This window comes from Vibrio sp. 9-16B-A1, assembly GCF_056726165.1.
In genome coordinates this window covers 1-56863 of record NZ_JBSDZD010000019.1, presented here as the reverse complement: position 1 = coordinate 56863, position 56863 = coordinate 1, and the positions used below count along the sequence as shown (strand labels likewise).

Here is a 56863-nt window from a genome sequence, read left to right as displayed (position 1 = left end):
GTACTGGCTCGCGCCCACTTCTTTGGCGTTCAGCGCTTCAACCAGAGATTTGGTCCACTCTTCCACTTTAGCAGCATCAGAGCACATCTCTGCGGTCAGGCGCGGCATGTAAACCAGCTCGTGGATCATAGCGTGCGGGTAGCGGCGGCTCATGCGGTCCACCAGCTTCATACCGGCGTTGTACTGCTGAACCAGTTTCTCCAGCGCTTCACCAGCCAGTGCCGGCGCTTCTGCGTTCACGTGCAGTGATGCGTTATCCAGGGCCAGGGCAACCTGGTACTGGTTCATCGCATCTTCATCTTTGATGTACTGCTCCTGCTTGCCTTTCTTCACTTTGTACAGTGGCGGCTGAGCGATGTAGACGTAGCCACGCTCGATCAGTTCCGGCATCTGACGGTAGAAGAAGGTCAGCAGCAGAGTACGGATGTGAGAACCATCGACATCCGCATCGGTCATGATGATGATGTTGTGGTAACGCAGTTTATCCGGGTTGTACTCATCGCGGCCGATACCACAGCCAAGTGCGGTGATAAGTGTCGCCACTTCCTGAGAAGAGAGCATCTTGTCGAAACGGGCTTTTTCTACGTTCAGGATTTTACCTTTCAGCGGAAGAATCGCCTGGTTCTTACGGTTACGACCCTGCTTGGCACTACCGCCCGCAGAGTCACCCTCCACAATGTAGAGTTCAGACAGTGCAGGATCTTTTTCCTGACAGTCAGCAAGTTTGCCCGGCAGACCGGCCAGGTCCAGCGCGCCTTTACGGCGGGTCATCTCACGGGCTTTACGCGCCGCTTCACGGGCACGGGCCGCGTCGATGATCTTGGTACAAACGGTTTTCGCTTCGTTCGGGTGCTCAGCCAGGAACTCGCTCAGCTTCTCGCCCATTACCGACTCAACCGCGGATTTCACTTCACTCGATACCAGCTTGTCTTTGGTCTGGCTTGAGAATTTCGGATCCGGCACTTTTACCGATACCACTGCTGTCAGACCTTCACGGGCATCATCACCCGATGTCGAGGTCTTGGCTTTCTTCGAGTAACCCTCTTTCTCCATGTAAGAGTTCAGGGTACGGGTCAGAGCCGCACGGAAACCTGCCAGGTGAGTACCACCGTCGCGCTGTGGAATGTTGTTGGTGAAACAGTAGATGTTTTCCTGGAAACCGTCGTTCCACTGCATCGCTACTTCTACAGAGATGCCGTCTTCACGCTCAAAGTCAAAGTGGAAGATTCTTTCGTGAATCGGGGTTTTATTGGTGTTCAGGTGGTCAACAAACGCCTGGATACCACCTTCGTACATGAAGTGGTCCTGCTTGTCTTCCTCGCGCTCATCAACCAGTTTGATCGATACGCCTGAGTTCAGGAATGACAGCTCGCGCAGACGCTTGGCCAGAATGTCGTAATGGAATTCGGTCTGTGAGAAAGTCTCGCCGCTTGGCCAGAAACGGATACGGGTACCGGTTTTGTCGGTATCGCCAATCACGCCCAGTGGTGCCTGAGGCTCACCGTGATGGTAAATCTGGCTGTGGATCTGACCGCCACGATGGATAGTCAGCTCTACTTTTTCAGACAGGGCGTTTACTACCGAAACACCTACCCCGTGCAGACCACCGGAAACCTTGTACGAGTTATCGTCGAACTTACCACCGGCGTGCAGTACCGTCATGATAACTTCAGCAGCAGAAACCTGCTCTTCCGGGTGCATTTCAGTCGGGATACCACGGCCGTCATCGCTGACTGATACCGAGTTATCTTCGTGGATGGTAACAATAATGTCTTTACAGTGACCCGCAAGCGCTTCATCGATCGAGTTATCGACGACCTCAAACACCATATGGTGCAGGCCTGTGCCGTCATCGGTGTCGCCAATGTACATACCCGGACGCTTACGAACCGCGTCCAGACCCTTAAGTACCTTAATACTCGATGAATCGTAATTTTCAGACATGAGTTACTCTCTCACTATTTATCCTTGCTCTATTGTACCCTGTTCCACATGAAACAGCCTGCCATTATCGTCAAGCATATCCTCAACCTGACTGGCGGTAATCGAGCTTACAAAAACCTGAGCCCCCGTCTCTTTTAAGCAGTCGGCTAGACGCTTACGACGTTGGCTGTCTAATTCTGAGGCAAAGTCATCTATCAGATAGATACACTGTTTGCCTGTCTGTTCTGTCAGGTGTTGTCCCTGCGCGACCCTGAGCGCACACATCATCAGTTTTAACTGACCACGGGATAACACATCTTCCACCGGAGTGGCTCCGACCTTAATCCGCAGGTCCGCTTTATTCGGACCGCTGAAAGTATACCCTAGTTGCTGATCACGCTCGAAATTTTCGCGCAATATTTGCTCATAAGGGGTGTCTTTTTCCCACCCGCGGTAATACTTAAGCGAAATATCAAACTCGGGCAGAAATGCCCGGCAGATTGACTCAGCCACCGGCCTGACCTGATCAAGGTACTCCTGACGCCACTGGCTGATATTTTCTGCCAGCTGAGCCAGTTCCTGATCCCAGTAACTGAGCTCACGGTAGCTGGTAGCGGTCTTCAGCAGCGCATTGCGCTGTTTATTGAGCCGCTTCAGTCTGCCCCAGGCCTGGTAAAACTCCGGCCGGGTATGGAACACACCCCAGTCAATAAATGCACGGCGGTGTTTGGGGCCATCGGTTAACAGCTCAAACCCTTCCGGATGGATCAGCTGCAAAGGCAGCACCTGAGCCAGCTGAGCCAGCTTTTGTCCGGACTGACCGCCTATTTTAACCTCTGTTGTGCCATCGCGCTGTTTATTTATGCCAATTGGTAGCTCAAATTGATCCAGGTTCAAAAAACGACCATGTACAAACAGTTCCTGACACTCGTTTTGTATGATCCGGCTTGTAAGTGTGCTTTTAAATGAACGGCCATGGCCCAGCAGATAAATGGCTTCCAGCACGCTGGTTTTACCGCTGCCGTTAGGACCGACAACAAAATTAAAGCCTGGTGACAATTGAATGTCACAGGCTTTGATATTGCGAAATTGAGAAATGATCAGTCGTGTCAGTGGCATACGCCGGCCACTTACAGACGGATAGGCATCACCACATACATGGCGCTGTCGTCGTTAGCATCTTCGACCAGAGCACTGGCGTTAGCATCCGACATTGAGATACGCACCTGATCACAACGCAGGGTATTAAGAACATCCAGCACGTAGCTGACATTGAAACCGATCTCCAGATCTTCACCCTGATAGGTGACATCCAGCATCTCTTCGGCCTCTTCCTGCTCCGGGTTATTGGCGGTGATACGCATCTGGTCGCCATCGAAGTTCACCCGCACACCGCGGAACTTCTCGTTAGACAGGATAGCGGCACGGGAGAATGCCTGACGCAGCTCATCACACGGCGCTTCCAGCGTCTTGGTGCTGCTCTGCGGCAGTACCCGGCGGTAATCAGGGAAACGACCATCAACCAGCTTGGAGGTAAAGGTGAACAGATTCACTTCCGCACGCAGGTTGGATGAACCGATCTGCAGCGTCACGCTCTCTTCCGGCATATCGAGCAGTTTCACCAGCTCCTGCACGCCTTTACGCGGCACAATGATCTGCTGATTGGCAAACTCACCGTCAAGAGTGGTCTGCGCCACTGCCATACGGTGACCATCGGTCGCAACCGCACGCAGGGTGCTGCCGTCGATCTCAAACAGCATACCGTTGAGGTAGTAACGCACGTCCTGGTTGGCCATCGAGAACTGAGTCTTCTCGATGATCGCACGCAGCGCGGCCTGGTTCAGTGTCAGTTCGACTTCGCTGTTCCAGTCTTCGATGTTCGGAAAATCTGCGGCTGGCAGGGTCGCCAGTGAGAAACGGCTGCGGCCTGAGCGCAGCTGTACCCGGTCGCCTTCCAGTACCAGGGTGATCTGCGCATCATCCGGCAGGGCGCGGCAGATATCGAGGAATTTACGCGACGGGACCGTAATGGTACCGGCTTCAAAGTCACCTTCCAGCGCCACCCGGCTGATCAGCTCCACTTCCAGGTCGGTAGCTGTCATCGACAGGAACCCCTGCTCTACTTTTAACAGCAGGTTACCCAGAATCGGCAGGGTCGGACGACCGCCCAGTGCACCAGAGACCTGCTGCAGCGGTTTAATCAATTGGCTTCGTTGAATGGTAAATTTCATGGTTTTACTTATCTGTTAGGAAGACAGGGTTCGGATCAGGTTAGAGTAGTCCTCTTTTATATCATGACTCTCTTCACGAAGCTGCTCGATCTTACGGCAGGCGTGCAGCACCGTGGTATGGTCACGGCCACCAAAGGCATCCCCGATCTCCGGCAGACTGTGGTTGGTCAGCTCTTTGGCCAGTGCCATCGCCAGCTGACGCGGACGGGCAACCGAGCGCGAACGGCGCTTGGAGAGCAGATCCGCCACTTTAATCTTGTAGTATTCCGCGACTGTCTTCTGAATATTGTCGATGGTCACCAGCTTTTCCTGCAGTGCCAGCAGGTCGCGCAGCGCTTCGCGCACGAAATCGATGGTGATCGGACGGCCGGTAAAGTTCGCATTGGCAATAACCCGGTTCAGCGCACCTTCCAGCTCACGAACGTTGGAGCGCAGACGCTTGGCGATAAAGAACGCCACTTCGTCAGCAAGGTGGATCTGGTGATCCTCGGCCTTTTTCATCAGGATCGCAACGCGGGTTTCCAGCTCCGGCGGCTCAATCGCCACCGTCAGGCCCCAGCCAAAGCGGGACTTAAGACGATCCTCCACGCCGTTGATCTCTTTTGGATAACGGTCAGAAGTCAGGATGATCTGTTGGTTGCCTTCCAGCAGGGCGTTAAAGGTATGGAAGAACTCTTCCTGAGAACGCTCTTTGTTGGCAAAAAACTGGATGTCATCGATCAGCAGGGCGTCGACGCTGCGGTAATAACGCTTGAACTCTTCAATGGCGTTGTTCTGCAGGGCTTTTACCATATCCTGCACAAAACGCTCTGAGTGCATGTACACCACTTTGGCGTTGGGTTTGTTATCCACAATCGCATTGCCGACCGCGTGCAGAAGGTGAGTTTTACCCAGACCGGTACCGCCGTACAGGAACAGCGGGTTATATGCAGCACCCGGGTTATCAGACACCTGACGGGCCGCAGCCAGACCAAGCTGGTTAGACTTACCTTCAACAAAGTTGGTGAACTTGTGCTTCGGATTCACGTTCGAGCGGTGGTTAATGTTCGCCACTTCACTTTCGTCGTCCCAGGTTTTATGCACAGGCTTACGTGCCTGCAGCTGGGCAGGAGCTGAAGACTCAGCGGCGACATCGGCCTGAGTGCGCGCCGGACGCGGCTGCGCCGGTGGCGCAGAAACCGGACGGCTGCCTACTTCAAATCTCAGGCTCGGCACATCACTGCCGCAGAACTGCTGCAGCAGACGGTTAATATTGTCGAAATACTTGTCACGAACCCAGTCGAGCACGAACCGGTTCGGCGCGAACAGAGTCAGGGTGTTGTCGTTAAGCTCCGCCTGCAGCGGTCTGACCCACATACTGAATTCGGTAGCCGGTAGCTCTTCTTGTAACTGTTGCAAACACTGCAACCAAAGCGAAGATGACACAATGCCCTCACTATGAATCACGAAAAATTGGAAAAGGTTGCTAATTCTAGCGCCACGCCCGTCAGATCGCCAGTAAATGATCGCGGATCCGGTGAATAAGATCGTAGTTATTCACAATTATTCCTCCAGATTAGGCCGGATCCGCACAGATTTCCCGCCTGCTACTCACATTTTCACCCACAAATGACCTCTTCCTGCATCACTTTCCGGGTCGCTTCACATCCCGTCCGGCCTGTTCTCACCGCATCCGGAAGAAGAAGCAAAAAAGTTTGTCCACAGGGAAGAGCCAGCCGATCATCCGGGTGAGGATAACTCCTGACAGACAGCCAGAGCCAGATCTGACAAGGCGCAGAAGCGATCAGCTTCGAAATGGGATCGCACTTTTCATCCACAGCGGTGTAATTTGATCCACAAGGTTATCACCAGCTTTGATCGCTCCCGGCGAAAAGATCATCACTCAGATCCTTGCGATTCAGCTCACAACCCGTATAATCGCACGCCGGAATTTTCTAAACCCAATTATTGACTCTCAGCGGGTCAGTGATTACAATTCCGCCTCTTTGTTGAGAGGCGTCGGATTTTCTTCTTATATATAAAGAAGAATGTTTGTCCCACGCCGGGTTTAGCAATGAACCTAAAAACTACTGATCAGTAAAGGTAATATCCATGAAACGCACTTTTCAACCTTCAGTTCTGAAGCGTAAGCGTACCCACGGTTTCCGTGCACGCATGGCGACTAAGAACGGTCGTAAAGTAATTAATGCACGTCGTGCTAAAGGCCGTGCGCGCCTTTCAAAATAATTGCGAATTATTTTGAGCAAGTACGCGTTCAATCGGGAGTTACGCTTGTTAACTCCCGAGCATTACAAACATGTCTTCCAGCAAGCTCACCGAGCTGGCTCGCCTCATTTCACCATCATTGCCAGAGAAAACTCCCTTTCTCATCCCCGTCTTGGTCTGGCTGTTCCTAAAAAGCAAATCAAAACTGCTGTAGGCCGCAACCGGTTTAAGCGTTTGGCCCGCGAAAGTTTTCGTAACAAACAACATCAGCTTCCAAACAAAGATTTTGTTGTCATTGCCAAGAAAAGCGCCCAGGATTTAAGCAACGAAGAAATGTTCAAGCTATTCGACAAATTATGGCATCGCCTGTCTCGCCGTTCGCGTGGTTAACCATAGGACTGGTTAAACTCTATCAGTGGATTATCAGTCCTTTGTTAGGACCACGTTGCCGTTACACCCCAACCTGCTCTCAATACGCGATAGAAGCGCTGAAAGCTCACGGTTTTTTAAAAGGGTGTTGGTTATCCGGCAAACGTCTATTAAAATGCCATCCTTTGAGCGAAGGGGGATATGACCCCGTTCCACCACCAGTCCAAAAACAAGACAGAGATAAATAACGATGGATTCTCAACGTAATATCCTGCTGCTCGCTTTGGCCCTGGTTTCTTTCCTGCTGTACAACCAGTGGCAGGCCTATAAGAACCCAGCTCCTCAAACAGTGCAGACTCAAAACAGCAGTTCCCTACCTGCGCCGTCTTTTGCTGATGATTTGGCAGATCCGGCACCGCAGACAAGTTCATCAACTGAGCGCCTTGTCAGCGTAAACACGGATGTACTTACTCTGTCTATTGATACTTTCGGCGGCGACGTAGTGTCAGCCAAGCTGAACCAGTATGACGCAGAGCTGGACTCCGAAGACCCGTTCGTGCTGCTGAAAAATACTCAGGGCCACACCTATATCGCACAAAGCGGTCTGCTGGGCCTGGACAAGAAGAGCGGCAACCGTCCGAACTTCCAGGTTGATGCTGACAGCTTTACGCTGGCTGACGGCCAGAACGAACTTCGCATTCCGATGACGTACTCAGAAAACGGCATCGAGTTTGTGAAAACTTTCGTACTGACCCGCGGCAGCTACGCGATCAAGGTTGAATACGATGTAATCAACAACTCTGGCAGCGCTGCTGAGTTCGCGATGTACGCTCACCTGCGTCAGAACGTGATGGACAAAGGCGGTAATCTGGCAATGCCAACTTACCGTGGTGGTGCGTTCTCGACTGAAAACGATCGTTACAAGAAATACAGCTTCGAAGACATGCAGGACCGCAACCTGCTGGTTGAACTGGAACACGGCAAAGGCTGGGTTGCGATGCTGCAACACTACTTCGCCAGCGCGTGGATCCCGGAAAAACAGCCAGGCACCCTGCTGTACAGCCGCGTAACCGGCAACCTGGCCGATATCGGTGTGCGTATGCCGGACACTACCGTAGCCAACGGTGGCGAAGCCAAATTCTCTGCGACCCTGTGGGCCGGTCCTAAACTTCAGGACCAGATGGCGGCAACCGCTGAGTACCTGGACCTGGTTGTTGACTACGGCTGGCTGTGGTTTATCGCAAAACCACTGCACTCACTGCTGTCGTTCATCCAGAGCTTCGTATCTAACTGGGGTATCGCGATCATCATCCTGACCTTCATCGTGCGTGGTGCTATGTACCCGCTGACCAAGGCTCAGTACACCTCAATGGCGAAAATGCGTATGCTGCAGCCAAAACTGCAGGCAATGCGTGAGCGCATCGGCGACGACCGTCAGCGCATGAGCCAGGAGATGATGGAACTGTATAAGAAAGAGAAGGTAAACCCGCTGGGCGGCTGTCTGCCAATCTTCCTGCAGATGCCTATCTTCATCGCCCTGTACTGGTCTCTGATGGAATCAGTTGAACTGCGTCACTCGCCGTTCTTCTTCTGGATTCACGACCTGTCAGCTCAGGATCCATACTTCATCCTGCCACTGCTGATGGGTGCATCCATGTTCCTTATTCAGAAGATGAGCCCAACCACAGTGACGGATCCAATGCAGCAGAAGATCATGACCTTTATGCCGGTTATGTTCACCTTCTTCTTCCTGTGGTTCCCTTCAGGTCTGGTTCTGTACTGGCTGGTATCGAACATCGTTACCCTTATCCAGCAGACCCTGATTTACAAGGCTCTGGAAAAGAAAGGCTTACACTCTAAGTAAGCCCACAAGCTGAACCAAAGGCGGCCAAAAGGTCGCCTTTTTGTTTTCAGGTGATTACAATTCACCAGATTAAGATTTTATAACGGGCAACAGCCCGGTCAGGACAGGTTATGACAACAGAAACCATCGTCGCACAGGCGACCGCCCCCGGCCGTGGTGGCGTCGGCATCATTCGTGTATCCGGCCCGCTGGCATGCCAGGTAGCAGAAGAAGTCACGGGCAAAAGCCTCAGACCCCGCTACGCCGAATACCTGCCATTTAAAGATGAAAATGGCCAGGAACTGGACCAGGGTATCGCGCTTTACTTCCCGAACCCGCACTCCTTTACCGGCGAAGACGTACTGGAGCTGCAGGGACACGGCGGCCCGGTCGTGATGGACATGCTGATCAAACGCATCCTGAAGATTTCAGGTGTGCGTCCGGCACGCCCGGGTGAGTTCTCTGAACGCGCTTTCCTCAACGACAAAATGGACCTGACCCAGGCAGAGGCCATCGCGGATCTTATCGACGCCAGCTCAGAAGAAGCGGCCAAATCTGCGCTGCAGTCGCTGCAGGGCCAGTTCTCAAAACGTATCCAGACCCTGGTGGAATCCCTTATCCATCTGCGTATCTATGTGGAAGCAGCGATCGACTTCCCGGAAGAAGAAATCGACTTTCTGGCTGACGGAAAAGTGAGCGCCGACTTACAGGGCATCATCGATAACCTGGCTGCCGTACGTCAGGAAGCCAACCAGGGCGCTATCATGCGTGAGGGGATGAAAGTGGTGATCGCCGGTCGTCCGAACGCTGGCAAGTCGAGCCTGCTGAACGCCCTGTCCGGCAAAGAGAGCGCCATCGTGACCGACATCGCCGGTACCACCCGTGACGTGCTGCGTGAGCACATCCACATCGATGGTATGCCGCTGCACATCATCGATACCGCCGGTCTGCGTGATGCGTCCGACGAAGTGGAAAAAATCGGTATCGAACGCGCGTGGGAAGAGATCGAACAGGCGGACCGGGTACTGTTTATGGTGGATGGCACCACCACGGATGCCACCGACCCGAAAGAGATCTGGCCGGACTTTATCGACCGCCTGCCGGAGCAGATCGGCATTACCGTGATCCGCAACAAAGCCGATCAGACCGGTGAAGAGATGGGGATCTGCCACGTGAACCAGCCAACCCTGATCCGCCTGTCGGCCAAAACCGGCGTGGGTGTGGATGCCCTGCGTAACCACCTCAAAGAGATCATGGGCTTTACCGGCAACCAGGAAGGCGGCTTTATGGCCCGCCGCCGTCACCTGGACGCGCTGGAGCGCGCCGCAGAGCACCTGGATATCGGTCAGCAGCAGCTGGAAGGCTTTATGGCCGGGGAAATCCTCGCTGAAGAGCTGCGCATCGCCCAGCAGCACCTGAATGAAATCACGGGTGAGTTCAGCTCAGACGACCTGCTGGGACGGATTTTCTCCTCGTTCTGTATCGGTAAGTAGTCTCTCTTCCTGCTTTATACAGCCCGGCACGACGCCGGGCTTTTTTATGCCTCCCGATCACCTGATGATCTTACCCACACCCCTTAATAAGATCATTCCCGCTATGATCCACCATCTGCCGGGTCGATCCGGTTTCTGTCCACACTTTATCCTGATCAGGCATTTAACCGGGATAAGCGATCCGCTACTATAAATCCCGACAAGTTATTCAAAAGGACCCCGCATGATCCACATTATTACCGGCAGTACCCTGGGCGGTGCTGAATACGTTGGCGACCACCTGAGTGACCTGCTGTCAGGAGCCGGCCATGAAACCACGATTCACAATCAGCCTGAGCTGACGGACATTCCGGCAGAAGGAACCTGGCTGGTGGTCACTTCTACCCACGGTGCCGGTGACTACCCGGACAACATCCAGCCTTTTATTCAGGCCCTGCAGGATACGCCGCCAAAAATGACCTCTGTCCGCTATGCCGTGGTCGCAATTGGTGATTCAAGCTACGACACTTTCTGTGGTGCCGGCCATCATGCACACGCCCTGCTGCAGGATATTGGTGCCACCCCCCTGTGTGACATCTGTGAAATCGACGTACTGAACTGCCCGGTACCGGAAGATGAAGCCGAAGTCTGGCTGAAGCAAAACCTGGCTCAGTTCTGAAGAAAATAAAAAGCAGCAGGTTCGTTCGCTGCTTTTTTAAACAAAACGTATGTGGATAACTATAGATCTATCCGGTGATCAACCTATAGTTATCCAAATAATAAGATCGGGCGATCGCCTCCTCTGTGGATAAGCACCATTTTTGATCCCAGTTAATACCGGTTCAGATCAAAGGCGGATCACAGGAAGTAATCTTCCCAAAACCAATGATCCTGTTGATCATTTTCCAGTTATCCACACGATCGTGTCTCTTTAATAATAGATCCAATAAAAGATCTCTATATAGATCTTATATATATTTAATTCGCTCCAGATCGATCCAAAATCGTTTTTCACTGACCCGGAAAGGAGGTAGAATAGCGCTCCTTTTGACTATGCAAACCAGAATTGAATACCTGAGGCCAGTTCATGCTTTATCACGAAAATTTTGACGTCATTGTGGTTGGTGGCGGACATGCAGGAACGGAAGCTGCCCTCTCATCTGCGAGAACCGGTCAGCGCACATTATTGCTGACACACAATATTGATACCCTTGGCCAGATGTCATGTAACCCGGCGATTGGCGGGATCGGCAAAGGCCACCTGGTAAAAGAAGTAGATGCGCTTGGCGGCCTGATGGCTGAAGCGATTGATCATTCCGGTATTCAGTTCCGAACTCTGAACGCGTCCAAAGGGCCGGCAGTACGCGCAACCCGCGCCCAGGCTGACCGTGCGCTTTACAAAGCCTATGTCCGTGAAGCACTGGAAAACACACCGAATCTGACCCTGTTTCAGCAGTCGGTCGACGATTTGATCGTTGAACAGGATCGTGTGGTGGGTGTTGTTACCCAAATGGGCCTCAAATTCCACGCCAAAGCCGTTGTACTGACCGTTGGCACCTTCCTTGGCGGTAAGATCCATATTGGTATGGAAAGCAGCGCAGGAGGCCGTGCAGGCGATCCTCCTTCGATCGCACTGGCGGATCGTTTGCGTGAAATGCCTTTCCGTGTTGATCGCCTGAAAACCGGCACTCCACCGCGTATTGATGCGCGCAGCGTTGATTTTTCAGTACTGCAGGCGCAGCACGGCGATAACCCGACTCCGGTCTTTTCCTTTATGGGCAACCGCAGCCAGCATCCGCGTCAGATCCCGTGTTTTATCACTCATACCAATGAGCAGACTCACGACGTGATCCGCAATAACCTGGATCGCAGCCCGATGTATGCCGGCGTGATCGAAGGGATTGGCCCGCGATACTGTCCGTCTATCGAAGACAAGGTGATGCGTTTTGCTGACAAAAACAGCCACCAGATCTTTATTGAGCCTGAGGGCCTGACCACTCACGAGCTTTACCCGAACGGGATCTCCACCAGCCTGCCGTTTGATGTGCAGGTGCAGATCGTCCGCTCGATGAAAGGGTTTGAGAACGCGCATATCGTGCGTCCGGGCTACGCGATCGAGTACGATTTCTTCGACCCGCGTGACCTGAAGCAAACCTACGAAACCAAATTTATCTCCGGTCTGTTCTTTGCGGGCCAGATCAACGGCACTACCGGCTACGAAGAAGCGGCGGCCCAGGGCCTGATGGCCGGTCTGAACGCCAGCCTGTACGCTCAGGGCAAAGAGGGCTGGAGCCCGCGCCGTGATGAAGCATACATGGGCGTACTGATCGACGACCTGTCGACCATGGGCACCAAAGAGCCGTACCGCATGTTTACCTCGCGCGCCGAATACCGTCTGCTGCTGCGTGAAGACAACGCCGACCTGCGTCTGACCGAAAAAGGCCGTGAACTGGGTCTTATCAGCGATGAGCGCTGGGCACGCTTCAACCAGAAAGTGGAGAACATTGAGCTGGAACGCCAGCGTCTGCGCTCCACCTGGATGAACCCGAAATCAGAAGGGGTCGATGCCCTGAATGCCCTGCTGAAAACGCCGATGATCCGTGAAGCAAGCGGTGAAGATCTGCTGCGCCGTCCGGAACTGAACTACGATCTTCTGACTCAGCTGGATGCGTTTGCGCCAGCGATGGAAGATGCACAGGCCGCTGAACAGGTCGAAATTCAGGTCAAATACGAAGGTTATATCCAGCGTCAGCAGGATGAGATCGAAAAATCCCTGCGTCACGAGCACACTCAGCTGCCGGCGGATCTCGATTACAGTCAGGTGAAAGGCCTGTCTAACGAAGTGGTGGCCAAGCTGACTGACGCCAAACCGGAAACCATTGGTATCGCATCGCGTATCTCTGGTATTACTCCGGCCGCAGTCTCGATTCTGCTGGTTCACCTTAAAAAACACGGCATGCTGAAAAAAGGAGAGGCGTAATGAGCGCACTGAGAACGACATTAGACCGCCTTATCGCCCAGACTGACCTTGAAGTCAGTGAGCGTCAGCGTGAGCAGCTGGTTGGTTACGTGGAACTGCTGCACAAGTGGAACAAGGCTTACAACCTGACCTCGGTACGTGATCCGCAGGAGATGATGGTCAAGCATATTCTCGACAGTATCGTTGTAAGCCCTCACTTACCGGGTGAGCGCTTTATCGATGTGGGCACCGGCCCGGGTCTGCCGGGGATTCCGCTGTCTATCATGAACCCGGACAAAGAATTTACCCTGCTCGACAGCCTGGGTAAGCGCGTGCGTTTCCTTAAGCAGGTGGTGCACGAGCTGAAAATCGAAAATGTCACCCCGGTTCAGAGCCGGGTGGAAGAGTTTCAGCCTGAAACCGGCTTCGATGCTGTGCTCAGCCGCGCATTTGCGTCAATTCGCGACATGGTTGAGTGGTGTCACCATTTACCAAAAGCCAAAACCGGGGTATTTTTAGCCCTTAAAGGAACCCATCCCCAGGACGAGCTGGATGATCTGCCTGAATGGTGTTCTGTGACCGAAATCAAAGCTTTGCAAGTTCCTGAGCTTGAAGGCGAGAGACATTTAGTAACTTTGTCTCGTGAGGATGAATAACGGGGTTTAAACGTGGGAAGAATCATATCAATTGCCAACCAGAAAGGCGGCGTAGGGAAAACAACGACTTGTGTTAACTTGGCGGCATCAATGGCTGCAACACGGCGCAAGGTACTGGTGATTGATCTCGACCCACAGGGCAACGCAACCATGGCCAGCGGCGTCGACAAATATCAGGTGGACGCCACTGCTTACGACCTGCTGGTTGAAGAGACACCGTTCGAGGACGTGGTGTGTCGCAGAACCAGCGGCGGCTATGATCTGATCGCGGCCAACGGTGACGTGACAGCAGCTGAAATCAAGCTGATGGAAGTGTTTGCCCGCGAGATCCGTCTTAAGAATTGCTTACAATCAGTCCGCGATAACTATGATTTCATCTTTATCGATTGTCCTCCTTCTCTCAACCTCCTTACAATCAACGCTATGGCCGCGTCAGACTCGGTTCTGGTCCCTATGCAGTGTGAGTATTTCGCGCTGGAAGGGCTGACCGCACTGATGGACACCATCAGTAAACTGGCCGCTGTAGTGAATGAAAACTTAAAAATCGAAGGCCTGCTTCGCACCATGTATGACCCGCGTAACCGCCTGTCAAACGAGGTGTCCGATCAACTCAAGCAGCACTTTGGTGATAAAGTCTATCGCACCGTGATCCCGCGTAATGTCCGTCTGGCAGAAGCGCCGAGCCACGGTAAGCCTGCAATGTACTATGATAAGTACTCGGCAGGTGCCAAAGCATACCTGGCACTGGCCGGAGAGATGCTGCGCCGCGAAGAAGTCCCTGCATAAGCTACAGAACAATTTAAAGGATACGTTGATGTCTAAACGCGGTTTAGGTAAAGGCCTGGACGCCCTGCTGGCGACCAGTTCAGTAGCCCGTGAAAAACAACAGGCGGTCGCCCACAGTCAGTCGATGTCGACGGAAGGCGAGTTGCTTGATATTCCGGTATCACAGCTGAAAGCGGGCACTTACCAGCCCCGTAAAGATATGGAACCGGATGCGCTGAGTGAGCTGGCGGCATCGATCAGTGCTCAGGGCGTTATCCAGCCGGTCGTGGTTCGCCAGGTCGGCGAAGAAAGTTACGAAATTATCGCCGGTGAGCGTCGCTGGCGTGCAGCCAGACAGGCTGGTCTGAAAGTGGTGCCGTGTCTGGTGAAGAAAGTGGCCGATCGCGCGGCGATTGCCATGGCGCTGATTGAGAACATTCAGCGTGAAGACCTGAACGTGATTGAAGAAGCTCAGGCGCTTGAGCGTCTGCAGCATGAGTTTGAACTCAGCCATCAGCAGGTCGCGGATGCGATCGGTAAGTCACGTACAGCGGTAAGCAACATATTACGCCTGAATCAGCTTCAGGATGACGTAAAGAGTCTGGTTACCGACAGAAAACTGGAAATGGGGCATGCCCGGGCTTTACTTGCCCTGGACGGTGAGCAGCAGGTTGAAGCTGCACATCTGGTCGCGAAGAAGCAGATGACCGTGCGCCAGACCGAACAGTTAGTTAAAAAGTATCTTTCACCTGAGGTTGAAGATAAAAAAGCGCCAATTGACCAGGAAGCACAGGATATTTCCCTGCGACTGAGTGAAAAGTGGGGTTCACAAGTGTCGGTTATCCGCAATGCCAACGGTAAAGCGAAGGTAACGATTACGCTTGATGAATATCACAAATTTGAGCAACTCATTGCAATCCTTGATCGCTAAGTGCGATACTTGATTTAGGTCAAATGTGACGAAAAATTGGTTTTCGAACGAAAGTTGACGGTTTGTAAATAAAAGTGTGACTTTTTGCTACCGACAGTTTGCAAAAATGACGCCTGACCGTATAATTTTCGCCAACAGCCATGTTCTCTTAGTGGAGGGCATGGCTTTGTAATCGAGGTACGAATACATGGTAGCTGCGCTAGCCAAACCAGGACGAGAGCTTGCCAAGCGCTTGTTAATGATTCAAGTTAGCGTGGTTATGTTTCTGGCCGTAGGGATGAGTGTCATCATCAATACTGGTTGGGGAATTTCAGCGTTGATTGGTGGCGGCATTTTTGTCATTGCCAATGCAGTCTTTGCTCTCTTTGCCTTTAAGTACAGTGGAGCGCGAGCGGCCCGCCGCATCGCGAATTCATTTTACGCGGGAGAAACGTTTAAAATCCTCATCACAGTGGTCCTCTTCTCTGTTGCCTACATGTATATGCAGGTGGAACTCGTTCCCCTCAAACTGACCTATTTGCTGGTTCTCGGTGTTAACATCTTTGCGCCAGCACTATTTATCAACAACAAAAAATAGGATGAGTTATGGCTGCGCCAGGTGAAGCGCTAACGTCGTCCGGATACATTGACCACCACCTTACAAACCTGTCTACATATAAGCTGGGTCTTGTAGCGGAGGAGGCAAGTTTCTGGAACGTACATATCGATAGCCTGTTTTTTTCTGTGTTTACAGGGTTGATCTTCCTATGGATCTTCCGCTCTGTGGCTAAGAAAGCAACAGCGGGTGTACCAGGTAAGCTTCAGTGTGCTGTAGAAATGATTGTGGAATTTGTCGATACCAACGTCAAAGACACCTTTCATGGACGCAACCCTCTGATTGCCCCACTGGCACTAACTATCTTTTGTTGGGTATTCCTGATGAACGTGATGGACTTAGTTCCTATCGATTTTCTACCTTACCCGGCAGAGCATTGGCTCGGTATCCCTTACTTGAAAGTGGTGCCTTCAGCTGATGTGAATATCACCATGGCTATGGCTCTGGGCGTTTTTGCTCTGATGATCTACTACAGCATCAAAGTAAAAGGCCTGGGTGGATTCGCCAAAGAACTGGCTTTACATCCGTTCAATCACCCAATCATGATCCCGTTCAACCTGCTGATCGAGGTGGTGTCGCTGCTTGCTAAACCACTTTCGCTGGGTATGCGTCTGTTCGGTAACATGTTCGCGGGTGAGGTTGTATTCATTCTTTGTGCGGCAATGCTACCATGGTGGCTACAATGGTTAGGTTCACTCCCGTGGGCTATTTTCCATATTCTGGTTATCACGATCCAAGCCTTCGTATTCATGATGTTGACCATCGTATATCTGTCGATGGCACACGAAGACTCTGATCATTAATTTTTTAAGCTTTTTTATTGGGCAAATAAGCCAACAACTATAAATTGGAGATAGTAATGGAAACTTTACTGAGCTTTTCTGCAATCGCCGTAGGTATTATCGTCGGTCTTGCTGCACTGGGTACCGCGATCGGTTTCGCAATCCTGGGTGGTAAATTCCTTGAAGGCGCTGCACGTCAACCAGAAATGGCTCCTATGCTACAGGTTAAGATGTTCATCATCGCAGGTCTGCTGGATGCGATCCCTATGATCGGTATCGTAATCGCACTGCTGTTCACTTTCGCGAACCCATTCGTTGGTCAGCTGGGCTAATAAGCCAGGATTGAACATTATTCGCTGAAGAATAAATAGAGGGGTAGCTGTTGTGAATATGAACGCAACTCTGCTGGGTCAGGCAATCTCATTCGCACTGTTTGTGTGGTTCTGCATGAAGTATGTATGGCCGCACATCATCAGCGCGATCGAAGAGCGTCAGCAAAAAATCGCTGACGGTTTGCAGGCTGCGGAACGCGCTGCAAAAGATCTGGACCTGGCACAAGCCAATGCTTCTGACCAACTGAAAGAAGCAAAGCGCACAGCAACTGAGATCATCGAACAAGCGAACAAACGTAAAGCTCAAATCGTAGATGAAGCCCGTGAGGAAGCTCAGGCAGAACGCCAGAAAATCCTTACTCAGGCTCAGGCTGAGATTGAAGCTGAACGAGTTCGCGCACGCGATGACCTGCGCAAACAAGTTGCTACTCTGGCTTTAGCTGGTGCTGAGAAAATTCTGGAGCGTTCTATCGATAAGGACGCACAGAAAGATATTCTCGATAACATTACTGCGAAACTTTAAGTTTGGGGGCGCATATGTCTGATATGACTACAATCGCACGCCCCTATGCTAAAGCAGCGTTTGACTTTGCGGCAGAAAAAGACCAACTGGCTCAGTGGGAGCAGATGTTGGCCTTTGCTGCTGAAGTTGCCCAGGATGCCCAAATTAAAGAGCTGTTCACCAGCTCTGTGGCTGCCGAGAAAATGGCAGACCTGTTTGTGGCAGTTTGTGGTGACCAGGTTGATGAGCACGGCCAGAACCTTCTGAAGGTGATGGCTGAGAATGGCCGCCTGGCGGCTCTTCCTGATGTAAGCGTGCAATTCCAGGCTCTTAAACAGGAGCATGAGAAGAACATTGACGTAGAGGTTATCTCTGCGTCTGAGCTCACTAAAGAGCAACAGGCTGACATCAGTGCCAAACTTGAGAAGCGTTTTGAACGCAAAGTGAAGCTGAATTGCAGTGTAGATGAGGCCCTGCTTGGCGGGGTTATTATTCGAGCCGGAGACTTAGTCATCGATAACTCAGCACGCGGTCGACTAAACCGCCTGAGCGATGCATTGCAGTCTTAATGGGGATTGGAGCATGCAACTTAATTCCACGGAAATTAGCGAACTGATCAAACAGCGTATCGAGTCTTTCGAAGTTGTTAGTGAAGCCCGCAATGAAGGTACCATCGTATCGGTAAGCGACGGTATCATTCGCATCCACGGCCTTGCGGACGTGATGCAAGGTGAAATGATTGAAGTACCGGGTGGCCGTTATGCACTGGCACTGAACCTTGAGCGTGACTCGGTTGGTGCGGTAGTAATGGGCCCATATGCTGACCTTAAGGAAGGCATGAAAGTAACAGGTACTGGCCGTATTCTTGAAGTGCCAGTTGGTCCTGAACTGCTAGGCCGCGTAGTGAACACGCTGGGTGAGCCTATCGACGGTAAAGGTCCTATCGACGCAAAACTGTCGTCACCTGTTGAAGTGATCGCACCAGGCGTAATCGACCGTAAATCGGTAGATCAGCCTGTGCAAACTGGTTATAAGTCGGTTGACTCCATGATCCCAATCGGTCGTGGTCAGCGTGAGCTTATCATCGGTGACCGTCAGACCGGTAAAACCGCGATGGCGATCGATGCGATCATCAACCAGAAAGATTCTGGTATTTTCTCTATCTACGTAGCAATTGGTCAGAAAGCTTCTACCATCGCAAACGTAGTGCGTAAACTGGAAGAGCACGGCGCTCTGGAAAACACCATTGTTGTGGTGGCTTCTGCGTCTGAATCTGCTGCACTGCAATACCTGGCGCCATACGCTGGTTGTGCAATGGGTGAATACTTCCGTGATCGCGGTGAAGATGCCCTGATCATCTATGATGACCTGTCTAAGCAAGCTGTTGCTTACCGTCAGATCTCTCTGCTTCTGAAACGTCCACCAGGCCGTGAGGCATTCCCGGGTGACGTATTCTACCTTCACTCCCGTCTGCTTGAGCGTGCAGCTCGTGTAAACGAAGAGTATGTAGAGCGTTTCACTAATGGTGAAGTGAAAGGCAAGACCGGTTCTCTGACCGCACTGCCAATCATCGAAACCCAGGCGGGTGACGTATCAGCATTCGTACCGACTAACGTAATCTCGATTACCGATGGTCAGATCTTCCTGCAGACCGAACTGTTCAACGCCGGCGTACGTCCAGCGGTTGACCCAGGTATCTCGGTATCCCGTGTAGGTGGTTCAGCACAGACCAAGATCATGAAGAAACTGTCTGGTGGTATCCGTACCGCTCTGGCAGCGTACCGTGAACTGGCGGCATTCGCACAGTTCTCTTCTGACCTTGATGAGTCAACCAAGAAGCAGCTGGATCACGGCCAGAAAGTAACTGAGCTGATGAAACAGAAACAGTACGCACCTATGTCTGTTTTTGACCAGGCTCTGGTTATTTACGCGGCTGAGCGTGGCTACCTTGAAGACGTAGAACTGAACAAAGTTCTCGACTTCGAAGCTGCTCTACTATCGTACGCTCGCGGTCACTACGCTGAATTTGCAGCTGAGATCGACAAGTCGGGTGCTTACAACGATGAAGTCGAAGCACAACTTAAGAAGATTGTGGACGACTTTAAAGCAACCCAAACTTGGTAATTCAGTCGGTGGCAGCGATGCCACCTGCTAATGGAGAGTAACGATGGCCGGCGCAAAAGAGATACGTAATAAAATCGGGAGTGTAAAAAGCACTCAGAAGATTACGAAAGCGATGGAAATGGTGGCAGCTTCAAAAATGCGTCGCAGTCAGGACGCACGTGAAGCTTCACGTCCATACGCGGAAACAATGCGTAAAGTGATCGGTCATGTGGCAAACGCGAATCTGGAGTACCGTCATCCGTACCTGGAAGAGCGTGAAGCCAAACGTGTTGGTTACATCATTATTTCTACAGACCGCGGACTGTGTGGTGGCCTGAACATTAACCTGTTCAAGAAAGCCATTACCGAAATGCAGGACTGGAAAGAGAAAGGTGCTGAAGTTGAACTGGCAATTATCGGTTCAAAAGCAACGGCATTTTTCAATAACAGCGGCGCGAAAGTAGCGGCTCAGGTATCTGGTCTGGGCGACAGCCCAAGCCTGGAAGACCTGATCGGTTCTGTTGGCGTGATGCTGAAGAAATATGATGAAGGCGAACTTGATCGTCTGTACGTGGTGTACAACCACTTTGTGAACACCATGGTACAAGAACCAACGATCGATCAATTGCTACCTTTGCCTAAATCGGACAGCGAAGAGATGAAGCGTGAGCATTCATGGGACTACCTCTACGAACCTGAGCCAAAACCACTGCTGGACGCGCTGCTGCTGCGTTACGTGGAATCTCAGGTGTATCAGGGTGTAGTTGAAAACCTTGCCTGTGAGCAGGCGGCCCGAATGATTGCGATGAAAGCTGCAACCGATAACGCAACCAACCTGATTGAAGATCTGGAACTGGTGTACAACAAAGCCCGTCAGGCTGCGATTACCCAGGAACTGTCTGAAATCGTGGGCGGTGCGGCTGCGGTTTAAGCATAGGTAAAACGAAATAGTTTAGAGGATTAACGATGGCTACAGGTAAGATCGTACAGATCATCGGTGCAGTAGTCGACGTAGAGTTCCCACAGAGCGACGTGGCACGCGTATACGATGCTCTGAATGTTGTTGAAGCAAAAGAACGTCTGGTTCTTGAAGTTCAGCAGCAGCTGGGCGGCGGTATTGTCCGCTGTATCGTGATGGGTAGCTCTGATGGTTTACGTCGTGGAATGACAGTTGAAAACACTGGCGCTCCAATCACAGTACCAGTAGGTACTAAGACCCTTGGTCGTATCATGAACGTTCTTGGTGATGCGATTGATGAGCGTGGTGAGATCGGTGCGGAAGAGAACTACTCTATTCACCGTGAAGCACCAAGCTACGAAGAGCAGTCGAGTGCGACTGAGCTGCTGGAAACAGGCGTTAAGGTTATCGACCTGGTTTGTCCATTCGCTAAGGGTGGTAAAATCGGCCTGTTCGGTGGTGCTGGTGTAGGTAAGACCGTTAACATGATGGAACTTATCAACAACATCGCACTGCAGCACTCTGGTCTTTCTGTATTTGCCGGTGTAGGTGAGCGTACCCGTGAAGGTAACGACTTCTACTTCGAAATGCAGGAAGCTGGCGTTGTAAACGTTGAAAAGCCAGAAGAGTCAAAAGTAGCAATGGTTTACGGCCAGATGAACGAGCCACCGGGCAACCGTCTGCGTGTAGCTCTGACCGGTCTGACCATGGCAGAGCGCTTCCGTGATGAAGGCCGTGACGTACTGCTGTTCATCGATAACATCTACCGTTACACCCTTGCGGGTACTGAGGTTTCGGCACTTCTGGGCCGTATGCCATCAGCGGTAGGTTACCAGCCAACTCTGGCTGAAGAGATGGGTGTTCTTCAGGAGCGTATCACCTCGACTAAACAGGGTTCTATCACCTCTGTTCAGGCGGTATACGTACCTGCGGATGACCTTACTGACCCGTCTCCGGCAACCACGTTTGCTCACCTTGATGCAACCGTTGTACTTAGCCGTAACATCGCAGCTATGGGTCTGTACCCTGCGATCGACCCACTGGATTCGACTTCACGTCAGCTGGATCCACTGGTTGTTGGTCAGGAGCACTACGACGTAGCTCGTGGCGTACAGTCAACCCTTCAGCGCTACAAAGAGCTGAAAGATATCATCGCGATTCTTGGTATGGACGAACTGTCTGAAGAAGATAAGAAGGTGGTATCCCGTGCACGTAAGATTGAGCGTTTTCTGACTCAGCCTTACCACGTAGCGGAAGTATTCACCGGTTCTCCGGGTATCTACGTATCTCTGAAAGAGACTCTGCGTGGATTCAAGGGTCTGCTGAATGGTGAATACGACGACATTCCAGAGCAAGCGTTCATGTACTGCGGTACTATCGACGATGCTATCGAGAATGCGAAGAAGCTATAAGGCTAACTAGGAGGCGATATGGCAGCAATAACCTTTCACCTGGATGTGGTCAGCGCGGAGAAGAAACTCTTCTCTGGTCTGGTTGAAACCTTTCAGGTGACCGGTAGCGAAGGTGAACTGGGTATTTTCTCAGGTCACACACCGCTGCTGACCGCTATTAAGCCTGGTATGGTGCGTATTGTGAAGCAGCACGGCCACGAGGAAATTATGTATGTTTCCGGTGGTATTGTGGAAGTTCAGCCTGGCACGGCAACCGTGCTGGCGGATACCGCGATTCGTGGTGAAGACCTGGACGCAGCTAAGGCAGAAGAAGCCAAACGCAAAGCTGAGGAGAATATTCAGAATCAGCATGGCGATATGGACTTCGCACAAGCGGCCAGTGAACTGGCTAAAGCCATTGCTCAGCTTCGTGTTATCGAGCTGACCAAAAAAGTACGTTAATAGCGTATGCGATGAAAAAAGGCGACCCGGGGGTCGCCTTTTTGTTTGCCTGTTATTTTTTTATTCAGCCAACTGAGTTGTTATTACAGGACTTATTCGTCACTTACCACACGGGCGTTATCCGGCACGGTAAAGTGAGCACGCAGGGCACGGTTTGACAGCACATAACCGGCCCACAGACCCACCAGACAAACCATAATAGTAAAACCGGTCACAGGCAGGGCGCGGCTGGCAAAACCTGCCACCACAGCACTGGAGAGGCCACAGGTACAGATCTGCAGACTGTTTTGCAGGCCGGCTGCGGTTGCCGGGCTGTTCTTGGCGCTCGACAGGGCGCGGTTAACCACGATTGGGTAAAGCGCACCGTTGGCGACGGCGATCAGGCAGAACGGAGCCAGCAGAGGCCAGATCGAGGTCAGCTGCCACTGGGTTGCCATAAATACCAGCAGGGCAGAGACAGTAAACAGTGCCAGCAGCTGGCGCAGTACTTTTCCATCGCCGTATTTGTTTACCCAGCGTTTGCCCAGGTAGCCACCGGCCATAAAGGCGATGGTCTGCGGAATAAAGCTCATGCCAATGTCTTTGGCTTCATAGCCCAGCTGCGCCATGATCTCCGGCATACCGGTCAGGTAAGCAAAGAAGGCCGCCGACGAAGTGGCGTACATCAATACGTTACCCAGATACACCTTAGAGGTCAGCAGGGCTTTGATGTCACCGCTGACGCTGGTGGTTTTGGCTTCCGGCTTTTGGTTTGGCTGAAGCAGGGTAGCGAGAACCAGCAGGCCACCGGTTACGGTCAGGGCGACAAAAATGCTCGGCCAGCCAAAGTGGTGCAGCAGTACCACACCCAGCTGAGGTGCCAGTGCCGGAGACAGAGCCACCAGCGGCATAATGGTCGCCAGGATCTGCTGGCTGGTTTTGCTGTCGTTACGCTGGATCACCATCGCCTGCCAGATCACCGCCGGGGCGCAGACACCGATCGCCTGAACAAAGCGCAGTGTCAGCAGTTGCCAGACTTCCTGACTGCCCGCCAGGCCAAGCGAGGCGACGCTGAACAGCACCAGGCCCACTGCCAGGGTATTGCGGTGGCCGTATTTGTCGCTCGCCAGCCCCCACAGGAACTGACCGATCGCCAGGCCCGCCAGGAAAACGGACAGAGAAAGGGCGATGGACTCAGGACCGGTCACAAAGTCCGCTTCCATGGCTTTAAAAGCTGGCAGGTACATATCGGTGGCGATAAAGCCAAGCATGGATAAACAAGCCAGATAAAAGAGTTGTGTGAATTTCATTTTGTTTCCATTCAAATTATTTGTTCTGAATGGATTGGCGCCAACCCGTGTGTATACCCTCTGCGCAGAGTGAGTAATTTGTCGACAGCGCCCGCTGTACAACATATAACCAGATATCTGCCCGGAGTAGTATTGAAGCTCATGTGCATTGTATGGAGTAGACTGAAAAAAATTAAACGCTATATTTGTTAGTTATCGTTCAAAAAATTTGAAGGCAGAATGTTTTCTAAACAATCCCTGGAACTCATCGATTGTGTCGCCCGGCTGGGCAGTTTTACTGCGGCGGCAGAGCACCTGCACAAGGTGCCGTCTGCGGTCAGCTACGGCGTACAGAAAATGGAGCAGCAGCTCGGCGTGGTGCTGTTTCGCCGTCTGCCACGCCGGGTGGAGCTGACCCCGGCGGGGCAGACGTTTGTTACCCAGGCCCGGCAGCTGCTGCGCGATATGGAAGAGATCCGTGCCCAGACCCGGCGGGCGGCACTGGGCTGGTATCAGACCCTTAAGCTGACGCTGGATAACGTGGTTTGTCTGGACAGGCTCAAACCGCTGGTGGAGGACTTCTACCACACTTTTGATTTTGCTGAGCTGCAGATCAATATGGAAGTATTCAACGGGACCTGGGATGCGCTGGCGTATGGCCGGGCGGATATCGTGATCGGCGCGACGGCGGCGGTACCGGTGAGCGGAGATTTTGCGGTGAAAGCGATGGGGGATCTTGAATGGGCATTTGTGATGGCCCCGGATCACCCGCTGGCCACGGCACCGCTGCTCGATGAAGAGAGCGTATCGCCGTACCCGGCGCTTTGTCTCGATGATACCTCGGTCAACCTGCCCAAAAGACACAACTGGCATTACCCTCAGCAGCGCAGGCTGCTGTTGCCTAACTGGTTCAGTGCGATTGAGTGCCTGAAAAACGGCGTGGGTGTGGGCTATATGCCGCTGCACATCGCCAGACGCTATCTTCGCAGTGGTGAACTGGTGGAACGTCAGCTTGCTGAGAAAAGCCCGCTCAGCGCCTGCTGTATGGCTTACCGCACCGATGAGGAACACCGCCTGCTCGACTGGATGGTGGACTACCTTGGGGATGAAGAACAATTGCACCGGGACTGGATGCTGGCTGAATAAATGGGTGGCTTCGGGAGCTTTGCGCCCGGACAGTACCCTGTTTCAGGGGCGCATGAATACTTCCCTGTAGCTCTGAGCTGCCATCCATGGCAGCAAAGCCCTGCAACAGGATACTGCCCGGCCGCTTTTGGATTCGGAGTGATAAAAGAAAAGGCCTGAAAACTCAGGCCTTATTACGTTATTACGCAGAACGGTTGGAAAGGAAGAACTGATAGGAAGGGTTATCGGTTTCATCCTTGCACTGGTAGCCGAGCTCACGCAGGTGCGACGAGAACTGTGCCAGATCCGAATCTTCAAGTTCAAAGCCACACAGTACCCGGCCGTAATCTGCGCCCTGGTTACGGTAGTTGAACAGACTGATGTTCCAGTGTGTGCCCAGGGTGGTGAGGAACTTCAGCAGCGCGCCCGGGTACTCCGGGAACTCAAAGCTGTACAGCCGCTCACTCAGAGGACGGGAAGGGCGTCCGCCGATCATGTAGCGGATATGCAGTTTCGCCATCTCATCATCAGAGAGATCCGCCACCGGATAGCCACCTTCACGCAGCTCAGTGATGATCTGTGCCAGTTCCTGCTGACCGTGCTGCAGCCGCACACCAACAAATATGTTGGCCAGCTTGTCGTCGTTGTAACGGTAGTTAAACTCCGTTACCGCACGGCCGCCGATCAGGTTACAGAACTCAAGAAACGCGCCCTGGCGCTCAGGAATAGTGACTGCCAGCAGGCCTTCACGCTTTTCACCCAGCTCACAGCGCTCAGAGACGTAACGCAGACCGTGGAAGTTGGTATTGGCACCTGAGAGTACCGTTGCCAGCTGTTTGCCGTGCAGTTCGTGTTTCTCGGCGTACTTCTTCAGACCCGCCAGTGCCAGCGCGCCGGAAGGCTCTGCGATAGCGCGGGTATCTTCAAAGATGTCTTTCACCGCCGAGCAGATCTCATCGCTGCTGACGCTGATATGGCCATCGATGTATTGCTGGCAGAGGCGGAAGGTTTCATCGCCGATGCGTTTCACCGCCACACCGTCGGCAAACATGCTGACCTGGTCCAGAACCACAGGCTCACCGGCGTCCAGCGCCGCTTTAAGGCAGGAAGACTCTTCCGGTTCAACCGCGATCACTTTGATTTCCGGCATCAGCTGTTTGATCAGCACCGCAACACCGGCGGCCAGACCGCCGCCACCGACCGGAACAAACACATAGTCCAGGTGGCCGTTCTGCTGCAGCATCTCCATACCGATCGTACCCTGACCGGCAATCACCAGTGGGTGGTCAAAGGGTGGTACGAAGGTAAAGCCGTGCTCGGCAGAGAGGCGCTCGGCTTCGGCCTTGGCTTCGTCAAAGTTGCTGCCGTGCAGCACCACTTTGCCGCCAAAACTGCGCACTGCATCGACTTTGATGTCCGGGGTGGTTTTGGGCATCACAATCGTGGTTTTGATCCCCAGTTTGGTACCCGACAGCGCCATGCCCTGGGCGTGGTTGCCTGCTGAAGCGGCGATCACGCCGGCTTTTTTCTGCTCTTCGCTCAGGCTGGCGACCATGGTGTAGGCGCCGCGCAGCTTAAACGAGTGGACCGGCTGGCGGTCTTCCCGTTTTAGCTGAACCTGGTTGCCGATCCGCGCCGAAAGGCGCGGCATATCCTGAAGCGGCGAGACGATCGCCACTTCATAGACAGGAGCGCGCAGGATCTGGCGCAGATAATCTGCGCCGCTCTGTTTGGTCACGCTCATCACGTTTACTCCCCGAGTTTGGATTTATCCCGCACCGCACCTTTGTCCGCGCTGGTGGCCATGCTGGCGTAGGCTTTGAGGGCAAAAGAGACTTCGCGCTGGCGCGACTCCGGTTTCCAGCCTTTGGCATCCTGCTCTGCGCGGCGCTGTGCCAGCTCATCTTCCGAAACCTGCAGTGTGATCGAGCGTCCCGGAATATCGATAGCGACCATGTCGCCGTTTTTCACCAGACCGATCGCACCGCCGTTGGCCGCTTCAGGAGAAGCGTGGCCGATAGAGAGACCTGAAGTACCGCCGGAGAAACGGCCGTCGGTCAGCAGGGCACACTCTTTACCCAGCCCCATGGATTTGAGGTAGGTGGTCGGGTAGAGCATCTCCTGCATACCCGGGCCGCCTTTTGGCCCTTCGTAGCGGATCACCACCACATCACCGGCTTTTACTTTGCCGCCGAGGATGCCGTCTACCGCGTCTTCCTGGCTCTCAAACACTACTGCAGGGCCGGTAAATTTCAGAATGCTCTCGTCTACGCCCGCTGTCTTCACGATACAACCGTCGAGCGCGATGTTGCCTTTCAGTACCGCCAGTCCGCCGTCCTGACTGAACGCGCTGGCTTTGGTACGGATACAGCCCTGTTCACGGTCATCGTCCAGGCTGTCCCAGCGGCAGTCCTGTGAGAAGGCTTCTGTGGTACGCACGCCAGCCGGGCCTGCGCGATAGAAGGTTTTCACCTCTTCTGATTCCGTGGTCATGATGTCGTACTGAGCCAGCTGCTCTTCCATACTCAGGCCGAGCACAGTGCGCGCCTGGTTGTTAAGAAGCCCGGCACGGTTCAGCTCACCCAGGATACCGACTACGCCGCCGGCGCGGTGCACGTCTTCCATGTGATATTTCTGGGTTGAAGGCGCAACCTTACACAGGTGCGGGACCTGACGGGACATGCGGTCGATGTCGGTCATATCAAAGTCCACATCGCCTTCCTGGGCCGCCGCCAGCAGGTGCAGGACTGTGTTGGTCGAGCCGCCCATGGCGATATCCAGCGCCATGGCGTTCTCAAACGCTGCTTTGGTTGCGATGCTGCGCGGCAGGGCAGATTCGTCATCCTGCTCGTAGTAACGTTTGGTCAGCTCAACGATACGCTTACCGGCGTTGATAAACAGGTCTTTACGGTCAGCGTGGGTCGCCAGCATGGAGCCGTTGCCCGGCTGGGACAGACCCAGTGCTTCGGTCAGACAGTTCATTGAGTTAGCGGTAAACATACCGGAGCAGGATCCGCAGGTCGGACAGGCTGAACGTTCGATCTGTTCACTCTGCGCATCAGAAACAGTTGGATCCGCGCCCTGGATCATAGCGTCAACCAGATCCAGCTTGATGATCTGATCCGACAGTTTGGTTTTACCCGCTTCCATCGGACCGCCGGAGACGAAGATCACCGGAATGTTGAGGCGCATCGAAGCCATCAGCATTCCCGGGGTAATTTTGTCACAGTTGGAGATACACACCATGGCATCAGCACAGTGCGCGTTGACCATGTACTCTACTGAGTCCGCGATAAGCTCGCGTGACGGCAGGGAGTAGAGCATGCCGCCGTGGCCCATCGCGATACCGTCATCGACCGCAATGGTGTTGAACTCTTTGGCAATACCACCGGCCGCTTCGATCTCTTTCGCGACCAGCTGGCCGAGGTCTTTCAGGTGTACGTGTCCAGGCACAAACTGGGTAAAGGAGTTCACCACCGCGATAATTGGCTTGCCGAAGTCTTCATCTTTAACGCCGGTCGCACGCCACAGGGCGCGGGCACCGGCCATGTTACGGCCGTGAGTGGTGGTGGCAGATCTGTATGCAGGCATTCCTTTTCCCTCTGTTATTGCTGTGGATAAACGTAATCTAACCAGCCCCACTTATCCTCAGTGGTGCCGTTGAACAGGCCAAAGTAGGCCTCCTGTACCGCTTTGGTGATCGGGCCGCGTTTGCCTTCCCCGACTTCGATCTTATCGACGGTGCGTACCGGAACCACTTCGGCTGCGGTGCCGGTCATGAAGACTTCGTCCGCCAGGTAGAGTGCTTCACGGGCGATATTGGCTTCACGTACCTCGTAACCCATGTCACGGGCCAGGGTCATGATGCTGTCGCGGGTGATACCCGGCAGGATGGCGCTGGTGGCTGGCGGAGTGGTAATTACGCCGTCTTTCACTACAAAGATGTTTTCACCGGCACCTTCTGACAGGTAACCGTCCACGCTCAGTGCGATACCTTCGTCATAGCCGTGACGACGGGCTTCGCCGCCCACCAGCAGGGATGACAGGTAGTTACCGCCGGCTTTGGCTGCGGTCGGGATGGTGTTTGGCGCAGCGCGGTTCCAGCTTGAAATCATCGCATCAACACCGTTCTCCAGCGCCTGCTCACCCAGGTAGGAGCCCCATGGGAATGCCGCGATGATGAGATCCATCTCGGTATCGGCTGGCGGACATACGCCAAGGCCGACGTTGCCGACAAAGCCCAGCGGGCGGATATACGCGCTCTCCAGCTTGTTCTGGCGCAGGGTCTCGCGGGTGGCTTCCATGATCTCTTCTTCACTGTAAGGGATAGGGAAGCGGTAGATTTTGGCCGAATCTTTCAGGCGTTTGGCGTGCTCAGGATGGCGGAAAATCACCGGGCCTTTTGGGGTGTTGTAGCAGCGCACCCCTTCAAATACTGAGGTGCCGTAGTGCATTGCATGAGTCAGTACGTGTACGTTGGCTTCTGCCCACGGTACCATTTCCCCGTTAAACCAGATGTAATCAGCTGTTTTTGTTGCCATTGCGGTATTCCTTCCTTAAGCGCAAACGCGTTGCTGTAAATTGTTGTTCGGTAGTTCGTCCATGCCGAGTTCGGTCACGTCCACACTGATGATGTCCCACAGTTTTTCGATCTGGTGGGTCAGGGTGGTGATCGGACGGTCGCTGTCGACGATGATCTCCACGCTGGCGATCTTACTGACGTGATTCTGGGTTCCGGCCACCTGGCGGACGATAAATCCACGGTGGCGCACCACCCGCAGTACTCTCTCCAGCAGCACGGGTTTGTCATCGGCTTTGATATCGAGCAGGTAGCGTTTCATCAGGTGTTCTCCAGCATATCTTGGTTGGCGGCACCCGGCGGAACCAGAGGCCAGACGTTATCTTCTTCCGGGGCCAGTACGTGCAGCAGGTAAGCGGTCTCGCTCTCCAGCATCTCTTTCAGTGCCGGTTCCACTTCTTCCTTACGGGTGATGGTTTTACCCGGAATGTCGAAGGCCTTGGCCAGCATCACAAAGTCCGGGTTGTCATCCAGAATGGTTTCACTGTGGCGGCCGTCGAAGAACAGCGACTGCCACTGACGCACCATGCCGAGGCGCTGGTTGTTGATCAGTACCATTTTGACCGGGATCTGACGGCGTTTAAGGGTGCCGAGTTCCTGCACGTTCATCATAAAGGAGCCGTCACCACTGATCAGAACCGACTGATCTTTCGGTCTTGCGACCGCTGCGCCCATGGCGGCAGGCAGGCCAAAGCCCATCGTGCCGAGACCGGCTGAGGTGATGTAATTTTGTGGCTCTCTTGGCTGCATGTGCTGCGCGGCCCACATCTGGTGCTGACCGACATCGGTCGAGACCATGGTGCTGTCCGGCATCATGTCTGAAAGCTGTTTGAGCAGCGTTGGCGCATAGATAAGCTCGCCCGGGTGGTCATAACGCCACTTGTACTGGCTGCGCAGCGCGTCGCAGTGCTCCAGCCATGGCGCGATATCCTGATTGAGCTCCAGCAGTGGCAGAACCTGGTTGATATCCCCGCGCAGCGGCGCATCGGCTCCGCGCAGCTTGTTGATTTCTGCAGCGTCGATATCCAGGTGAATCACTTTGGCGTGCGGGGCAAAGGTATCCAGTTTGCCGGTCACCCGGTCGTCAAAACGGGCACCGACGGCGATCAGCAGGTCTGACTGCTGCACCACCAGGTTGGCAGCCTTGGTGCCGTGCATGCCCAGCATACCCAGATAGTGCGGATTGTGACGCTCTATGGTGCCAAGCCCTTTCAGAGTGCTGACCGCAGGCATAGGGTTCAGGCGCAGGAACTCACGTACTGTCTCTGTTGCGTGAGCCAGCTGAACACCACCACCGACATAAAACACCGGCTTCTGGCTTTCGGCCAGCAGTTGCTGGGCCTGGTTGATAGCTTCAAGGCTGGCGGTTGGCAGCTCTGGCGGAGTAAAAGGAGGAAGGGTAGTGACCGGCGCTTCGGCCAGCTGAACGTCTTTGGCGATATCGACCAGAACCGGTCCGGGACGTCCTGATTTGGCCACTTCAAAGGCTTCGGCCAGGGTCGGGGCCAGTTCGTCGATATCGGTCACCAGGTAGCTGTGCTTGGTACAGGCCAGTGACATGCCTATTACGTCCATTTCCTGAAACGCATCGGTCCCGATGTGCGAGCTGGCAACCTGCCCTGTGATGGCAACCAGTGGCACCGAGTCGAGAAAGGCGTCTGCCAGTCCGGTAACCAGGTTGGTCGCACCCGGACCGGAAGTGGCCATACACACGGCAACTTCCTGTGAGGCCCGTGCCATGCCTATCGCCGCCATCGCCGCGCCCTGTTCATGACGGCAGAGGATATGCTCAACCCCGCCATCGTAAAGGGCATCGTAGATGGGCATGATCGCCCCGCCCGGATAGCCAAATACCGTTTTTATCCCCTGTTGCTGCAGCGCAGCAACCACCAGTTGTGCTCCTGTCATTCCTGCCGCGCTCCTCTTGTCTGCCTGCTTCCTGTTTTGCACATCTTGGTGCTCCGTTACTTCCTGTATCAACCCGTCTGGGCGATGTTGTGCCTAAAGTGTAAAAAAACCCCCGGACTTTGCAGTGCGGGGGTTTTTAAAAATGCTGTGGTTTATTTTCTGCCCACCAGCCCCCGCGCGGTACTAATAATGACCACGACCAGAAGAATAATGAGAGCGTTAACTTTGGCAGAAAAATTCATACTTATTGGTTATTCATTCGTTGTGAAATTGTTTGCGCTTTTAGTGTTATCACAGAATTTGGTTACCTGACAAGCAAAACCCAGGACTTTTTTCATATTTTTTCAGCACAGCAAACGGTTATATAACTCAGAGACAATAACAATTACGCAAACTGGCGGATAAAAAACATGGGATTAGCCATCATTCACAGTCGTGCCTGCGTTGGGGTTGAAGCCCCTGCGGTAACGGTGGAAGTTCATATCAGTAACGGGATGCCAGGATTCACCCTGGTCGGCCTTCCCGAGACCACGGTCAAAGAGTCCCGCGACCGGGTGCGCAGTGCGATCGTGAACTCGGGTTTTTCCTTTCCGCCAAAGCGGATCACCGTCAACCTGGCCCCGGCGGATCTGCCCAAAGAGGGCGGGCGGTTTGACCTGCCTATTGCTCTCGGGATCCTCGCCGCTTCGCAGCAGATACCCGATACTTCCCTGCATATCTATGAATTTATCGCCGAACTGGCGCTTTCCGGAAAAATGCGCCGGGTCAAAGGTGTACTGCCTGCGGCGCTGGCGGCGCAGCGGGATAAACGCTCGCTGGTGGTGCCCGACAGCAATGCTGGTCAGGCGGCCCTGACAGGACGCGTGCTGCACAAATCGGCCTCCAGCCTCAGTGCGGTGTGCGCCATGCTGTGCGGCCAGGCCGAGCTTGGGCTGAAGGTACCCGAAGCGGTTCCTGTACGGGATAAAAAAGCCCGCTGCCTGCGCGATATTATCGGTCAGCAGCAGGGTAAACGGGCACTGGAGATCGCCGCTGCCGGTAATCATAACGTGCTTTTCCTGGGGCCTCCCGGGACGGGGAAAACTATGCTGGCCTCCCGGCTGTGCGATCTGCTGCCGGAGATGAGTGAGCAGGAAGCGATGGAGACGGCCTCGGTGGCATCGCTTACTGAACAGGAGATCAACGAGCACAACTGGCTGCAGCGGCCGTTCCGGGCCCCGCACCATTCCAGCTCTATGGCGGCGCTGGTGGGCGGGGGCTCTATTCCCAGACCCGGTGAGATTTCACTGGCCCACAATGGCCTGCTGTTTCTCGATGAAATGCCGGAGTTTGAACGTAAGGTACTCGACTCACTGCGCGAGCCGCTGGAATCGGGCGAAATCATCATTTCCCGGGCAGCGGGCAAAACCCGTTTTCCTGCCCGTTTCCAGCTGGTGGGGGCGCTCAACCCCAGCCCGACCGGATATTACGAAGGCAGCCAGACCAGGGCTAATCCGCAGACGATTCTGCGCTATCTGGGCAGGCTTTCCGGACCGTTGCTTGACCGGTTTGATATGTCTCTGGAGATCCCGGCGCTGCCAAAAGGGACCCTGGCAGAAGGCGGAGAGCGGGGTGAGGCGACAGAAACCGTCAGGCAACGGGTGGCGTTTGCCCGTGAGCGTATGCTGGCACGCAGCGGCAAGGTGAATGCCCTGCTTGGCAGCAGAGAGCTGGAGAAAAGCTGCAGGCTGGAGCGGGCGGATGCGGAGTTTTTGGAGAGTGCCCTGCATCAGCTCGGCTTATCGGTCCGGGCTTATCACAGGATCATCAAGGTGGCGCGCACAATTGCCGATCTGGAAGGGGGCGGGGCGATCACCCGGCCCCACCTGGCCGAAGCGCTGGGCTACCGGGCGATGGACCGGCTGCTGCGCCAGCTCACCGCCCAGACGGTTTAGAACTTCCGGTTAACACCCGGTGAGCGACGCGCTCTTCTCTGTATTTAACGGTATTTTGGGTGTGCGATGTTACGGTAAAACACCGTACAAAATCGTTGACTTTGTGTTCAATGCGTACCAAACTTCAATTTGTACGGTTTTTAGCCGTACATTTTGAGTGTTGATTAATGGTTGTCTATACAAACCATTAAGTTGCAGATGTACCGATGGTTTTTTGGGGCATCTGCCAGTATTGCGTAAACCAGGAGTTTCCGACGCACGAAGCCGTGCTGGGAGTAAAAAATGAGTGCACTTAAAAAAGAGAGAGTTGAGTTCAGGTTGTCTGAAAGTGAGAAAAGCGCTTTAGAAGAGGCGGCGTTACTTTCTAATACTACAGTGAGTAAGTTTGTATCAGAAACAACCGTTGCGAAGGCCCGGGAAGTGATTAACGAGCACAAGAGGCTGCAGATAGAAGCCAGTCAGTGGGAGTCTGTGATGGACGCACTGGAAAATCCAGCAGAGCCAACTGACCTGATGCAGGAAATAATTGGAATGTCGCTGGAGGAATCTTGGACGGTAAAGACCAAAAACTAGAACTTGAGCGCTTTGATCCGGAAAAAGAGTATGACTTTTCACAGTTTGATTGTGGTGTCAGTTCGTTAAATGACTTCTTAACGAAAAGTATGGCTAAAGAGTACGCTAGAAGAATATCCATACCTCACCTTTGTGTGGTATCAGATGAAGAAGATGAAGGTCCCAGGAAAGTAGTGGGTTACTTCACCTTAGCCAGCAGCTCATTTGATAAAAAACATGTATCGAACAATGAAAGAAGGAAGTGTCTTTATAGATCAATGCCATGCATTTTGTTAAGCAAAATTGCGGTGTGCAGGTCTGTTCAGGGCCAGGGTTTAGGCAAATGGCTTCTTGGCCGGGCAATCCGCCAGGCATACCTGTCATCAAGAGATGTTGGTGTATATGCACTGTTTCTTCACGCACGTGAAGGACGAGGGGAGTTTTACATCAGGGCCGGTATGATTCGCTCGAAAGAGCAGCCAGACATGTTTATTTATCCCTTAAAGCAGTACGAAGAGGCTTTGAAAAAGAGACATCTCTCTGGCAAGTCTTAAATGTCTTCGTATGTACTATTGAGGATATCACCCGGCCGCACCTGGCCGAAGCGCTGGGTTACCGGGCGATGGACCGGCTGCTGCGCCAGCTCACCGCCCAGACAGTTTAGAAGCGCCAGTTGAAGCCGACAGAGCCGACCCGCTCCTTTTTCTCATAGAAACCGATATTGGAGCGGGTGTGGTTATAACCGGCAAAGGCGAGCAGTGACAGGTTGTCGATGCCCAGAAGTTTCTGGTACTCGTAGGCCAGGAAAGCGCGGTACATATCATCGCTGCGTTTGATATCGTCAAACTGAGGATTGCCTTCCACAAAGCTCTGGTTCATGTAGCCAAGGGTCACAGCAAACTGGTGATGGCCCAGAAACAGCAATCCGGTCAGCTCGCCGCCAAGGCCGGTATTGCTCATCGCTTCGCCTTTGGCGTCTGTTTTGACGTATTTCAGCGCCGGGTAGAGCATAAAGTTGCGTGCGAATGGCACCATCATATCCAGCTTGGAGTAGTAAACCTGTTTGTCCCGCTTCAGCAGTTCTGCCTCTGCGCTGGTCAGGGATGAGCCCGAGTTTTCATCGTCGATTTTACTGTCACCATAAGCCAGATCAAGGCTGAAGAGGGAACCGCCGATTTTTTTCAGCTGCATCCGGTAAGCGGTGCCTTTCTCATCGGTGGTGCTGCGGCTGGTATTGGTCAGGTACGGGTCCTGCCACACTTCACCGGCCAGTACGGTTGGCAGAACGGACAGGGCGACTCTGCCACCGTTATCAAACCGGTACTGGTAACCTGCTTCAACGGCGACGGTACCAACCGCGATATCAGCCCTGGATGTACCGGCAAACAGCTGGTGGGCACCAAAAGTGTACTGAATATTGCCGAGCGGGAACACTGCAGCGCCGCTGACCTGCTGCTGTTCGTTTTCGCTGCGAACAGAGGATGCACTGGTGTTTAAGTTGGAGCGGGTGTCGTAAAATATTGAGTTGACCGCCAGCTCTCCGCTCAGGCCCTGGACAGGACCACGGGGGGCAGCGGTTGCGACAGCAGAAACGGCAGCCGTCAGGCCGGCAATGATGGTGATAAATCCTTTTTCACACAATTTCATAGCGCATCCTTATCGCAGATTTGAACCAGACCAGTATAGTCTGAAAGATGTTTCAAAGGCGAGAATTGATGCCGTGAATAAACTGAACAACTCAGACCATTCATAAAAGGGATTACAAGCCCCGGGCGGGCTTGTACAATAATACACCGTTTTATATATAGTCTTGTTTATCCGGTAATTTTTACAGAGTTATGTTTGCTTATCCTCTTCTGATCATTAACGTTTTTCTGGTTATCTTTAACTCTGCGCTCTGCTCGGTGCCTATCGTGATCCTGGCGCTGTTTAAGCTGCTTCTGCCGTTTGCACCGGTGCAGCATCAGATCTCCCGGATGGCGAACTGGTTTATGTGGCTGTGGGCGACGCTGAATACCTGGGTGCTGCGGGCCTCTAACCGGGTCGAGTGGAACATCGAAGGTGGTGAGTCGCTGAAAAAAGACGGCTGGTACCTGATGATCAGTAACCACCTGAGCTGGACCGATATCGTGGTGCTGTGCACCGTGTTTAAAGACCGTATCCCGATGCCCAAGTTTTTCCTTAAGCAGTCGCTGCTGTATGTCCCGTTTGTCGGTATGGCCTGCTGGGCGCTGGATATGCCGTTTATGCGCCGGTATTCGCGTGAGTACCTGATCCGCAATCCGCACAAGCGCGGTAAGGACCTGGAAACCACCCGCCGCTCGTGTGAGAAGTTCCGCCATATCCCGACAACAGTGGTGAACTATGTGGAAGGCACCCGTTTTACCACAGAGAAGCACGCCAAATCCCGTGCTCAGTATCAGCATCTGTTGTCCCCTAAGTCCGGCGGTATTGCCTACACCCTGGCGGCGATGGGTGAGCAGTTTGATTCGATAGTGGATGTGACCCTGGCCTACCCGGATAACCGTGAGAAGCCGTTCAAAGATATTCTGATGGGAAGAATGACCCGGATTGAAGTCCATATCCGCACCATCGAAATGAGCGAAGAGGTGCAGGGGGATTACTTCAATGACAAGCCCTACAAGCGTCAGTTCCAGCACTGGCTGGGTGAGGTATGGCAGCAAAAAGACCTGCTGCTGGCTAAAATTTACAAATAAGCAAAGTAAAACAGGGAGCCACCGGCTCCCTGTTTTGCATTTGAAGGTATTGCTTCAGTGCGTTACTTCTTCAGCAGGTAGTGCACCAGTGCGAAGTACTCTTCTGCTGATTTGGCCTGAACCAGGTACTTGTTGTTCACTATGGTTGCCGGTACACCGCGCAGGCCGAAATCTGAGAACTGTTTGTCAAAACGGCGCACCATGGAGTCGACCATAAAGCTGTTGAACACGCCGTCATACTTGCCGCCGTCGATACCGTGGTCAACAAACAGCTGACGCAGCTCCTGGTTGTTACGTGGCGGGTTACGCTGGTCCTGAATGCGTTCGAACAGCACCGGTACCATCTTGTCTTCCACTTTCAGCATCAGCATGGTCGCGTATGCTTTGCTCAGTGACGGGCCCATTTCGCCGCCCATAAAAGAGACGTGCGCTTTCTCGAACTTCACGTTTGATGGCAGCTGGGTTTTAAGCTGCTTAACCAGTGGCTCGTATGAATAACAGTGTGGGCAGTAGAAAGAGAAAAACTCGGTTACCATTGGGGTGGCGGATTTCTGGCTGTCCAGCACCTGGTAGTTTTCTCCTTCGGTAAAATTGGCTGCCTGAGCGCCCAGGCTTACCGCCAGAGTCGCAAACAGTGCGATCAGTTTTTTCATTTTATTATTCTCCTCGAATGTCTCTGGTTACCACTGCGGACTGAGGCAAAGTGGTGCTTCCTGCAGGGCGGCTATCTGCTCTTTGAATGCCAGTACCTGACCTTCCCAGTATTTGGCATCCGCAAACCACGGGAAGGCGACCGGAAAGGCCGGATCATCCCAGCGTTTAGCCAGCCACGCCATGTAATGTACCATTCTCAGACCGCGCAGGGGCTCGATTAGTTTCAATTCTGCGCTGTTGAAATCACAAAATTCCTCATAGGCTTCCAGAATCGTATCCAGCTGAGCCAGTTTGTCGTGGCGTTCACCGCTCAGCAGCATCCAGATATCCTGTACTGCCGGGCCATTACGTGCGTCATCCAGGTCGACAAACATAGGTCCGTCACGCCACAGAATGTTGCCCGGGTGGCAGTCGCCGTGCAGCCGGATGATGTTTTGCTTCGCCGGCCACTGCTGTTCGATGGCACCGATCAGCAGGTCCAGGTCGTTAAAGAAGGCATTCTCCAGGTGCATTGGCAGCATGGTGCTGTTTTGCAGCAGGCGGCGCGGCGCGTGCAGGTACTCTTCTGTTTCCATGGTTGGCCGGTGTTTAAAAGTGCGCTGCTGGCCCACTTTGTGGATCCGGCCGAGGAAGCGGCCAACGCCTTCTAGCTGGTCAAAGTTATCCACTTCAAACTGACGCCCGCCCACGCTGGCGAACAGGGCAAACAGATAGCCCTGGTACTGGTGCAGGGTGGCGCCGTTAATACGCAGCGGCGGCGCAACAGGAATTTCCTGGTCGATCAGCTCAAGGGCAAAATCGTGCTCTTCCTGGATCTGCTCCCGGCTCCAGCGCTCCGGACGATAGAACTTCACCACATAGCGCTGACGCTCTTCATCGGTGAACTGGTAAACGCGGTTTTCGTAGCTGTTGAGGGGCAGAAAGCCGGACTCAGCGCGGATGCCGATGCTCTCAAGGGCATACCACATAAAATCCGGGGTCAGGGTGGAAAAATGAAAAGCTTGGTCAGACATGCAACTTAAAAGGGCTCATTGCTGAGCCCTTTCCATTCAGAGTTGGTTGATGAAGCGGCTTTCCACTTCAAGGGTAAACTGGTCACTGCCCCTGAGTATAAACCGAATTTTTGTTACCGGGGAGCTGAGATTATCCGGTTCCACCCCAAGGGTCATCGGCAGGCTGAGTACTTCACCGGGCTGTACCTGGGCCTGTTGCGGTCCGTACCAGGTTACCCCGCTCAGACCGGTTACCGACAGGGTATAGGTCTGCGGCTGCTGGGTTTTATTAATCAGCTTGAGCGTGTAGGTGTTTTCAATTTGCCCTGAGCTGTTGACCTTGTAGAGCTGGTTACGGTCACGCAGTACACTCATGCCAGCCGGTTCAACGCTGGCCAGCTGGAACAGAAACAGGCCCAGCATCGCCAGCAGGACAGCGCCGTAGCCGAGCAGTTTGGGCCGCATCACTTTGGTGTGTTGACCGGAGAGGCGGTGTTCAGTGGTGTAGCTGATCAGGTTTTTCTGATAGCCCATCCGTTCCATGGTGGTGTTACATACATCGATACAGGCACCGCAGTTGATGCATTCGTACTGCAGGCCGTCACGGATATCGATACCGGTCGGGCAGACCTGAACGCACAGGTCACAGTCGATACAGTCACCCAGTTCCATTTTCGCCGGGTCGGCTTTACGTGAACGTGGGCCGCGCTGCTCACCCCGGGCGGTATCGTAGCCGACGATATAGGTGTCTTTATCAAACATCGCCGACTGGAAGCGGGCATAAGGACACATGTGGATACAGACGATAGAGCGCATCCAGCCTGCGTTGGCATAGGTACAGAAAGTGAAAAACAGCACCCAGAAACCAGGCCAGAAACCGGTGTTAAAGGTGAAGGTATCAACCACCAGCTCTCTGACCGGAATAAAGTAGCCGACAAAGGTCAGCCCGGTCAGCAGTGAAATGGCCAGCCAGGCGAGGTGTTTAAGCGCTTTTCTTCCCGCAAGTTTGGCACTGAGCGGCCCGGAGTCCTGCTTGCGCCTTTTGTTGGCCGGGCCTTCGAGCTTCTCTTCAAACCAGACAAACATAAAGGTCCATACGGTTTGCGGACACAGATAACCACACCAGATCCGTCCAAGAAAGGTGGTGATAAAGAACAGCGCGAAGGCGGCGATCATAAACAGCAGTGCCAGCAGGGTCAGGTCCTGCGGATACAGCGTGGTGCCGAAGAAGTTAAACTGCTGGTGGCCGATATCGAGCAGAATCGCCTGGCGGTCACCATAAGGGATCCAGGGAGCCAGGCCAAACAGGCCGAGCAGAAACCAGCTGCCGTAGCGGCGCAGCTTCTGAAAGGTGCCTTTGCTCTCCCGGATATAGATTCGGTTACCGGGATTAAAACGGTCTTTTTTACCTTTGTGGGTTTTGGGGTTAAACGTCCCGGGTGTGACGTCTTTGACAGGGATCTTGTCCTGACTCATGCTGCTAATCCTTTTGGCGGCTTTCTGTTTTGGTGATTCAGGCTGACATTGCCACCGGGTAAGTATATAGCAGGTAACAATTTAATTTCTTTGATGCTGCCAGAGTTTGGCGAAATTGTTACGCGAAGGTATAAAAAAAGCGGCCAGTGATCTGGCCGCTTTGTCTGGTTCGGGTGGGATTATTTGATGATCCCACGCGCTTTAAGCAGCGCCGTTTTGAAGTCGTCTTCCTGATCTTTGGCCAGGCCCGGGATCATTTCATCTTTTTGGCTGTTACGCATCTTGAGGTGGTAGATCAGCACATCATCGGTCAGATCTTCCAGCTTGCCGTCATAACCGGCTTCGCCAGCCAGTTTGAGGATGAACTCAATCAGGTTCAGATCCGGGTCTTTTTGCCATTCTGGATGGATAAGCTCGATCAGCTCATTCACGCGGTGACATTTCATAACTTACTCCTGGGAAATATTTCTTTAATAATATTTTGATTTTATTGTGTGAGACTCTGAGTTGAGCAGTCAGAGTTATTGCTTGCTGGCTAAATTATCAAATAAGCGGGCAATAAAAAAGCGCAGTTTGAAGACCGCGCTTTTTAGTTATGCCGCTTTGATGGACTGGTCCTGGGCTGGGCTGGTCAGAGCTTTGCGTTGTACCAGAGACATCTGAGGCGCTGCTTTGTTAGCAACCGGAGCAGCGACAGTGCTGCAACGGCGGCGAGACGCGCTCGCACGATTGTAACTAAACCTGACAGTAGTTGGGCGCATATATCTACCTAACAGTCAGGCATTTCCATTGCCAATTTTCATGGCCTAATTATTTTTTGAGATGTCATCTCGTTTCTGGCTGCTGCCAATCCAATCCAAATAATTAGGGATCAGGACAGGGGACCTGCCCACGAAAAAAAGAATAACATTTAATCACTGTCCGGGCGAGTGAGTCTGCGCATTTTTTGTCGGTTTTTTCAGCAATTTCGACGGCGCTAAAACATTGCACAGGAATATTAAGGCAGATTAATATGGTCAGCAGGCAGACGGAGTTTTCACCGCTGAGATTTCAAAGGAGGGGTTATGTCTTTTTTTAAGAAAACGCTGGCCAGTTTTGGCATTGGCAGCGCCAGGGTCGATACCGTGCTGGCGCAGGAAGTCCTTAATCCCGGAGGGCAGCTGAAAGCCACGATCCATGTTTATGGTGGCGCAGCGGATCAGGAGATCGACAACATCGATCTTAAGCTGTGCTGTCAGTATGTTGAAGAAGTGGTGGTGGATCGTGATAACCACAGCAGCGGTGGCCGAAAGGAGCGCCAGAAACGCACTTATGTGCTTGATTCATGGAAACTGCCTTACGCTTTTACCATTGAGTCCGGTGCTCAGCGAGACTTTGAGGTGGAGCTGGATGTGCCGTGGAACACCCCGGTGACAATCGGCGATGCCAAAGTGTGGCTGGAAACCGGGCTGGACATCAAACTGGCGCTGGATCCTGCCGATAAAGATATTCTGACTGTGCGCCCGGATCCCCTGATGGACGGGATCTTCAGCGCGCTGGAAGAGCAGGGGCTGAGGATCCGTCAGGTTGAGTGTGAAGCGGCGGATGGCTTTGAACTGCCGTTTGTGCAGGAGTTTGAGTTTGTGCCGACCACCGGCCCGTATCACGGCGTGTGGCGTGAGCTGGAAATCGTTGCTTACCGCGATGAAGAGCACCTCAACCTCTGGTTTGAGATAGACAGGCAGAAGAAAGGCCTGTCCGGCCTGCTGGCGAGCTTCCTTGGCAGCGGTGAACTGAAACGCAGGCTGGCACTGCCACTGGGCCTGTCCGGTGAAGAGGCGGGTAAACAGGTGATTGACTACCTCAACCAGACCACCAATTTTAGCTGACACCTGTACGCTGAATATGACATACTGGAGTTCATACTCTAAAACCGGAGGCCAGTATGTCATCGCCTGCATCCTATACCCAAAAAGAAGAACTGTTTAACAGCCTGACCCACGCGCTGGGTATCGTGATGGGTATCGTTGGGCTGGTCCTGCTGCTGGTGAAATCCGTCGATCTGCACGCCGATACCATGACCATCACCAGCATGAGCATCTATGGTGCCAGCGTGATCGTACTGTTTCTGGCCTCGACCCTTTACCACGCCATTCCTCACCCCAAAGCCAAACGTTTTTTGAAAACCTTTGACCACTGTGCGATCTATCTGCTGATCGCCGGCAGCTATACCCCGTTTCTGCTGGTCAGCCTGCGCACGCCGCTGGCCTATGGACTGATGATAGTGATCTGGTCGATTGCGCTGGTGGGAATACTGCTCAAGGTGGCGTTTGTCTATCGCTTTAAGCGTTTATCCCTGCTGAGTTATCTGATGATGGGCTGGTTGTCCCTGATTGTGATTTATCAGCTGGCACTGAATCTGGATGTGGGCGGATTAACCTTGCTGGCCGCAGGCGGGATCATCTATTCGCTGGGTGTGGTGTTCTATGTGAATAAGCGCATCCCGTTTAACCATGCCATCTGGCATGGCTTTGTTCTGGCAGGATGCGCCTGTCATTTTCTGGCGGTGTACTACTTCGTGCTGCCGGTTTAACGGCGCCAGAAAGCCGGGAAGAGCAGCACCAGAATCGTCAGGATTTCCAGACGACCCATCAGCATACCGATACTCAGCAGCCATTTGGCGGCATCCGGCAGCGGGGCAAAGTTGCCGGTCGGGCCGATCACATCACCCATCCCGGGTCCCACGTTAGCCACCGCGGTCACTGAACCGGAAATACTGGTAACCGGATCCAGTCCCATCGCACTCAGCAGTCCGGCAATCACGATAATGGTGATAAAGAACGTCAGGGCAAATGCCACTACCGAGCGGACGATGTCATCGTTCACCGGGCGCTGATTGTACTTCTGTACAAAGATGCCTGACGGGTGAACCAGCTTAAGCATCTGCTTGTTAAGCAGGGTAAAGGCAATCTGGAAGCGGAATACCTTGATGCCCCCCGCGGTAGAACCGGAGCAGCCACCGGCCAGCATAATGAAGGCAAAGATCACCGTCGGCAGTGCGCCCCAGGCGGTAAAGTCTTCCAGGCCGTAACCCGTGGTGGTTACCACAGAGATAATGTTAAACAGCGAAACCCGCAGCGCATCGATAAAAGCGTAGCCGTTGTGGTAGGTCAGCCACAGCGCCACCACCAGACCCGTTACGCCCACCAGGTATGTGTAGCCCCTGATCTGGGCATCTTTCCACAGGTTACCGGGTTTGCGCTTTCTCAGCGCGGTGACAAACAGCAGGAACGGCATCCCGCCCAGGAACATAAACAGGGTGCCCACCCAGTGTGCGCCGTTGGAGAAGTGGTTCATCGAGCCATCGGAGGTGGAGTAGCCACCGGTGGAAAGGGTGGTAAACGCGTGGTTGATGGCGTCAAACAGGTTCATCCCGGTCAGCATATAGCCGATGATGCACAGCAGGGTCAGGGTCAGATAGACGTTGACGATGTTGGTCGCGACGTTTTTCATCCGTGGCGAGCTTTTATCAGACCAGTCGGAAGACTCGGTCTGGAACAGGCGCATACCACCAACGTTAAGCATCGGCAGAATGGCTACCCCCATCACGATAAAGCCGATCCCGCCCAGCCACTGCAGAATGGAGCGCCACAGCAGAATGCTCGGGGCCATGTCATCCAGCCCGCTCAGCACCGTCGAGCCAGTGGTGGTAATACCAGACATGGTCTCAAAGTAGGCGTCAGTAAAGCTGATGTGGTTGATAAACACAAACGGCAGCGCGGCAAAGGCGCTGGCGATGGTCCACACCAGTGAGGTGATCAGGAACATATCCCGCACCCCGAGGCGGAACTCAGCCGTACGGCCGATACTCAGGCAGACAAAGGCCACGCTGTGCAGGATGATGACCGATTTACCGAATTCCAGAAAACCGGAGGTCCCGGTGAAGAAGGCCACCAGGGTTGGCACGTACATAAACAGTGCCAGTTTGGATAAAACTAACCCAATGACAAACAAGATCGGACGAAAATTCACCATGCTGTTTACCACCACGCAATATTGCAACTGACCCCGCCAGGGCGGGGCGGGGTTGGTTATTAAAGGAAGAAAGGACTCGGCTGGAACAGGCGTTCCACGTCAGGCACGTATTTTTTGTCGACCAGGAACATCACCACGTGGTCATCCTGCTCGATAACGGTGCGGTCATGGGCGATCAGCACCTCTTCGCCACGTACGATGGCACCAATGGTGGTGCCCGGTGGCAGTTTAATGTCTCCGACCGCACGGCCAACCACTTTGGAGGTGGTTTCATCGCCGTGGGCAATCGCTTCGATTGCTTCTGCTGCGCCGCGGCGCAGTGAGGAGACGTTAACGATGTCTGCCCGGCGGACGTGGGTCAGCAGTGCAGAGATGGTTGCCTGCTGAGGAGAGATAGCCACGTCAATTACTCCGCCCTGAACCAGGTCAACGTACGCGCCGCGCTGGATAAGCACCATGGCTTTCTTGGCACCCATACGCTTAGCCAGCATCGCCGACATGATGTTGGTTTCATCTTCGTTGGTGAGGGCGATAAACACATCTACCTGGTCGATGTTCTCTTCCATCAGCAGCTCCTGATCGGCTGCATCACCACAGAAGACGATGGTGTTTTCCAGCTCTTCAGACAGCTTTTCAGCCCGTTCGATGCTGCGTTCGATCAGTTTAACGCTGTACTGGCTCTCCAGTCGTTTGGCCAGACCGGCACCGATGTTACCACCACCGACGATCATGATACGGCGGTATGGTTTTTCCAGTCTCTGCAGTTCACTCATCACCGAGCGGATATGATTGCTGGCCGCGACGAAGAAGACCTCATCATCGGCTTCGATAATGGTGGTGCCCTGCGGACGGATAGGACGGCCCTGACGGAAAATCGCGGCAACCCGGGTATCGATATGCGGCATGTGTTCGCGCAGTGTCGACAGGGCGTTACCGACCAGCGGACCACCGTAGTAGGCTTTTACCGCTACCAGGCTGACCTTCTGCTCGGCAAAGCTCACTACCTGCAGCGCGCCTGGGTACTGGATCAGGCGTTCGATGTAGCTGGTCACCAGCTCTTCAGGGGCGATCAGGTGATCGACCGGGACAGCGCCGGACTGAAACAGCTCTTCTTTGTGCGCCAGGTACTCGTGAGAGCGGATACGGGCGATCCGGTTTGGCGTGTTGAACAGGGTGAACGCGACCTGGCAGGCCGCCATATTGGTTTCGTCGGCGTTGGTTACCGCAACCAGCATGTCGGCATCCTGCGCACCGGCTTCCTGAAGGGTATCCGGGTGGCTGGCATAGCCATTGACGACCCGCAGGTCGTATTTGTCCTGCAGTTCGCGCAGGCGGTCACTGTCGCGGTCGACAACGGTAATGTCGTTGTTTTCACCGACCAGGTTTTCAGCCAGTGTGCCGCCCACCTGGCCGGCACCCAATATGATGATTTTCATCGTTCACCTGTTTGTTCAGTTAGCTCTGTATGCTTAGTTCTGCTTGCGCAGCTCAGCGTAGTAGAAGCCATCCATATCTTCTTCACCCGGCAGGATCTGACGGCCTGGGTTGTCGCGCTCTGAGCCGAGCAGCTCAGCATTTGCAGTGCGCTCAAGGAAAGCTTTTACCTGCTCAGCGTTTTCCTGCGGCGTGACGGAGCAGGTCGCGTAGACCAGGGTACCGCCAGGCTTGAGTTCACGCCACATGGCATCCAATATTTCACTCTGCAGTGCGGCCAGGGCATCAATATCGTCCCGGCGGCGCAGCCATTTGATGTCCGGGTGACGGCGGATAACACCGGTCGCCGAACATGGCGCATCAAGCAGGATACGGTCAAACTGACCACCCTGCCACCACTGGCCAGGTTCACGCGCATCGCCACAGATCACTTCGGCTTTCAGATTCAGACGCTGCAGGTTGTCGTGTACCCGCTTCAGGCGGCTGTCGTCACAGTCAATCGCGACGACTTCAGCTTGGTTGTTGGTGCGCTCAAGAACATGCGCGGTCTTACCGCCAGGCGCAGCGCAGCAGTCCAGGATCAGCTCGCCCGGCTGCGGTTTCAGGTATTCCACTGACAGCTGAGCCGCCGCATCCTGAACCGATACCCAGCCTTTATCAAAGCCAGGCAGGGAGTGTACATCCACCGGAGCGGCCAACTTTAGCCCATCTGCCGCCTGGGAGTGCGCCAGGCTATCAATGTTTTCATTTTTGAGCAGAGCCTGATACGCATCGCGGTCGTGGTGCTGGCTGTTTACCCGCAGCCACATTGGCGCTTTACGGTTGTTGGCTTCCACCACAGACTCCCACTGCTCAGGGTAGGCCTCTTTCAGCAGCTTCAGCAGCCAGCCCGGGTGTCCGTATTTACCGGCGTCATGAGACACCGCCTGCTCGTCGAGTTGTTCTTGGTTGCGCTGATAGTTACGCAGCACTGCGTTAATCAGGCCGCGCAGACGCGGGCCTTTGAGCGCTTTGGTGCCTTCAACGGTTTCGCCCACCGCGGCGTGAGCCGGGATGCGCATAAAGCTGAGCTGGTAGATGCCCACCAGGATCAGGTGGTGGAACACACGCTGCTTGCCGCGCAGCGGTTTGTCCATCAGTTCACCGGCGATCGACTCCAGACGCGGCAGGTAGCGCAGGGCGCCGTAGCAGATCTCCTGCAGCAGCGCGTGGTCACGCGGTTTGATTTGTTGCTGGGCTGCAGGCAGGGCGTTAGACAGGGACTGACCCTGGTCTACCACCTGGAACAGCACTTTGGCGGCTGCGGCACGAACGTTCATCACTTATCCTGTTTTAGCGGAAGCTGGCTGCCGGCTTCGAACCAGTCAGCGCGTGAGTTAAGAATATCCTGTACCGGCATGGCTTTCTTGCCAGGCACCTGAAGCTGTTCCAGCACCAGGGTGCCTTTGCCGGTCGCCACATAAATACCGGTTTTGTCAGCGCGGACGATGGTACCGGCTGCAGCGTCAGAGTCTGCTTCCACACGGCTCTGCCACACTTTGACGTTCTGCCCGGCCACTTCGAAGAAGCTCATCGGCCACGGATTAAACGCGCGTACGCAGCGTTCGATGTGCTCTGCTTCGTCCTGCCAGTCGATCAGCGCTTCGTCTTTGCTCAGCTTTTTGGCGTAGTTGGCCAGTTCATCGTCCTGCTTCTCTGCAACGGCTTTGCCGGATGCGATATCGGCCAGGCACTCAACCAGTGCTTCCGGGCCCAGCTCTGCCAGCTTGTCGTACATGCTGGCACTGGTGTCAGTTGCTTCGATTGGGGTGGTGGCGATCTTAAGCATGTCACCGGTATCCAGACCAATGTCCATCTGCATAATGGTTACGCCCGTTTCTGCATCACCAGCCCAGATAGAGCGCTGGATCGGCGCAGCACCACGCCAGCGTGGCAGGATTGAACCGTGTACGTTGATACAGCCAAGACGCGGGGTATCGAGTACCGCCTGAGGCAGCAGCATGCCGTAAGCCACTACTACCATGATGTCGGCGTTCAGCTCAGCCAGTTCTTTCTGAGCCTCTTCGGTTTTCAGGCTCTCTGGCTGGAAAACAGGAATGCTGTGCTCCAGCGCCAGCTCTTTTACCGGGCTGGCGGTGAGTTTTTTGCCGCGGCCTGCCGGACGATCCGGGTTAGTGTAGGCGGCGATTACTTCGTGCTCCGAAGACAACAACGCCGCCATATGGCGGGCGGCGAAGTCCGGAGTACCTGCAAAGACAATGCGTAATGACTGGCTCAAGGTAACCTCGTTTTTATTGGTTCTTTTCGTTGAAGCGTTTGATTTTTTCCAGCTTCTCTTTGATGCGCTTGCGCTTCAGCGGAGACAGGTAGTCAACGAACAGCTTGCCTTCCAGGTGGTCAAGCTCATGCTGAACACAGATAGCCAGCAGGTCGTCGGCTTCAAAGCTGTACTCTTCACCGTCGCGGTTCAGTGCTTTCACTGATACTTCGTGTGCGCGTGGCACCAGCGCGCGGGCGCCAGGTACAGACAGGCAGCCTTCTTCGATGCCGTCTTCACCACGTTTTTCGGTGATCTCCGGGTTGATCAGAACCATAGGTTCATCACGGGTCTCAGAGATGTCGATTACCACGATACGCTGGTGAATATCTACCTGGGTTGCCGCCAGGCCGATACCTTCTTCGGCGTACATGGTTTCCAGCATGTCATCGACAATGGTTTGGATTTCCGGGGTGATTTTTTCGACCGGTTTCGCAACGGTACGCAGGCGCTCATCCGGGAAAGTTAATACTTGTAATACAGACATATACACTCTAAATGTTGAACTGTGCCGAACTGGCTTTAAGCTGATTGGCTCAATTCTAGACATTTTACACCCCAAATGACAGCATTCTCGGGCAATCTCATGGTCTGGAGCGGTGTAATGACAAGGAATTTGAGCAAAGTAAGCCGGCTGATTGGAGTCAGTTTAGCATGCCTGGGTGGATTTGGTATTGCGTGGGCGGGAGACGTGCCGGTCAGGAGCAGCGCTCCCTCTGTTTATACGGTAGTTAAAGGTGACACCCTGTGGGATATCTCAGGCCTTTACCTTGAATCACCCTGGCGCTGGCCCGAACTGTGGGAAGCCAACCCGGAAATCCTCAATCCTCATCTTATCTATCCCGGTGACCGTATTCTGCTGAGCTGGCGTGACGGCAAACCCACCCTGCATCTGGAGCGCGCCGGCAGTAACCCGTCTGCACTGACCACTGTTGACCCCTCCCGATGGAAACAGCTGCTTAATCAGGACCTGCTGATGAACAGGGCTGAGCTTGCTTCCATTCCCCGGGTTATTGAACCGCTGGACGGGCGCCACTTCTATTCCGGTGATCAGCCGGTCAGGGTGAAGGGTATGTTGTCTGATCAGCTGTGGGGCATCTATCGTCAGGGACAGGCTTTTGAGCGCGAAAGTGATGAACAGCAGGTGGTGGTACTTAAACTGGTGGCCCGGGCCAGTGTCAGTGAGCTGAATAAGAGCGGCACCCTGCTTGAACTGAAGGCTGCGCGGCAGGAAGTTCGCCCCGGAGACCTGCTGTTACCTTTGGATAAAGCGCCTCAGGACTATCAGGCCAGCTTTACCCCACAACCGGCCGCAGCAAAGAGTATGGCCCGTCTGCTGGCTAACCTGAGTGAAACCCGCTACAGCCAGTCCGGCGATGTGGTAGTGATCGACCAGGGCGCTGAGGATGGTATCGCCCAGGGGCAGGTGTTTGCGGTGCGTGACAAAGCCAGTAACGGTCAGGCGCACTACCCGCAATTGGGTGAAGTGATGGTGCTGAGAGCCTACGGGCATTTCAGTCTGGCTCAGGTCACCCGGGCTCAGGCACCGATCAGTACCGGCTCAGTGCTGACCGCACCTGAATCAGCAGAAAAATGAGCATTGACCGGCTTGGCGCCTGGCTGAGGCTCAGCCAGGTTAAAGGGCTTGGTCCGGTAAAAATCGCCCGTCTGGCTGGCCGTTATGGCATGCATACCGTCGCCGGTGCGGGTCTTACCCAGCTTTGTTCTATGGGGTTGTCTGAGGACCAGGCCCGTCAGGCGCTCGACCATGACAGTATCAGCGACTCACTTCGCTGGCTCGAACAAAGCGATACTCATCATATTATTACCTCCGATGACGAACGTTATCCGCCTCTGCTGCGTGAAGTTCCTGCCGCGCCGCCGGTGTTGTATGTCAAAGGCGAACCGGCGGTACTGAGCCAGCCCCAGATCGCGCTGGTGGGCAGCCGCCATGCCACGCCGGATGGCCTGCAAAATGCGTTCACTTTTTCCCGTGACCTGGCTGGCCGCGGGCTGACCATCACCAGTGGTCTGGCGCTCGGGGTCGACGGACGTGCCCACCGCGGCGCACTGGAAGCGGGCGGGTTTACTGTCGGCGTGCTCGGCTGTGGTCTGGGGCGGGTCTATCCGGCCAGGCACAAATCGCTGGCAGACCAGGTTTCCGCCAGCGGCGCACTGGTTTCTGAGCTGCCACCTTCCACGCCACCCAAAGCCACCTTCTTTCCCCGCCGTAACCGGATCATCAGTGGTCTCTCTGCCGGGGTGCTGGTGGTGGAGGCTGCCGAGAAGAGCGGCTCGCTGATCACCGCCCGTTTTGCCCTTGAACAGGGGCGGGAGGTATTTGCCCTGCCCGGCCCGCTCCATTCCCCCCAGAGCCGGGGCAGTAACCGGCTTATCCGTGAAGGCGCAACCCTGGTTCAGTCCAGCCGGCAGATCCTCGATGAGGTCGAATCCCTGCTGACATGGTCAATATCCCAACAGACATCTATATTTGAATCAGAAGCTGAGCCGGAACAATTGCCATTTCCACAACTTCTGGCTAACGTAGGTTTTGAGGCAACGCCTGTTGATATTCTTGCTCAGCGCACCCATATACCTGTGCATGAAGTCATGACGCAACTCCTCGAGCTTGAGCTCGCAGGGCATGTTGTTGCAGTACCTGGTGGCTATATTCGAAAGGGGAGGGGCTAGCTATGATGGATATTCTTATGTATCTGTTTGAAACCTATATCCATAGCGATGCAGAGTTGATGGTAAATCAGGACGAGCTGGAAGACGAACTCAAACGTGCCGGCTTTCATCAGGACGAGATCTACAAAGCTCTGAATTGGTTAGAAGAACTGGCCGCGTTGCAGCAGACGGATGCCACATCCGCGATTGCGACCAGCGCCGCGACCTCAACCCGTATTTATACAGAGAAAGAGTGCCTGCGTATCGACGTGGAGTGCCGGGGCTTTTTGATGTTCCTGGAGCAGATCAATTTGCTCACCACAGATACCCGTGAGATGGTGATTGACCGGGTAATGGGGCTGGAGACTCAGGATTTCCAGCTGGATGACCTGAAGTGGATCGTGTTGTTGGTGCTGTTTAATGTACCGGGCAACGAAAATGCGTACACCCAGATGGAAGAGCTGCTGTACACCACAGAAACCGGAGTGTTGCACTAATTGAGCGGCAAGATTGACCACAGCCTTTTTTCAGCTCACGAGCATGCGCTTGAGCAGCGGGACTGCCCGCAGTGCAGTGGGAAGCTGGTTCTGAAACACGGTAAACACGGCCCGTTTCTGGGCTGTGACCACTATCCTGAATGCGACTATATCCGTCCCCTGCATCAGAATGATGGCCATATCATCAAAGCACTGGGTGTGGCCTGTCCTGAATGTGGTCAGGAGCTGGTGCTGCGCCAGGGGCGCTACGGCATGTTTATCGGCTGCAGCGGCTTTCCTGAGTGTCACCATATTGAGTCGATGGATAAGCCGGAGCCTGAGCAGGAGAGCAACCATGTTGCCTGCCCTGAATGTGGCAAAGGCCAGCTGGTGGAACGTAAATCCCGCTATGGCAAAACCTTTTACGCCTGTGATCAGTACCCTAAGTGTAAGTTTGCCCTCAATGCAAAGCCGGTTCGCGGCCGCTGTGAAGAGTGTGGCTATATGCTGCTGATGGAAAAGAAAACCGCGGGCGGGTTAAAAGTGGTGTGTGCCAGCCGCAAGTGCCAGCATCCCCAGTCGGGACAATAAGTATTAAAGAGTATTAAAAAAGGCGCCTGATTGAAGGGCGCCTTTTTAGTCTGTGTGTGCTGTCAGCGTGGCAGGGCAGGGAATGCCACCGGGTCAAGGATTTGTCCCAGCTTAACCAGCTCCTGCTCCAGCTGCTGCTGGCTGTCAGCGCAGACATTGATGTGACCCATCTTACGGCCCGGACGCTTCTCTTTGCCATACCAGTGAACATGACAGCTCTGCATCGTCATCACTTCTGCCGGCAGCTGATCTTCGCCCAGAATGTTCACCATGCAGGTCGGACGCAGCAGGCGGGTATCGCCCAGAGGCAGACCGCACACCGCACGCAGGTGGTTTTCAAACTGACATACCGCCGCACCCTGCTGGCTCCAGTGGCCGGAGTTGTGTACCCGCGGTGCAATTTCGTTGACCAACAGGTCGCCTTTCACATCGAAAAACTCCAGCGCCAGCACGCCCGCGTAATCCAGGCTTTCGGCAACCGCAGTAAACATCTGCTTCGCCTGCTCCTGCAGGGCTGGTTCTTCAATCGCAGTCGACAGGCTCAGTACGCCGTTGGTGTGGACGTTTTCTGCCAGCGGGTAAACTGCCACTTCGCCATTTTTGCCACGGGCACCAACCAGCGATACTTCACGGCAGAATGGCACAAACTCTTCGGCTACGATCGCCTGAGTTGGTGTGGCAGCAATGCACTCTGCCATCTCCGGCCAGATTGCATCAGCGTCTGCTGCATCTTTCAGCCGCCACTGACCTTTGCCGTCATAGCCGCCCAGCGCGCTTTTCAGCACCATAGGAACGCCGACTTTTTCAATCGCATGGTCAAAGTCTTCGCGGGTTTCGATCACCGCGTATTTGGCATTGCGTACACCGGCGTTATCCAGCAGTGCTTTTTCAATCCGGCGGTCACCGCCGGCTTTGATGGCGTCTGTGGTTGGCAGGAACTTACCGCTCTGCTCACATACGTCGAGTACCGGATGGGGAATGTGCTCAAATTCAGCGGTGATCACGTCAGCGCTGTCGATGGCGCTCTGAAGACCGTGACTGATCACCTGCTGAGTCAGCGGGTGGACAATGTTTTCACTGCCCACATCAAACGCTGAGACAGAGATGTTGAGTGGTGCGCCTGCAAGCGACATCATGCGGGCAAGCTGACCCGCGCCAAGTACCAGCACTTGCATGGTTATCAGTCCTCTGCCGGGTTTGGGTTGGCCAGAACGGTTTCGGTTTGCTCGTTGCGGAACGCTTCTACCTTCGCCATGACCGCTTCATCAGAAGTACCGATGATCTGCGCCGCCAGGATACCCGCGTTGGCTGCACCCGCTTCACCGATGGCCAGAGTACCTACCGCGATACCTTTTGGCATCTGTACGATAGAGAGCAGGGAATCCATACCTTTCAGCGCGCGGGACTGAACCGGCACACCCAGTACAGGGACGCTGGTGAAAGCGGCTGCCATACCAGGCAGGTGAGCTGCACCACCGGCACCGGCGATGATCACTTTAATGCCACGCTCTTTGGCGCTGTTAGCGTAGTCGGCCAGAAGTTGTGGGGTGCGGTGAGCAGAAACAACTTTTGTTTCATATTCCACGCCAAACTGATCCAGCATATCTGCTGCAAGTTTCATGGTTGGCCAGTCTGATTTCGAACCCATGATGATACCGACTTTCATCTCAAACTCCTTCAAGCGTTTAAATTGGGTGAGGTGATATTTTGCGCGCATTATACGGGGATTTCCTGGTAAGGAAAACGTTTGCGTCATCAATGAAGGTGTTTTCGATACATTTTATAAATAAATAGCTTTGGGCAGCACCAGAATTAGTTTGTACACTTTGGCTAAACAGTCAGATTACAGGAACAGAGACGTGGAGAATTTTGACGCAGCGTTGCAGGCGCTGAAACAGGGTGAAGTCATTGCTTACCCAACCGAAGGGGTGTTTGGGGTGGGTTGCGATCCTGACTCTCCGGCCGCCGTAGAGAAGCTGTTGGATGTGAAACAGCGCCCGGTGGAAAAAGGGCTGATCCTGATCGCCGGTGATTATCAGCAGCTGCTGCCTTATATCGATGAGAGTCAGCTGACCGCGACTCAGCTGGAGACGGTGCAGGCCAGCTGGCCGGGCCCGGTGACCTGGATTATGCCGGCAAGCGAGAGGGTATCCCGCTGGGTATCGGGTCAGTTTGATACCATCGCTGTCCGGGTGACTGACCACCCGCTGGTGCAGGAGATTTGTGCGGCATTTGGTAAGCCGATCACCTCAACCAGCGCGAACCTGACCGGTCAGCCACCGTGCATGAACAATGACGAAGTGAGACAGCAACTGGGCCACACCGGAGTGGTACTGCTGGAAGGAGAAACCGGCGGACGTGATAAGCCGAGTGAAATCCGTGATGCCAAAACCGGCCAGGTGCTGCGTCAGGGCTAGCATCCCGGGCTGAAAAGACTTAAAAAGGATGGAAACGATAAATAATAAGGAAAAGTCATGTCAGCCATAGATAAAGAGTCGGTAAAGCAGTATTTGCTCCGGCTGCAGGATCAGATTTGTCATCAGCTTGAACAGGCCGACGGCCGGGCAGTTTTTGCGGAAGATGCCTGGCAGAGGGAGCCGGGAGAGCGCCTGAGTGGCGGAGGCCGCACCCGGGTCATGAAAGACGGTGATGTCTTCGAACAGGGTGGGGTGAACTTCTCCCACGTACAGGGAAAGGAGATGCCTGCTTCTGCAACGGCTCACCGCCCGGAACTGGCCGGACGCAGGTTTGAAGCCATGGGGGTCTCTCTGGTGATGCACCCCAAAAATCCCTATGTGCCTACTTCCCACGCCAATGTGCGCTTTTTTATTGCAGAAAAAGAGGGAGAAGAGCCGATCTGGTGGTTTGGCGGCGGATTCGACCTGACCCCCTTCTACCCGTTTGAGCAGGATTGCCAGCACTGGCACGATACGGCCCGTCAGCTGTGTATGCCATTTGGAGAAGAGGTTTACCCGGAACACAAAGCCTGGTGTGACCGCTACTTCTATCTCCCGCACAGGGAAGAGACCCGCGGTGTGGGCGGCCTCTTCTTTGATGATCTCAACCAGTGGGGCTTTGAGCGCTGTTTTGACTATATAAAAGCGGTGGGTGAGGGATACACCCGGGCTTACATACCGATCGTAGAGCGGCGTAAAGATACCGCTTATGGTGAGCGTCAGCGTGAGTTTCAGCTCTATCGCCGCGGACGTTATGTCGAGTTTAATCTGGTGCTGGACAGGGGCACCCTGTTTGGCCTGCAGACCGGCGGCCGAACCGAATCGATTCTGATGTCTATGCCTCCGCTGGCCCGCTGGGAGTATCGTTACCAGCCCATCGCAGGAAGTGAAGAAGCCAGGCTGGCTGCTTATCTTCATCCCCGCGACTGGTAAGGGTTTTTTCATCTTTCAGATAGTGATAGGGTCAGGTGTATTGACCCTGTTTTATTTGGAGTTGGCAAGGAAATGGCCCATCAGTCAGATAAGTACGCTGTGTTCGGTAATCCTATCGGGCACAGTAAATCCCCGTTTATTCATACCCTGTTTGCCAGACAGACCAATCAGAACCTGACCTATACCGCAGAGACTGCGCCGCCGGATGAGTTTGCCAAGGCAGCACAGCGCTTCTTCGAACAGGGTGGTAAAGGGTGTAATGTGACTGTCCCGTTTAAAGAGCAGGCATACCAGTTTGCAGGCCGTCTGACAGAACGTGCCAGGATGGCGGGCGCGGTGAACACCCTTAAAAAGCTCGATGACGGCGAGATCATTGGTGATAATACCGATGGTGCCGGCCTGGTGCAGGACCTGCTTAACCAGCAGGTGGTGCTGGAAGGCGCCAGAATTCTCCTGATTGGTGCTGGTGGTGCCGCTCGTGGCGTTATCCAGCCGCTGCTGGAGCAAAAACCTGCTCAGCTGGTGGTGACCAACCGGACCTTCAGCAAAGCGCAGCAACTCGCTGAGCTTTTCGCCGGCCTCGGGCCGGTTGAGGCGGTTGAGATGGCATTGCTGAATGAGGGCTTTGATGTGGTGATTAACTCCACTTCAGCAAGCCTGAGCGGAGAGCTTCCTGCCATCAGTGCTGAAATCTTCAACCCTGCAACGGTCAGCTATGACATGATGTATGGTAAAGGCCAGACCTGCTTTAACCAGTGGGCGCTGGATAATGGGGTGGCCAAGGCATATGACGGATTGGGTATGCTGGTTGGTCAGGCCGCTGAGAGCTTTATGCTGTGGCGTGGACTTCGCCCTGGTACCAAACAAATCCTGCGTGAGCTGCGCAAAAACCTGGAAGGACTGTAAATGAACCAATCAATACTGTTTCCCGATATGCAGAGCTGGGATGAAGAGCGTCAGCTGGTCAGCTTCCCGGCCCAGCAATCCGGTGCGTTGATCAGTTGCGTGGTCAGCCGTGACAAGCTGTCCCGGCTGAGTGGTAAAGAAGTAGAAAACGGCCAGCAGGCTCTTGCTATTTTTGAGCAGTACCGCTTCGATCTGGAAGAGCTTGCTGAAGAGTATATAGAAGAAGAGACATTCAACGCTGAAGGAGAGGCGGAGATCAGCTGATCACCACCACCTGGCTCAGGTAGTCATTTTTGTTCTCTACATAATTATCGGCTGACTTCTTCAGAAAGGCGCGTTCCTGCTCTTTTAGCGGGCGCGCCTGTTTTACCGGGCTGCCTACATAGAGGTATCCGGACTGCAGTACTTTGCCTGGTGGTACCAGACTGCCCGCACCTATCATGACATCTTCTTCTATTACTGCCCCATCGAGTACGATACTGCCCATTCCTACCAGCACTCTGTCTCTGATAGTGCAGCCGTGCAGCATGACTTTGTGGCCGATGGTCACATCATTACCAATAATAAGAGGGTAGCCGTCCGGGTTGTCCGTATTTTTGTGGGTGACGTGCAGTACGCTGCCATCCTGGACATTGGTCCGCTGACCTATCTTTATATAGTTAACATCCCCGCGAGCTGCTACCAGCGGCCAGATGCTGGCGTCATCACCAATTTCAATGTCGCCAACCAGCACAGCGCTGCTGTCGACATAAACCCGGTTGCCGATTTGGGGAGTTATTCCTTTGTAGCTGCGTATCGAAGTCATCTTTTCTCCTGCTTAAAAGCCAAAACAGACGGTTTACAGGGGAAAATACCAGTAAAAACGGCCTGCTTTGAATAGAAAATATCCAAACAGTAAAAAAATCAAAAAAAACTGAGAAAAGGCCTTGCCAACGTGACGCCGATCTCTATAATGCCACCTCGCTGACACGGGAACGCTTCAATAGAAACGGGAACGGAACAGCAGGTCACTTAGCCAGGCACTGAGCCTGAAAAAAGTTTTGAAAAAAGTGGTTGACACTAAAACTTAACTCGCTAAAATGGCCGTCCGCTTTGAGAGAGACTTCAAAGCAAAGCTCTTTAACAATATAAACCTATCAATCTGTGTGGGCACTCGTTGATGATAATCACTAGCTTCTTAGGAAGCAAAATGGTTTCAATGATACGAAGTGACCATTGAGTCTTCGGACTCAGCACAGTCAATTCAAACATTACTTATGTAATGTTCAGTATTCATTGAGCCGACAAAATCTTAAATTGAAGAGTTTGATCATGGCTCAGATTGAACGCTGGCGGCAGGCCTAACACATGCAAGTCGAGCGGCAGCGACATAAACAATCCTT

At 53.8% G+C, this 56863-nt stretch carries 57 protein-coding genes (1 of these 57 cut by a window edge); 34 read left to right on the top strand and 23 right to left on the bottom strand.

The window, feature by feature from the left end:
* The 4 genes in view from gyrB to dnaA are tightly spaced (at most 18 nt apart) and all read right to left on the bottom strand, a layout consistent with a single transcriptional unit that may run on beyond the window.
* A protein-coding gene (gene gyrB / locus ACVB80_RS22220) for a DNA topoisomerase (ATP-hydrolyzing) subunit B (protein ID WP_481083482.1) crosses the window boundary here: on the bottom strand, positions 1-1944 show its 5' portion. 474 nt of this gene lie to the left of the window's left edge; 1944 of the gene's 2418 nt are visible here — the first part of the coding sequence; the start codon lies at positions 1942-1944; its stop codon lies off the left edge, out of view.
* An 18-nt stretch (positions 1945-1962) separates the two neighbouring features.
* Positions 1963-3042 (bottom strand): DNA replication/repair protein RecF, encoded by a 1080-nt coding sequence (gene recF / locus ACVB80_RS22215; protein WP_481083481.1) that lies wholly within the window; start codon positions 3040-3042, stop codon positions 1963-1965.
* A gap of 11 nt (positions 3043-3053) precedes the next feature.
* Entirely contained in the window at positions 3054-4154 is a 1101-nt protein-coding gene (gene dnaN / locus ACVB80_RS22210) for a DNA polymerase III subunit beta (RefSeq protein ID WP_481083480.1), read from the bottom strand.
* A gap of 15 nt (positions 4155-4169) precedes the next feature.
* The gene (gene dnaA, locus ACVB80_RS22205; RefSeq protein ID WP_481083479.1) at positions 4170-5579 is read right to left on the bottom strand and encodes a chromosomal replication initiator protein DnaA; all 1410 of its coding nucleotides are present in this window, start codon (positions 5577-5579) and stop codon (positions 4170-4172) included.
* Between the two features lie 666 nt (positions 5580-6245).
* On the opposite strand from dnaA, the gene rpmH reads away from it, so the two are divergent.
* The 19 genes from rpmH to ACVB80_RS22110 all read left to right on the top strand — a co-directional run bounded on the left by rpmH (position 6246) and on the right by ACVB80_RS22110 (position 22479).
* On the top strand, positions 6246-6380 hold the full coding sequence (rpmH, locus tag ACVB80_RS22200) for a 50S ribosomal protein L34 (protein ID WP_006880025.1): 135 nt from the start codon (positions 6246-6248) through the stop codon (positions 6378-6380).
* Positions 6381-6425: 45 nt separating this feature from the next.
* Entirely contained in the window at positions 6426-6749 is a 324-nt protein-coding gene (gene rnpA, locus ACVB80_RS22195; RefSeq protein ID WP_481083478.1) for a ribonuclease P protein component, read from the top strand.
* Complete coding sequence (yidD, locus tag ACVB80_RS22190; RefSeq protein WP_481083477.1) at positions 6716-6976, top strand: membrane protein insertion efficiency factor YidD; 261 nt, start codon at positions 6716-6718, stop codon at positions 6974-6976. Before rnpA ends, yidD begins: the two co-directional genes overlap by 34 nt.
* A 2-nt stretch (positions 6977-6978) precedes the next feature.
* Positions 6979-8592 carry a membrane protein insertase YidC gene (yidC, locus tag ACVB80_RS22185; RefSeq protein WP_481083476.1) on the top strand — a complete coding sequence of 538 codons (1614 nt, stop codon included), beginning with the start codon at positions 6979-6981 and terminating at the stop codon, positions 8590-8592.
* Between the two features lie 110 nt (positions 8593-8702).
* The gene (mnmE, locus tag ACVB80_RS22180) at positions 8703-10064 is read left to right on the top strand and encodes a tRNA uridine-5-carboxymethylaminomethyl(34) synthesis GTPase MnmE (RefSeq protein WP_481083475.1); all 1362 of its coding nucleotides are present in this window, start codon (positions 8703-8705) and stop codon (positions 10062-10064) included.
* A gap of 223 nt (positions 10065-10287) precedes the next feature.
* Positions 10288-10722 (top strand): FMN-binding protein MioC, encoded by a 435-nt coding sequence (mioC, locus tag ACVB80_RS22175; RefSeq protein WP_481083474.1) that lies wholly within the window; start codon positions 10288-10290, stop codon positions 10720-10722.
* 408 nt (positions 10723-11130) lie between these two features.
* Positions 11131-13023 (top strand): tRNA uridine-5-carboxymethylaminomethyl(34) synthesis enzyme MnmG, encoded by a 1893-nt coding sequence (gene mnmG, locus ACVB80_RS22170; protein ID WP_481083473.1) that lies wholly within the window; start codon positions 11131-11133, stop codon positions 13021-13023.
* Positions 13023-13658 carry a 16S rRNA (guanine(527)-N(7))-methyltransferase RsmG gene (gene rsmG, locus ACVB80_RS22165; RefSeq protein ID WP_481083472.1) on the top strand — a complete coding sequence of 212 codons (636 nt, stop codon included), beginning with the start codon at positions 13023-13025 and terminating at the stop codon, positions 13656-13658. The genes mnmG and rsmG overlap by 1 nt, the downstream gene beginning before the upstream one ends.
* 12 nt (positions 13659-13670) lie before the next feature.
* Positions 13671-14444 (top strand): ParA family protein, encoded by a 774-nt coding sequence (locus ACVB80_RS22160; protein WP_481083471.1) that lies wholly within the window; start codon positions 13671-13673, stop codon positions 14442-14444.
* A 28-nt stretch (positions 14445-14472) separates the two neighbouring features.
* Positions 14473-15354: a ParB/RepB/Spo0J family partition protein gene (locus ACVB80_RS22155; protein ID WP_481083470.1), complete on the top strand. Its 882-nt coding sequence runs from the start codon at positions 14473-14475 to the stop codon at positions 15352-15354.
* A gap of 187 nt (positions 15355-15541) precedes the next feature.
* Positions 15542-15931: a F0F1 ATP synthase subunit I gene (locus ACVB80_RS22150; protein ID WP_481083469.1), complete on the top strand. Its 390-nt coding sequence runs from the start codon at positions 15542-15544 to the stop codon at positions 15929-15931.
* Between the two features lie 8 nt (positions 15932-15939).
* The gene (gene atpB, locus ACVB80_RS22145; protein ID WP_481083468.1) at positions 15940-16752 is read left to right on the top strand and encodes a F0F1 ATP synthase subunit A; all 813 of its coding nucleotides are present in this window, start codon (positions 15940-15942) and stop codon (positions 16750-16752) included.
* 56 nt (positions 16753-16808) lie between these two features.
* On the top strand, positions 16809-17063 hold the full coding sequence (gene atpE / locus ACVB80_RS22140) for a F0F1 ATP synthase subunit C (RefSeq protein ID WP_481083467.1): 255 nt from the start codon (positions 16809-16811) through the stop codon (positions 17061-17063).
* 52 nt (positions 17064-17115) lie between these two features.
* On the top strand, positions 17116-17586 hold the full coding sequence (gene atpF, locus ACVB80_RS22135; RefSeq protein WP_481083466.1) for a F0F1 ATP synthase subunit B: 471 nt from the start codon (positions 17116-17118) through the stop codon (positions 17584-17586).
* Positions 17587-17600: 14 nt separating this feature from the next.
* The gene (atpH, locus tag ACVB80_RS22130) at positions 17601-18134 is read left to right on the top strand and encodes a F0F1 ATP synthase subunit delta (protein ID WP_481083465.1); all 534 of its coding nucleotides are present in this window, start codon (positions 17601-17603) and stop codon (positions 18132-18134) included.
* A 13-nt stretch (positions 18135-18147) separates the two neighbouring features.
* Positions 18148-19689, top strand: coding sequence for a F0F1 ATP synthase subunit alpha (gene atpA / locus ACVB80_RS22125; protein ID WP_481083464.1), 1542 nt, complete (start codon positions 18148-18150; stop codon positions 19687-19689).
* Between the two features lie 43 nt (positions 19690-19732).
* Positions 19733-20599 carry a F0F1 ATP synthase subunit gamma gene (gene atpG / locus ACVB80_RS22120; RefSeq protein WP_481083463.1) on the top strand — a complete coding sequence of 289 codons (867 nt, stop codon included), beginning with the start codon at positions 19733-19735 and terminating at the stop codon, positions 20597-20599.
* Between the two features lie 35 nt (positions 20600-20634).
* The gene (atpD, locus tag ACVB80_RS22115) at positions 20635-22038 is read left to right on the top strand and encodes a F0F1 ATP synthase subunit beta (RefSeq protein ID WP_481083462.1); all 1404 of its coding nucleotides are present in this window, start codon (positions 20635-20637) and stop codon (positions 22036-22038) included.
* Between the two features lie 18 nt (positions 22039-22056).
* On the top strand, positions 22057-22479 hold the full coding sequence (locus tag ACVB80_RS22110) for a F0F1 ATP synthase subunit epsilon (RefSeq protein ID WP_481083461.1): 423 nt from the start codon (positions 22057-22059) through the stop codon (positions 22477-22479).
* A gap of 92 nt (positions 22480-22571) precedes the next feature.
* On the opposite strand, the gene punC is transcribed toward ACVB80_RS22110, so the two are convergent.
* Positions 22572-23768, bottom strand: a complete 1197-nt coding sequence (gene punC / locus ACVB80_RS22105; protein ID WP_481083460.1) for a purine nucleoside transporter PunC — start codon at positions 23766-23768, stop codon at positions 22572-22574.
* 219 nt (positions 23769-23987) lie between these two features.
* Here punC and punR point away from each other — a divergent pair, with 219 nt between their 5' ends.
* Positions 23988-24893 carry a DNA-binding transcriptional activator PunR gene (gene punR / locus ACVB80_RS22100; RefSeq protein ID WP_481083459.1) on the top strand — a complete coding sequence of 302 codons (906 nt, stop codon included), beginning with the start codon at positions 23988-23990 and terminating at the stop codon, positions 24891-24893.
* 181 nt (positions 24894-25074) lie between these two features.
* Here punR and ilvA read toward each other — a convergent pair whose 3' ends face one another.
* The 5 genes from ilvA to ilvG are packed head-to-tail and all read right to left on the bottom strand — an operon-like array spanning position 25075 to position 31359.
* Positions 25075-26616 (bottom strand): threonine ammonia-lyase, biosynthetic, encoded by a 1542-nt coding sequence (gene ilvA / locus ACVB80_RS22095; protein WP_481083458.1) that lies wholly within the window; start codon positions 26614-26616, stop codon positions 25075-25077.
* A gap of 5 nt (positions 26617-26621) precedes the next feature.
* Positions 26622-28463 (bottom strand): dihydroxy-acid dehydratase, encoded by a 1842-nt coding sequence (gene ilvD / locus ACVB80_RS22090; protein WP_481083457.1) that lies wholly within the window; start codon positions 28461-28463, stop codon positions 26622-26624.
* A 14-nt stretch (positions 28464-28477) separates the two neighbouring features.
* Positions 28478-29413, bottom strand: coding sequence for a branched-chain amino acid transaminase (locus ACVB80_RS22085; protein WP_481083456.1), 936 nt, complete (start codon positions 29411-29413; stop codon positions 28478-28480).
* Between the two features lie 15 nt (positions 29414-29428).
* Positions 29429-29713, bottom strand: a complete 285-nt coding sequence (ilvM, locus tag ACVB80_RS22080; RefSeq protein ID WP_481083455.1) for an acetolactate synthase 2 small subunit — start codon at positions 29711-29713, stop codon at positions 29429-29431.
* Positions 29713-31359, bottom strand: coding sequence for an acetolactate synthase 2 catalytic subunit (ilvG, locus tag ACVB80_RS22075; protein ID WP_481083454.1), 1647 nt, complete (start codon positions 31357-31359; stop codon positions 29713-29715). Before ilvG ends, ilvM begins: the two co-directional genes overlap by 1 nt.
* A gap of 410 nt (positions 31360-31769) precedes the next feature.
* Between ilvG and ACVB80_RS22070 the strand changes: the two genes are divergently transcribed.
* From ACVB80_RS22070 to ACVB80_RS22060, 3 genes are all read left to right on the top strand, one after another.
* Positions 31770-33293 (top strand): YifB family Mg chelatase-like AAA ATPase, encoded by a 1524-nt coding sequence (locus ACVB80_RS22070; RefSeq protein ID WP_481083453.1) that lies wholly within the window; start codon positions 31770-31772, stop codon positions 33291-33293.
* Between the two features lie 282 nt (positions 33294-33575).
* Entirely contained in the window at positions 33576-33866 is a 291-nt protein-coding gene (locus ACVB80_RS22065; protein ID WP_481083452.1) for a type II toxin-antitoxin system TacA family antitoxin, read from the top strand.
* Entirely contained in the window at positions 33842-34399 is a 558-nt protein-coding gene (locus ACVB80_RS22060) for a GNAT family N-acetyltransferase (protein ID WP_481083451.1), read from the top strand. Before ACVB80_RS22065 ends, ACVB80_RS22060 begins: the two co-directional genes overlap by 25 nt.
* A 106-nt stretch (positions 34400-34505) precedes the next feature.
* On the opposite strand, the gene ACVB80_RS22055 is transcribed toward ACVB80_RS22060, so the two are convergent.
* Complete coding sequence (locus ACVB80_RS22055) at positions 34506-35492, bottom strand: DUF2860 family protein (protein ID WP_481083450.1); 987 nt, start codon at positions 35490-35492, stop codon at positions 34506-34508.
* 191 nt (positions 35493-35683) lie between these two features.
* On the opposite strand from ACVB80_RS22055, the gene ACVB80_RS22050 reads away from it, so the two are divergent.
* Positions 35684-36562: an acyltransferase gene (locus ACVB80_RS22050; RefSeq protein WP_481083449.1), complete on the top strand. Its 879-nt coding sequence runs from the start codon at positions 35684-35686 to the stop codon at positions 36560-36562.
* A gap of 62 nt (positions 36563-36624) precedes the next feature.
* Here ACVB80_RS22050 and ACVB80_RS22045 read toward each other — a convergent pair whose 3' ends face one another.
* The 4 genes from ACVB80_RS22045 to ACVB80_RS22030 all read right to left on the bottom strand — a co-directional run bounded on the left by ACVB80_RS22045 (position 36625) and on the right by ACVB80_RS22030 (position 40130).
* The gene (locus ACVB80_RS22045) at positions 36625-37215 is read right to left on the bottom strand and encodes a thiol:disulfide interchange protein DsbA/DsbL (RefSeq protein WP_481083448.1); all 591 of its coding nucleotides are present in this window, start codon (positions 37213-37215) and stop codon (positions 36625-36627) included.
* Between the two features lie 27 nt (positions 37216-37242).
* The gene (locus ACVB80_RS22040) at positions 37243-38229 is read right to left on the bottom strand and encodes a serine/threonine protein kinase (protein WP_481083447.1); all 987 of its coding nucleotides are present in this window, start codon (positions 38227-38229) and stop codon (positions 37243-37245) included.
* 36 nt (positions 38230-38265) lie between these two features.
* On the bottom strand, positions 38266-39684 hold the full coding sequence (gene ccoG / locus ACVB80_RS22035) for a cytochrome c oxidase accessory protein CcoG (RefSeq protein WP_481083446.1): 1419 nt from the start codon (positions 39682-39684) through the stop codon (positions 38266-38268).
* Positions 39685-39863: 179 nt separating this feature from the next.
* On the bottom strand, positions 39864-40130 hold the full coding sequence (locus ACVB80_RS22030; RefSeq protein ID WP_481083445.1) for a YihD family protein: 267 nt from the start codon (positions 40128-40130) through the stop codon (positions 39864-39866).
* Positions 40131-40748: 618 nt separating this feature from the next.
* Here ACVB80_RS22030 and ACVB80_RS22025 point away from each other — a divergent pair.
* Together ACVB80_RS22025 and trhA are read left to right on the top strand one after the other, a co-directional pair.
* Positions 40749-41552, top strand: coding sequence for a sporulation protein (locus tag ACVB80_RS22025; RefSeq protein ID WP_481083444.1), 804 nt, complete (start codon positions 40749-40751; stop codon positions 41550-41552).
* 56 nt (positions 41553-41608) lie between these two features.
* Positions 41609-42256: a PAQR family membrane homeostasis protein TrhA gene (gene trhA, locus ACVB80_RS22020; RefSeq protein WP_481083443.1), complete on the top strand. Its 648-nt coding sequence runs from the start codon at positions 41609-41611 to the stop codon at positions 42254-42256.
* Here the strand turns inward: trhA and ACVB80_RS22015 are convergent.
* The 5 genes from ACVB80_RS22015 to def are packed head-to-tail and all read right to left on the bottom strand — an operon-like array spanning position 42253 to position 47936.
* Positions 42253-43698: a TrkH family potassium uptake protein gene (locus ACVB80_RS22015; protein WP_481083442.1), complete on the bottom strand. Its 1446-nt coding sequence runs from the start codon at positions 43696-43698 to the stop codon at positions 42253-42255. The genes trhA and ACVB80_RS22015 overlap by 4 nt on opposite strands.
* Positions 43699-43757: 59 nt before the next feature.
* Positions 43758-45134, bottom strand: a complete 1377-nt coding sequence (gene trkA, locus ACVB80_RS22010; RefSeq protein WP_481083441.1) for a Trk system potassium transporter TrkA — start codon at positions 45132-45134, stop codon at positions 43758-43760.
* A gap of 33 nt (positions 45135-45167) precedes the next feature.
* Entirely contained in the window at positions 45168-46451 is a 1284-nt protein-coding gene (gene rsmB, locus ACVB80_RS22005) for a 16S rRNA (cytosine(967)-C(5))-methyltransferase RsmB (protein WP_481083440.1), read from the bottom strand.
* Positions 46451-47410 (bottom strand): methionyl-tRNA formyltransferase, encoded by a 960-nt coding sequence (gene fmt, locus ACVB80_RS22000; RefSeq protein WP_481083439.1) that lies wholly within the window; start codon positions 47408-47410, stop codon positions 46451-46453. The genes rsmB and fmt overlap by 1 nt, the downstream gene beginning before the upstream one ends.
* Positions 47411-47423: 13 nt before the next feature.
* Positions 47424-47936, bottom strand: coding sequence for a peptide deformylase (gene def / locus ACVB80_RS21995; protein WP_481083438.1), 513 nt, complete (start codon positions 47934-47936; stop codon positions 47424-47426).
* A gap of 117 nt (positions 47937-48053) precedes the next feature.
* Here def and ACVB80_RS21990 point away from each other — a divergent pair, with 117 nt between their 5' ends.
* The 4 genes from ACVB80_RS21990 to ACVB80_RS21975 are packed head-to-tail and all read left to right on the top strand — an operon-like array spanning position 48054 to position 51186.
* The gene (locus ACVB80_RS21990) at positions 48054-49046 is read left to right on the top strand and encodes a LysM peptidoglycan-binding domain-containing protein (protein WP_481083437.1); all 993 of its coding nucleotides are present in this window, start codon (positions 48054-48056) and stop codon (positions 49044-49046) included.
* Positions 49043-50140 carry a DNA-processing protein DprA gene (gene dprA, locus ACVB80_RS21985; protein ID WP_481083436.1) on the top strand — a complete coding sequence of 366 codons (1098 nt, stop codon included), beginning with the start codon at positions 49043-49045 and terminating at the stop codon, positions 50138-50140. Before ACVB80_RS21990 ends, dprA begins: the two co-directional genes overlap by 4 nt.
* Before the next feature lie 2 nt (positions 50141-50142).
* Positions 50143-50616 (top strand): DUF494 family protein, encoded by a 474-nt coding sequence (locus ACVB80_RS21980; RefSeq protein WP_481083435.1) that lies wholly within the window; start codon positions 50143-50145, stop codon positions 50614-50616.
* Positions 50617-51186: a DNA topoisomerase family protein gene (locus ACVB80_RS21975; protein ID WP_481083434.1), complete on the top strand. Its 570-nt coding sequence runs from the start codon at positions 50617-50619 to the stop codon at positions 51184-51186.
* Positions 51187-51248: 62 nt separating this feature from the next.
* Here the strand turns inward: ACVB80_RS21975 and ACVB80_RS21970 are convergent, their stop codons facing one another.
* Positions 51249-52361 (bottom strand): 5-(carboxyamino)imidazole ribonucleotide synthase, encoded by a 1113-nt coding sequence (locus ACVB80_RS21970; RefSeq protein ID WP_481083433.1) that lies wholly within the window; start codon positions 52359-52361, stop codon positions 51249-51251.
* A gap of 5 nt (positions 52362-52366) precedes the next feature.
* Complete coding sequence (purE, locus tag ACVB80_RS21965; protein ID WP_481083432.1) at positions 52367-52852, bottom strand: 5-(carboxyamino)imidazole ribonucleotide mutase; 486 nt, start codon at positions 52850-52852, stop codon at positions 52367-52369.
* Between the two features lie 193 nt (positions 52853-53045).
* On the opposite strand from purE, the gene tsaC reads away from it, so the two are divergent.
* The 4 genes from tsaC to ACVB80_RS21945 all read left to right on the top strand — a co-directional run bounded on the left by tsaC (position 53046) and on the right by ACVB80_RS21945 (position 55745).
* Positions 53046-53603: an L-threonylcarbamoyladenylate synthase type 1 TsaC gene (gene tsaC / locus ACVB80_RS21960; protein ID WP_481083431.1), complete on the top strand. Its 558-nt coding sequence runs from the start codon at positions 53046-53048 to the stop codon at positions 53601-53603.
* Positions 53604-53660: 57 nt separating this feature from the next.
* Positions 53661-54575 carry an oxygen-dependent coproporphyrinogen oxidase gene (gene hemF, locus ACVB80_RS21955; RefSeq protein ID WP_481083430.1) on the top strand — a complete coding sequence of 305 codons (915 nt, stop codon included), beginning with the start codon at positions 53661-53663 and terminating at the stop codon, positions 54573-54575.
* A 72-nt stretch (positions 54576-54647) separates the two neighbouring features.
* Entirely contained in the window at positions 54648-55481 is an 834-nt protein-coding gene (gene aroE / locus ACVB80_RS21950) for a shikimate dehydrogenase (RefSeq protein WP_481083429.1), read from the top strand.
* On the top strand, positions 55482-55745 hold the full coding sequence (locus tag ACVB80_RS21945) for a DUF1488 family protein (protein WP_481083428.1): 264 nt from the start codon (positions 55482-55484) through the stop codon (positions 55743-55745).
* Here ACVB80_RS21945 and ACVB80_RS21940 read toward each other — a convergent pair.
* Positions 55738-56286, bottom strand: coding sequence for a gamma carbonic anhydrase family protein (locus ACVB80_RS21940; protein WP_481083427.1), 549 nt, complete (start codon positions 56284-56286; stop codon positions 55738-55740). The two genes, ACVB80_RS21945 and ACVB80_RS21940, sit on opposite strands and share 8 nt — an antisense overlap.
* Between the last annotated feature and the right edge of the window lie 577 nt (positions 56287-56863).

Excerpts from the sequence above, each read along its gene's own strand:
- mnmE (WP_481083475.1), top strand. The coding sequence starts at position 8,703 with ATGACAACAGAAACCATCGTCGCACAGGCGACCGCCCCCGGCCGTGGT.
- ilvM (WP_481083455.1), bottom strand. The coding sequence starts at position 29,713 with ATGAAACGCTACCTGCTCGATATCAAAGCCGATGACAAACCCGTGCTG.
- dprA (WP_481083436.1), top strand. The coding sequence starts at position 49,043 with ATGAGCATTGACCGGCTTGGCGCCTGGCTGAGGCTCAGCCAGGTTAAA.
- ACVB80_RS22155 (WP_481083470.1), top strand. The coding sequence starts at position 14,473 with ATGTCTAAACGCGGTTTAGGTAAAGGCCTGGACGCCCTGCTGGCGACC.
- mioC (WP_481083474.1), top strand. The coding sequence starts at position 10,288 with ATGATCCACATTATTACCGGCAGTACCCTGGGCGGTGCTGAATACGTT.
- ACVB80_RS22150 (WP_481083469.1), top strand. The coding sequence starts at position 15,542 with ATGGTAGCTGCGCTAGCCAAACCAGGACGAGAGCTTGCCAAGCGCTTG.
- ACVB80_RS22015 (WP_481083442.1), bottom strand. The coding sequence starts at position 43,698 with ATGGTGAATTTTCGTCCGATCTTGTTTGTCATTGGGTTAGTTTTATCC.
- punR (WP_481083459.1), top strand. The coding sequence starts at position 23,988 with ATGTTTTCTAAACAATCCCTGGAACTCATCGATTGTGTCGCCCGGCTG.
- ACVB80_RS22065 (WP_481083452.1), top strand. The coding sequence starts at position 33,576 with ATGAGTGCACTTAAAAAAGAGAGAGTTGAGTTCAGGTTGTCTGAAAGT.
- atpE (WP_481083467.1), top strand. The coding sequence starts at position 16,809 with ATGGAAACTTTACTGAGCTTTTCTGCAATCGCCGTAGGTATTATCGTC.
- ACVB80_RS22070 (WP_481083453.1), top strand. The coding sequence starts at position 31,770 with ATGGGATTAGCCATCATTCACAGTCGTGCCTGCGTTGGGGTTGAAGCC.
- aroE (WP_481083429.1), top strand. The coding sequence starts at position 54,648 with ATGGCCCATCAGTCAGATAAGTACGCTGTGTTCGGTAATCCTATCGGG.
- ACVB80_RS22025 (WP_481083444.1), top strand. The coding sequence starts at position 40,749 with ATGTCTTTTTTTAAGAAAACGCTGGCCAGTTTTGGCATTGGCAGCGCC.
- recF (WP_481083481.1), bottom strand. The coding sequence starts at position 3,042 with ATGCCACTGACACGACTGATCATTTCTCAATTTCGCAATATCAAAGCC.
- yidC (WP_481083476.1), top strand. The coding sequence starts at position 6,979 with ATGGATTCTCAACGTAATATCCTGCTGCTCGCTTTGGCCCTGGTTTCT.
- atpA (WP_481083464.1), top strand. The coding sequence starts at position 18,148 with ATGCAACTTAATTCCACGGAAATTAGCGAACTGATCAAACAGCGTATC.
- rsmB (WP_481083440.1), bottom strand. The coding sequence starts at position 46,451 with ATGAACGTTCGTGCCGCAGCCGCCAAAGTGCTGTTCCAGGTGGTAGAC.
- dnaN (WP_481083480.1), bottom strand. The coding sequence starts at position 4,154 with ATGAAATTTACCATTCAACGAAGCCAATTGATTAAACCGCTGCAGCAG.
- ACVB80_RS21990 (WP_481083437.1), top strand. The coding sequence starts at position 48,054 with ATGACAAGGAATTTGAGCAAAGTAAGCCGGCTGATTGGAGTCAGTTTA.
- atpH (WP_481083465.1), top strand. The coding sequence starts at position 17,601 with ATGTCTGATATGACTACAATCGCACGCCCCTATGCTAAAGCAGCGTTT.
- ilvD (WP_481083457.1), bottom strand. The coding sequence starts at position 28,463 with ATGCCTGCATACAGATCTGCCACCACCACTCACGGCCGTAACATGGCC.
- ACVB80_RS22110 (WP_481083461.1), top strand. The coding sequence starts at position 22,057 with ATGGCAGCAATAACCTTTCACCTGGATGTGGTCAGCGCGGAGAAGAAA.
- yidD (WP_481083477.1), top strand. The coding sequence starts at position 6,716 with ATGGCATCGCCTGTCTCGCCGTTCGCGTGGTTAACCATAGGACTGGTT.
- ACVB80_RS22055 (WP_481083450.1), bottom strand. The coding sequence starts at position 35,492 with ATGAAATTGTGTGAAAAAGGATTTATCACCATCATTGCCGGCCTGACG.
- atpG (WP_481083463.1), top strand. The coding sequence starts at position 19,733 with ATGGCCGGCGCAAAAGAGATACGTAATAAAATCGGGAGTGTAAAAAGC.
- ACVB80_RS22050 (WP_481083449.1), top strand. The coding sequence starts at position 35,684 with ATGTTTGCTTATCCTCTTCTGATCATTAACGTTTTTCTGGTTATCTTT.
- ACVB80_RS21970 (WP_481083433.1), bottom strand. The coding sequence starts at position 52,361 with ATGCAAGTGCTGGTACTTGGCGCGGGTCAGCTTGCCCGCATGATGTCG.
- hemF (WP_481083430.1), top strand. The coding sequence starts at position 53,661 with ATGTCAGCCATAGATAAAGAGTCGGTAAAGCAGTATTTGCTCCGGCTG.
- ccoG (WP_481083446.1), bottom strand. The coding sequence starts at position 39,684 with ATGAGTCAGGACAAGATCCCTGTCAAAGACGTCACACCCGGGACGTTT.
- ACVB80_RS22040 (WP_481083447.1), bottom strand. The coding sequence starts at position 38,229 with ATGTCTGACCAAGCTTTTCATTTTTCCACCCTGACCCCGGATTTTATG.
- ilvG (WP_481083454.1), bottom strand. The coding sequence starts at position 31,359 with ATGACAGGAGCACAACTGGTGGTTGCTGCGCTGCAGCAACAGGGGATA.
- ACVB80_RS22030 (WP_481083445.1), bottom strand. The coding sequence starts at position 40,130 with ATGAAATGTCACCGCGTGAATGAGCTGATCGAGCTTATCCATCCAGAA.
- ACVB80_RS21940 (WP_481083427.1), bottom strand. The coding sequence starts at position 56,286 with ATGACTTCGATACGCAGCTACAAAGGAATAACTCCCCAAATCGGCAAC.
- atpB (WP_481083468.1), top strand. The coding sequence starts at position 15,940 with ATGGCTGCGCCAGGTGAAGCGCTAACGTCGTCCGGATACATTGACCAC.
- ACVB80_RS21980 (WP_481083435.1), top strand. The coding sequence starts at position 50,143 with ATGATGGATATTCTTATGTATCTGTTTGAAACCTATATCCATAGCGAT.
- rsmG (WP_481083472.1), top strand. The coding sequence starts at position 13,023 with ATGAGCGCACTGAGAACGACATTAGACCGCCTTATCGCCCAGACTGAC.
- ACVB80_RS22045 (WP_481083448.1), bottom strand. The coding sequence starts at position 37,215 with ATGAAAAAACTGATCGCACTGTTTGCGACTCTGGCGGTAAGCCTGGGC.
- ACVB80_RS21945 (WP_481083428.1), top strand. The coding sequence starts at position 55,482 with ATGAACCAATCAATACTGTTTCCCGATATGCAGAGCTGGGATGAAGAG.
- trhA (WP_481083443.1), top strand. The coding sequence starts at position 41,609 with ATGTCATCGCCTGCATCCTATACCCAAAAAGAAGAACTGTTTAACAGC.
- purE (WP_481083432.1), bottom strand. The coding sequence starts at position 52,852 with ATGAAAGTCGGTATCATCATGGGTTCGAAATCAGACTGGCCAACCATG.
- ACVB80_RS22085 (WP_481083456.1), bottom strand. The coding sequence starts at position 29,413 with ATGGCAACAAAAACAGCTGATTACATCTGGTTTAACGGGGAAATGGTA.
- mnmG (WP_481083473.1), top strand. The coding sequence starts at position 11,131 with ATGCTTTATCACGAAAATTTTGACGTCATTGTGGTTGGTGGCGGACAT.
- trkA (WP_481083441.1), bottom strand. The coding sequence starts at position 45,134 with ATGAAAATCATCATATTGGGTGCCGGCCAGGTGGGCGGCACACTGGCT.
- punC (WP_481083460.1), bottom strand. The coding sequence starts at position 23,768 with ATGAAATTCACACAACTCTTTTATCTGGCTTGTTTATCCATGCTTGGC.
- ilvA (WP_481083458.1), bottom strand. The coding sequence starts at position 26,616 with ATGAGCGTGACCAAACAGAGCGGCGCAGATTATCTGCGCCAGATCCTG.
- def (WP_481083438.1), bottom strand. The coding sequence starts at position 47,936 with ATGTCTGTATTACAAGTATTAACTTTCCCGGATGAGCGCCTGCGTACC.
- rpmH (WP_006880025.1), top strand. The coding sequence starts at position 6,246 with ATGAAACGCACTTTTCAACCTTCAGTTCTGAAGCGTAAGCGTACCCAC.
- atpD (WP_481083462.1), top strand. The coding sequence starts at position 20,635 with ATGGCTACAGGTAAGATCGTACAGATCATCGGTGCAGTAGTCGACGTA.